The organism is Pelorhabdus rhamnosifermentans, from assembly GCF_018835585.1.
In the GTDB taxonomy this organism is placed as follows: Bacteria; Bacillota; Negativicutes; order UMGS1260; family UMGS1260; genus Pelorhabdus; species Pelorhabdus rhamnosifermentans.
Genome location: NZ_JAHGVE010000021.1, coordinates 1 through 57,671 on the forward strand (window position 1 = coordinate 1; position 57,671 = coordinate 57,671).

62 protein-coding genes, 1 riboswitch and 1 other annotated feature (1 of these 64 running past the window's edge) are annotated in these 57,671 nt (G+C 41.4%); of the genes, 11 read left to right on the forward strand and 51 right to left on the reverse strand.

All coding sequences use genetic code 11. The features are described 5' to 3' along the window. Nucleotides 1–344, reverse strand: a 344-nt coding sequence (locus Ga0466249_RS19375; protein ID WP_215831137.1) for a transposase, incomplete at its 3' end; no start/stop codon positions are given. Nucleotides 345–581: 237 nt separating this feature from the next. Continuing rightward, complete coding sequence (locus tag Ga0466249_RS19380; protein ID WP_215831138.1) at nt 582–1,823, reverse strand: D-alanyl-D-alanine carboxypeptidase family protein; 1,242 nt, start codon at nt 1,821–1,823, stop codon at nt 582–584. A 269-nt stretch (nt 1,824–2,092) separates the two neighbouring features. Then, nucleotides 2,093–2,299 (forward strand) — a binding site (T-box leader). Between the two features lie 59 nt (nt 2,300–2,358). Here Ga0466249_RS19380 and Ga0466249_RS19385 point away from each other — a divergent pair. Continuing rightward, nucleotides 2,359–3,534: an aminotransferase class I/II-fold pyridoxal phosphate-dependent enzyme gene (locus Ga0466249_RS19385; protein WP_215831139.1), complete on the forward strand. Its 1,176-nt coding sequence runs from the start codon at nt 2,359–2,361 to the stop codon at nt 3,532–3,534. Between the two features lie 422 nt (nt 3,535–3,956). On the opposite strand, the gene Ga0466249_RS19390 is transcribed toward Ga0466249_RS19385, so the two are convergent. From Ga0466249_RS19390 to pdaB, 12 genes are all read right to left on the reverse strand, one after another. Beyond that, the gene (locus tag Ga0466249_RS19390) at nt 3,957–6,878 is read right to left on the reverse strand and encodes an insulinase family protein (RefSeq protein WP_215831140.1); all 2,922 of its coding nucleotides are present in this window, start codon (nt 6,876–6,878) and stop codon (nt 3,957–3,959) included. A 175-nt stretch (nt 6,879–7,053) separates the two neighbouring features. After that, complete coding sequence (purD, locus tag Ga0466249_RS19395; RefSeq protein ID WP_215831141.1) at nt 7,054–8,319, reverse strand: phosphoribosylamine--glycine ligase; 1,266 nt, start codon at nt 8,317–8,319, stop codon at nt 7,054–7,056. A 21-nt stretch (nt 8,320–8,340) separates the two neighbouring features. After that, a complete protein-coding gene (purH, locus tag Ga0466249_RS19400) occupies nt 8,341–9,879 on the reverse strand; it encodes a bifunctional phosphoribosylaminoimidazolecarboxamide formyltransferase/IMP cyclohydrolase (RefSeq protein WP_215831217.1) in 1,539 nt (512 codons plus the stop codon). Further along, entirely contained in the window at nt 9,879–10,562 is a 684-nt protein-coding gene (gene purN / locus Ga0466249_RS19405) for a phosphoribosylglycinamide formyltransferase (RefSeq protein ID WP_215831142.1), read from the reverse strand. The genes purH and purN overlap by 1 nt, the downstream gene beginning before the upstream one ends. After that, nucleotides 10,555–11,616, reverse strand: a complete 1,062-nt coding sequence (gene purM / locus Ga0466249_RS19410) for a phosphoribosylformylglycinamidine cyclo-ligase (RefSeq protein WP_215831143.1) — start codon at nt 11,614–11,616, stop codon at nt 10,555–10,557. The genes purN and purM overlap by 8 nt, the downstream gene beginning before the upstream one ends. After that, on the reverse strand, nt 11,597–13,024 hold the full coding sequence (purF, locus tag Ga0466249_RS19415) for an amidophosphoribosyltransferase (RefSeq protein ID WP_215831144.1): 1,428 nt from the start codon (nt 13,022–13,024) through the stop codon (nt 11,597–11,599). Before purF ends, purM begins: the two co-directional genes overlap by 20 nt. A 27-nt stretch (nt 13,025–13,051) precedes the next feature. Continuing rightward, nucleotides 13,052–13,759: a phosphoribosylaminoimidazolesuccinocarboxamide synthase gene (gene purC / locus Ga0466249_RS19420; protein WP_246588901.1), complete on the reverse strand. Its 708-nt coding sequence runs from the start codon at nt 13,757–13,759 to the stop codon at nt 13,052–13,054. A 1-nt stretch (nt 13,760) separates the two neighbouring features. Beyond that, nucleotides 13,761–14,252, reverse strand: coding sequence for a 5-(carboxyamino)imidazole ribonucleotide mutase (gene purE / locus Ga0466249_RS19425; protein ID WP_215831145.1), 492 nt, complete (start codon nt 14,250–14,252; stop codon nt 13,761–13,763). A gap of 104 nt (nt 14,253–14,356) precedes the next feature. Then, complete coding sequence (locus Ga0466249_RS19430) at nt 14,357–15,727, reverse strand: NCS2 family permease (RefSeq protein WP_215831146.1); 1,371 nt, start codon at nt 15,725–15,727, stop codon at nt 14,357–14,359. Between the two features lie 185 nt (nt 15,728–15,912). Beyond that, nucleotides 15,913–16,014: riboswitch (purine riboswitch) on the reverse strand. Between the two features lie 52 nt (nt 16,015–16,066). Beyond that, nucleotides 16,067–17,092: a GGDEF domain-containing response regulator gene (locus Ga0466249_RS19435; RefSeq protein ID WP_215831147.1), complete on the reverse strand. Its 1,026-nt coding sequence runs from the start codon at nt 17,090–17,092 to the stop codon at nt 16,067–16,069. Between the two features lie 116 nt (nt 17,093–17,208). Continuing rightward, nucleotides 17,209–18,747 carry a glutamine-hydrolyzing GMP synthase gene (guaA, locus tag Ga0466249_RS19440; protein ID WP_215831148.1) on the reverse strand — a complete coding sequence of 513 codons (1,539 nt, stop codon included), beginning with the start codon at nt 18,745–18,747 and terminating at the stop codon, nt 17,209–17,211. A gap of 125 nt (nt 18,748–18,872) precedes the next feature. Further along, nucleotides 18,873–19,613, reverse strand: coding sequence for a polysaccharide deacetylase family sporulation protein PdaB (gene pdaB, locus Ga0466249_RS19445; protein ID WP_215831149.1), 741 nt, complete (start codon nt 19,611–19,613; stop codon nt 18,873–18,875). Nucleotides 19,614–20,007: 394 nt separating this feature from the next. Between pdaB and Ga0466249_RS19450 the strand changes: the two genes are divergently transcribed. Together Ga0466249_RS19450 and Ga0466249_RS19455 are read left to right on the forward strand one after the other, a co-directional pair. Next, entirely contained in the window at nt 20,008–20,574 is a 567-nt protein-coding gene (locus Ga0466249_RS19450) for a TetR-like C-terminal domain-containing protein (RefSeq protein WP_215831150.1), read from the forward strand. Nucleotides 20,575–20,632: 58 nt separating this feature from the next. Continuing rightward, entirely contained in the window at nt 20,633–21,823 is a 1,191-nt protein-coding gene (locus Ga0466249_RS19455; protein ID WP_215831151.1) for a multidrug efflux MFS transporter, read from the forward strand. 156 nt (nt 21,824–21,979) lie between these two features. Here Ga0466249_RS19455 and Ga0466249_RS19460 read toward each other — a convergent pair whose 3' ends face one another. The 3 genes from Ga0466249_RS19460 to Ga0466249_RS19470 all read right to left on the reverse strand — a co-directional run bounded on the left by Ga0466249_RS19460 (nt 21,980) and on the right by Ga0466249_RS19470 (nt 24,162). Then, complete coding sequence (locus tag Ga0466249_RS19460) at nt 21,980–22,657, reverse strand: cysteine hydrolase family protein (protein ID WP_215831152.1); 678 nt, start codon at nt 22,655–22,657, stop codon at nt 21,980–21,982. Nucleotides 22,658–23,033: 376 nt separating this feature from the next. Further along, nucleotides 23,034–23,573 (reverse strand): DUF3231 family protein, encoded by a 540-nt coding sequence (locus Ga0466249_RS19465; RefSeq protein WP_215831153.1) that lies wholly within the window; start codon nt 23,571–23,573, stop codon nt 23,034–23,036. 424 nt (nt 23,574–23,997) lie between these two features. Beyond that, nucleotides 23,998–24,162: a dodecin family protein gene (locus Ga0466249_RS19470; RefSeq protein WP_215831154.1), complete on the reverse strand. Its 165-nt coding sequence runs from the start codon at nt 24,160–24,162 to the stop codon at nt 23,998–24,000. A gap of 292 nt (nt 24,163–24,454) precedes the next feature. On the opposite strand from Ga0466249_RS19470, the gene Ga0466249_RS19475 reads away from it, so the two are divergent. Continuing rightward, complete coding sequence (locus tag Ga0466249_RS19475; protein ID WP_215831219.1) at nt 24,455–25,405, forward strand: tripartite tricarboxylate transporter substrate binding protein; 951 nt, start codon at nt 24,455–24,457, stop codon at nt 25,403–25,405. A gap of 359 nt (nt 25,406–25,764) precedes the next feature. Here the strand turns inward: Ga0466249_RS19475 and Ga0466249_RS19480 are convergent, their stop codons facing one another. The 5 genes from Ga0466249_RS19480 to Ga0466249_RS19500 form a co-directional block, all read right to left on the reverse strand. Then, nucleotides 25,765–26,127: a DsrE family protein gene (locus Ga0466249_RS19480; RefSeq protein WP_215831155.1), complete on the reverse strand. Its 363-nt coding sequence runs from the start codon at nt 26,125–26,127 to the stop codon at nt 25,765–25,767. Nucleotides 26,128–26,567: 440 nt separating this feature from the next. Continuing rightward, nucleotides 26,568–27,149: a GH25 family lysozyme gene (locus Ga0466249_RS19485; RefSeq protein ID WP_215831156.1), complete on the reverse strand. Its 582-nt coding sequence runs from the start codon at nt 27,147–27,149 to the stop codon at nt 26,568–26,570. Between the two features lie 49 nt (nt 27,150–27,198). Then, nucleotides 27,199–27,366: a hypothetical protein gene (locus Ga0466249_RS19490; protein WP_215831157.1), complete on the reverse strand. Its 168-nt coding sequence runs from the start codon at nt 27,364–27,366 to the stop codon at nt 27,199–27,201. Between the two features lie 239 nt (nt 27,367–27,605). Continuing rightward, nucleotides 27,606–28,082 (reverse strand): DUF1003 domain-containing protein, encoded by a 477-nt coding sequence (locus Ga0466249_RS19495; protein WP_215831158.1) that lies wholly within the window; start codon nt 28,080–28,082, stop codon nt 27,606–27,608. 57 nt (nt 28,083–28,139) lie between these two features. Further along, nucleotides 28,140–28,382, reverse strand: coding sequence for a hypothetical protein (locus Ga0466249_RS19500; protein WP_215831159.1), 243 nt, complete (start codon nt 28,380–28,382; stop codon nt 28,140–28,142). A 188-nt stretch (nt 28,383–28,570) separates the two neighbouring features. On the opposite strand from Ga0466249_RS19500, the gene Ga0466249_RS19505 reads away from it, so the two are divergent. Continuing rightward, nucleotides 28,571–28,957, forward strand: a complete 387-nt coding sequence (locus Ga0466249_RS19505; RefSeq protein ID WP_215831220.1) for a nitroreductase family protein — start codon at nt 28,571–28,573, stop codon at nt 28,955–28,957. A 27-nt stretch (nt 28,958–28,984) separates the two neighbouring features. On the opposite strand, the gene Ga0466249_RS27845 is transcribed toward Ga0466249_RS19505, so the two are convergent. From Ga0466249_RS27845 to Ga0466249_RS19535, 6 genes are all read right to left on the reverse strand, one after another. Continuing rightward, complete coding sequence (locus Ga0466249_RS27845; protein WP_376769312.1) at nt 28,985–29,176, reverse strand: DNA methyltransferase; 192 nt, start codon at nt 29,174–29,176, stop codon at nt 28,985–28,987. Beyond that, nucleotides 29,133–29,381, reverse strand: coding sequence for a hypothetical protein (locus Ga0466249_RS19515; RefSeq protein WP_215831161.1), 249 nt, complete (start codon nt 29,379–29,381; stop codon nt 29,133–29,135). The genes Ga0466249_RS27845 and Ga0466249_RS19515 overlap by 44 nt, the downstream gene beginning before the upstream one ends. A gap of 92 nt (nt 29,382–29,473) precedes the next feature. Further along, nucleotides 29,474–29,623: a Spo0E family sporulation regulatory protein-aspartic acid phosphatase gene (locus tag Ga0466249_RS19520; RefSeq protein WP_215828977.1), complete on the reverse strand. Its 150-nt coding sequence runs from the start codon at nt 29,621–29,623 to the stop codon at nt 29,474–29,476. A 122-nt stretch (nt 29,624–29,745) separates the two neighbouring features. Beyond that, nucleotides 29,746–30,123 carry a VOC family protein gene (locus tag Ga0466249_RS19525; RefSeq protein ID WP_215831162.1) on the reverse strand — a complete coding sequence of 126 codons (378 nt, stop codon included), beginning with the start codon at nt 30,121–30,123 and terminating at the stop codon, nt 29,746–29,748. Nucleotides 30,124–30,173: 50 nt separating this feature from the next. After that, entirely contained in the window at nt 30,174–30,311 is a 138-nt protein-coding gene (locus tag Ga0466249_RS19530; protein ID WP_215831163.1) for a hypothetical protein, read from the reverse strand. Between the two features lie 309 nt (nt 30,312–30,620). Further along, nucleotides 30,621–30,917 carry a hypothetical protein gene (locus tag Ga0466249_RS19535; RefSeq protein WP_215831164.1) on the reverse strand — a complete coding sequence of 99 codons (297 nt, stop codon included), beginning with the start codon at nt 30,915–30,917 and terminating at the stop codon, nt 30,621–30,623. A 148-nt stretch (nt 30,918–31,065) separates the two neighbouring features. Between Ga0466249_RS19535 and Ga0466249_RS19540 the strand changes: the two genes are divergently transcribed. The 4 genes from Ga0466249_RS19540 to Ga0466249_RS19555 all read left to right on the forward strand — a co-directional run bounded on the left by Ga0466249_RS19540 (nt 31,066) and on the right by Ga0466249_RS19555 (nt 33,956). Beyond that, nucleotides 31,066–31,527, forward strand: a complete 462-nt coding sequence (locus Ga0466249_RS19540) for a CBO0543 family protein (RefSeq protein ID WP_246588902.1) — start codon at nt 31,066–31,068, stop codon at nt 31,525–31,527. 568 nt (nt 31,528–32,095) lie between these two features. Continuing rightward, nucleotides 32,096–32,323, forward strand: coding sequence for a tyrosine-type recombinase/integrase (locus Ga0466249_RS19545; RefSeq protein WP_215831165.1), 228 nt, complete (start codon nt 32,096–32,098; stop codon nt 32,321–32,323). 282 nt (nt 32,324–32,605) lie between these two features. Next, the gene (locus Ga0466249_RS19550) at nt 32,606–32,764 is read left to right on the forward strand and encodes a hypothetical protein (protein WP_215831166.1); all 159 of its coding nucleotides are present in this window, start codon (nt 32,606–32,608) and stop codon (nt 32,762–32,764) included. A gap of 241 nt (nt 32,765–33,005) precedes the next feature. Continuing rightward, on the forward strand, nt 33,006–33,956 hold the full coding sequence (locus Ga0466249_RS19555; protein ID WP_215831222.1) for a tripartite tricarboxylate transporter substrate binding protein: 951 nt from the start codon (nt 33,006–33,008) through the stop codon (nt 33,954–33,956). 101 nt (nt 33,957–34,057) lie between these two features. Here Ga0466249_RS19555 and Ga0466249_RS19560 read toward each other — a convergent pair whose 3' ends face one another. From Ga0466249_RS19560 to tsaD, 9 genes are all read right to left on the reverse strand, one after another. Next, the gene (locus tag Ga0466249_RS19560) at nt 34,058–34,255 is read right to left on the reverse strand and encodes a hypothetical protein (RefSeq protein ID WP_215831167.1); all 198 of its coding nucleotides are present in this window, start codon (nt 34,253–34,255) and stop codon (nt 34,058–34,060) included. Nucleotides 34,256–35,156: 901 nt separating this feature from the next. Continuing rightward, nucleotides 35,157–35,879: a DNA-methyltransferase gene (locus Ga0466249_RS19565; protein WP_215831168.1), complete on the reverse strand. Its 723-nt coding sequence runs from the start codon at nt 35,877–35,879 to the stop codon at nt 35,157–35,159. A gap of 227 nt (nt 35,880–36,106) precedes the next feature. Then, nucleotides 36,107–36,793, reverse strand: a complete 687-nt coding sequence (locus Ga0466249_RS19570) for an outer membrane beta-barrel protein (protein WP_215831169.1) — start codon at nt 36,791–36,793, stop codon at nt 36,107–36,109. Nucleotides 36,794–36,975: 182 nt separating this feature from the next. Continuing rightward, entirely contained in the window at nt 36,976–38,097 is a 1,122-nt protein-coding gene (locus Ga0466249_RS19575; protein ID WP_215831170.1) for a phage tail protein, read from the reverse strand. Nucleotides 38,098–39,071: 974 nt separating this feature from the next. After that, complete coding sequence (groL, locus tag Ga0466249_RS19580; RefSeq protein ID WP_215831171.1) at nt 39,072–40,724, reverse strand: chaperonin GroEL; 1,653 nt, start codon at nt 40,722–40,724, stop codon at nt 39,072–39,074. A gap of 30 nt (nt 40,725–40,754) precedes the next feature. Next, nucleotides 40,755–41,039: a co-chaperone GroES gene (gene groES, locus Ga0466249_RS19585; protein ID WP_215831172.1), complete on the reverse strand. Its 285-nt coding sequence runs from the start codon at nt 41,037–41,039 to the stop codon at nt 40,755–40,757. Nucleotides 41,040–41,227: 188 nt separating this feature from the next. Next, nucleotides 41,228–41,803: an ANTAR domain-containing response regulator gene (locus Ga0466249_RS19590; RefSeq protein ID WP_215831173.1), complete on the reverse strand. Its 576-nt coding sequence runs from the start codon at nt 41,801–41,803 to the stop codon at nt 41,228–41,230. Nucleotides 41,804–41,806: 3 nt separating this feature from the next. Continuing rightward, complete coding sequence (locus Ga0466249_RS19595; RefSeq protein ID WP_215831174.1) at nt 41,807–43,231, reverse strand: sensor histidine kinase; 1,425 nt, start codon at nt 43,229–43,231, stop codon at nt 41,807–41,809. Between the two features lie 66 nt (nt 43,232–43,297). Further along, complete coding sequence (gene tsaD, locus Ga0466249_RS19600) at nt 43,298–44,356, reverse strand: tRNA (adenosine(37)-N6)-threonylcarbamoyltransferase complex transferase subunit TsaD (RefSeq protein ID WP_215831223.1); 1,059 nt, start codon at nt 44,354–44,356, stop codon at nt 43,298–43,300. A gap of 120 nt (nt 44,357–44,476) precedes the next feature. Between tsaD and Ga0466249_RS19605 the strand changes: the two genes are divergently transcribed. Beyond that, entirely contained in the window at nt 44,477–44,677 is a 201-nt protein-coding gene (locus tag Ga0466249_RS19605) for an alpha/beta-type small acid-soluble spore protein (RefSeq protein WP_215831175.1), read from the forward strand. 81 nt (nt 44,678–44,758) lie between these two features. Here Ga0466249_RS19605 and rimI read toward each other — a convergent pair whose 3' ends face one another. The 4 genes from rimI to thiL are packed head-to-tail and all read right to left on the reverse strand — an operon-like array spanning nt 44,759 to nt 47,394. Further along, a complete protein-coding gene (rimI, locus tag Ga0466249_RS19610) occupies nt 44,759–45,232 on the reverse strand; it encodes a ribosomal protein S18-alanine N-acetyltransferase (protein WP_215831176.1) in 474 nt (157 codons plus the stop codon). After that, nucleotides 45,225–45,926, reverse strand: coding sequence for a tRNA (adenosine(37)-N6)-threonylcarbamoyltransferase complex dimerization subunit type 1 TsaB (gene tsaB / locus Ga0466249_RS19615; protein ID WP_246588908.1), 702 nt, complete (start codon nt 45,924–45,926; stop codon nt 45,225–45,227). Before tsaB ends, rimI begins: the two co-directional genes overlap by 8 nt. Then, entirely contained in the window at nt 45,913–46,386 is a 474-nt protein-coding gene (gene tsaE / locus Ga0466249_RS19620) for a tRNA (adenosine(37)-N6)-threonylcarbamoyltransferase complex ATPase subunit type 1 TsaE (RefSeq protein ID WP_215831178.1), read from the reverse strand. Before tsaE ends, tsaB begins: the two co-directional genes overlap by 14 nt. 15 nt (nt 46,387–46,401) lie before the next feature. Continuing rightward, nucleotides 46,402–47,394: a thiamine-phosphate kinase gene (gene thiL / locus Ga0466249_RS19625; protein ID WP_215831179.1), complete on the reverse strand. Its 993-nt coding sequence runs from the start codon at nt 47,392–47,394 to the stop codon at nt 46,402–46,404. A gap of 197 nt (nt 47,395–47,591) precedes the next feature. On the opposite strand from thiL, the gene alr reads away from it, so the two are divergent. Continuing rightward, nucleotides 47,592–48,701, forward strand: coding sequence for an alanine racemase (gene alr / locus Ga0466249_RS19630; protein ID WP_215831180.1), 1,110 nt, complete (start codon nt 47,592–47,594; stop codon nt 48,699–48,701). 89 nt (nt 48,702–48,790) lie between these two features. Here alr and Ga0466249_RS19635 read toward each other — a convergent pair whose 3' ends face one another. The 10 genes from Ga0466249_RS19635 to Ga0466249_RS19680 form a co-directional block, all read right to left on the reverse strand. Beyond that, entirely contained in the window at nt 48,791–49,378 is a 588-nt protein-coding gene (locus tag Ga0466249_RS19635; RefSeq protein WP_215831181.1) for a GerMN domain-containing protein, read from the reverse strand. Further along, on the reverse strand, nt 49,375–50,484 hold the full coding sequence (locus Ga0466249_RS19640; RefSeq protein WP_215831182.1) for an N-acetylmuramoyl-L-alanine amidase family protein: 1,110 nt from the start codon (nt 50,482–50,484) through the stop codon (nt 49,375–49,377). The genes Ga0466249_RS19635 and Ga0466249_RS19640 overlap by 4 nt, the downstream gene beginning before the upstream one ends. A 163-nt stretch (nt 50,485–50,647) precedes the next feature. Further along, a complete protein-coding gene (locus tag Ga0466249_RS19645; protein ID WP_215831183.1) occupies nt 50,648–50,998 on the reverse strand; it encodes a type II toxin-antitoxin system PemK/MazF family toxin in 351 nt (116 codons plus the stop codon). 3 nt (nt 50,999–51,001) lie between these two features. Then, entirely contained in the window at nt 51,002–51,277 is a 276-nt protein-coding gene (locus Ga0466249_RS19650) for a CopG family ribbon-helix-helix protein (RefSeq protein ID WP_312889808.1), read from the reverse strand. Between the two features lie 138 nt (nt 51,278–51,415). Continuing rightward, nucleotides 51,416–52,978 carry an NAD(P)H-hydrate dehydratase gene (locus tag Ga0466249_RS19655; protein ID WP_215831184.1) on the reverse strand — a complete coding sequence of 521 codons (1,563 nt, stop codon included), beginning with the start codon at nt 52,976–52,978 and terminating at the stop codon, nt 51,416–51,418. Then, on the reverse strand, nt 52,941–53,357 hold the full coding sequence (acpS, locus tag Ga0466249_RS19660) for a holo-ACP synthase (protein ID WP_215831185.1): 417 nt from the start codon (nt 53,355–53,357) through the stop codon (nt 52,941–52,943). The genes Ga0466249_RS19655 and acpS overlap by 38 nt, the downstream gene beginning before the upstream one ends. Nucleotides 53,358–53,422: 65 nt before the next feature. Further along, nucleotides 53,423–54,445: a spore photoproduct lyase gene (gene splB, locus Ga0466249_RS19665; protein WP_215831186.1), complete on the reverse strand. Its 1,023-nt coding sequence runs from the start codon at nt 54,443–54,445 to the stop codon at nt 53,423–53,425. A gap of 134 nt (nt 54,446–54,579) precedes the next feature. Continuing rightward, nucleotides 54,580–55,404, reverse strand: a complete 825-nt coding sequence (locus tag Ga0466249_RS19670) for an RMD1 family protein (protein WP_215831187.1) — start codon at nt 55,402–55,404, stop codon at nt 54,580–54,582. Nucleotides 55,405–55,532: 128 nt separating this feature from the next. After that, on the reverse strand, nt 55,533–55,838 hold the full coding sequence (locus Ga0466249_RS19675) for a hypothetical protein (RefSeq protein ID WP_215831188.1): 306 nt from the start codon (nt 55,836–55,838) through the stop codon (nt 55,533–55,535). A 529-nt stretch (nt 55,839–56,367) separates the two neighbouring features. Then, nucleotides 56,368–57,671: the 3' portion of a thioredoxin domain-containing protein gene (locus tag Ga0466249_RS19680; RefSeq protein ID WP_215831189.1), read on the reverse strand. 775 nt of this gene lie beyond the right edge of the window; only the last 1,304 of its 2,079 coding nucleotides appear in the window; its start codon lies beyond the right edge, outside the window; it ends in the stop codon at nt 56,368–56,370.

The following is a 57,671-nucleotide window of genomic DNA, read 5'->3' on the forward strand; positions in this document are numbered from 1 at the left end:
GTACCTTTCAGACGTTGTGTTCTGAATTTGGCGAGCAAACTTGCGTCTGGTAAATCTTCGTCTGGATTTATGCCAACAAACCACATATAAGCAAGATTCAACGAGGTTTCCTCGATTACTTTTGTGTCGGATAGATTGTATAGATATTGCAAAATCAGAAGTTTTGCCATCATTTCTGGTTCCTTAGCTGGGCGACCAAGCTGCTCACTATAAGACCCTTCTAATAGCTTGTTTATAAAACTAAAATCGACTGCTTTATCTATATTTTTAAGCACATGATCATTTGGTATTTTACTATATAGAATGGAATATAAGCTTAATTGTTTTGATTTGGGTTTAAGCATGTTTATTCCCTGCTTTCTTGATTTATTATCCATCTATATTATACCATATTTGGATTATTATTGATATATATTGACTTTTTCAGTGGTTTCACCCCGTCCCCTTGACATAAGAAAAGCCTAGAAGCCGATGCTTCTAGGTTTATCTTTACCTGAACGGTTTTTACGCCATTTTTCTTTAGTTGCCGCTCTAGCGAGCCTTAAATAGAGGTTTCCCACGGGTTCCCCATCATCAATAAGTTATATCCAATTTCGGAACAATCGCCAGAAGAAGCTTGGAGGATTGATTTGTTCTGAATTTTGAAGAGGAATTTGCTGAACAGATTGACTAGACTGAACTTTTAAAGTTGCTATATTAGAGCCACTCGGAATCGGTAATTGAGTATCCTGAACGTCAACCGAGAGAGAAGCAGTCATACCAGGATATCCCCAAATTTGTACTGCCTTATCTGAATTCAAAACACTGTTACTATTCCACGGATCTATTATCTGTCCGTAACTATTTGCCGAAGAAGACAGTGGATATAATTTTATCTGTGAACGAGCCTGATCTAAAATTTGTGCATTTAGATCTAACGCGCTTTGCAAAGATTGAGCAGTCTTTTGACCAAGAACAGCTCCAATAATATAATGCTTATCAGCTCCAACACCTATAGGTGTTGCCGATACAAAGCAACCTCCAGCGGCTAAAGTAGATCCTGTCTTAATTCCCACAATTCCGTGCTGTCCAAGCATACTATCCACATTATAAATAGTACCAGCAGTTTGGAAGGTAGCTTGCGGCATGGAAACAATTTCACGGAAAATCGGGTCTTGCATGGCAACTTGCGCAATTTTAATTTGATCGACTGCGCTACTAACTGTCGCTTCGCTTACACCACTAACGTCCGCATAGTGAGTTGAAGTCATTCCAAGAGTTTGAGCCGTTTCATTCATTTTGGCAATAAACGCATCATCAGATCCAGCAACCCACCGTGCTAAAGCAGTTGCGATGTTGTCCGCTGAAGGAAGCAACAGAGCTTCCAAGAGTTGCTTCTCGGTTAATTGTTCGCCCTCTTTAACCTCCAGTACAGAGTAATCCAGCGCTAAGTCATTTTTGTAATTTGCAACATCTTCTGCTGTCATGGTTAAGGTAGGTCCAACTTCTCCAGGCTTTAAAGGATGAGCCTGTAATACTAAATAAGCCGTCATGATTTTTGTTACGCTAGCGATAGGAACAGGAGTTTGGTCTGGTGAAGAAGCAATTACGCCCAAGCTGTCAGTACCAACAGCGGATTCCCCTTGTTGTGGAAATGCGACGGCGAATTGGCCAGGTAAGCTAATAGTAGCGGTTGTCGGTTTCGCCTCAACTTTTGGGTGATTTCTAACAAAATGGAAAATACCTATAATGCAAATTAAGACAATAAGTAATATTAATATTCTGCTTGGAGAGAAAAGGGGATTATCGGAACTGAATGAAGATTGCTGCGATTTAGAAACCATAAACCAACCTCCTTAAAATAAATAGAAATACTTATTCACAACAATTTATTTTAGCATATATGTTGGTTTAAACCAACATAATCTATATCTAAAAATAAGTGAATTTTAGTTGTTTAGATATCGCAAGAAATGCGTGATTAGTTTGAACCGTGTCCAAACCAATCACCGAGACAATAAAAATAAAGTGAATTTTTTACTGGATTTTTGTTTAAACTTATGATAAGATATAAAACAATCAATTAAATATCTTGTGTACACAAGAAAATAATCACAAGGCCATGACAGGAACAGTAAGCACGATGGGATCTGCAGAAAGCCGGGTACGATGAAAACCGGTGTGAAAGTCGTAGTTGAACGCCCTCCTGGAGCCGTTGCACTGAACAATAGTAAGTGCGCACCGTTGTCCAGCGTTAATGGATTTAAGCGAGCTAGTGGCTAATTAAGGTGGTACCGCGGGATCAATTCTCGTCCTTTTAGGATGAGAATTGGTCCCTTTTATTTTTAAGCTTTTTTAATATAAAAGGAGGATAATTTCATGGAATGGTCAGAACGCATTTCCCCGTTAGTTGAACAAGTTGCTCCATCAGGACTACGCCAATTTTTCGATATTGTTTCCACAATGAAAGATGTCGTATCACTCGGTGTAGGTGAACCTGATTTTGCCACACCCAAACATATTATCACTGAATGCATCCACAGTCTGGAGCAAGGCAAAACAAATTACACCTCGAATTCCGGGTTACTTGAACTACGTCAGGAAATTGTCAAATATATTGCAAACAGCTATCATGTCTCCTATGATGTTGAAGAAGAAGTCCTCGTCACAGTCGGAGCCAGTGAGGCCCTTGACCTTGCTGTACGTGCCATCGTTGCACCTGGCGACGAAGTGCTCATTCCAGAGCCTTGCTATGTTTCCTATCAAGCCTGTGTACTCTTCGCCGGAGGAACAGTCGTACCTATCGCCACATCGCCTGAACGCGGCTTTCGTGTCACAGCTGATGAACTACGTGCGAAAATCACGCCGAAAACCAAGGCCATTATTCTAGGCTATCCCAATAATCCCACAGGCGCCATTATGTCCAGAGCTGAATTACAAGCTGTTGCCGATCTTGCTGCAGAATATGACTTGCTTGTCATTTCAGATGAACTTTACTCTGAACTGACCTTTGATGGCAAACATACCTGTTTTTCAGCACTTGATGGCATGAAAGACCGCACCATTATTCTCAACGGTTTTTCCAAATCACATGCCATGACGGGACTGCGCATTGGCTACGCCCTGGCTCATCCCGCCGTGATTGCAGCCATGATGAAGATTCACCAGTACACCATGCTATGCGCCCCCATTACTTCGCAAATTGCAGCCATTGAAGCCTTAAAAAATGGCCAAGGTGCCATGAAAAAAATGATGGAACAATATAATAAGCGTCGCAAAATCATGCTCAAAGGATTTCGTGACATGGGTTTGGATTGCTTTGAACCGCAGGGAGCCTTCTATATCTTCCCATCCATTAAGAAAACAGGGCTTTCTTCACAAGAATTTACTGAGCAACTGCTAAAGAAAGAAAAAGTTGCTGTCATCCCAGGCCATGCTTTTGGTGCCTGCGGCGAAGGATTTATTCGCTGTTCTTACTCCTATTCAGAAGAACACCTGCGAGAAGCCCTCCGGCGTATGGACCATTTTATCAACAGCCGCGCAGTAGCCGTTTAAAGTTAAATGAATTATGAGCTTTATCTTATGGAATAATCTGCTATAATTAAATAGACGACAAGCTACAACTTGTCGTCTAAAACTAAATAGGGAGGTTGGCATTAATGCAAATCAATGTAACCGGCGTCACGGTTTTGATTCCGCCTGATGCTCCCTGGTTAATGGCCTTGGCTTTTGCCTTTGCTATCTACTTGTGGACTAGAAGGTAGGATCATGCTGGCGTCGCAACCATGAATATTTGCAGCCAACCTACTCTATTTACTATATTATAGTCTATCCATACTTGTGTCAAGTCATTCACTTTTATAGTTATGTCAAAATTGGATTAACGTTTTCAGCAATAAAGTTTGCAACAACTAAGCAAAAGGAGTGTCCAAAATAGGATGAAAAATCCAATTTTGAGACAGCTCCTTTCTTGTTTTTCACTCAAATACGGATACAAGCTGGGCAAAAAGCTGTTTATTCTGCTGGATTTTTTCTTCACCACCCAATACGCAGATATAATTTTGCTTCATGCACTCATCCACAAGCGCCGCTAGCGAACGCACCTTTTCCTCTGTTGTCTCCAGTATTTCACGCCGCTCCTGTTCCATATCGTGCTGTGTAATATGCTGAAGATAATTTTCAGCCGCCCGCTCTCCTTTCATGGATGCAGTGAGAGGACTATCAATCCCGCTCATGGTACCAATAATGTACTTCGTCATTTCGCGTTCAGTAACCTTAAACGCTGCAATATACTGTGCTGCTTCATCATATACATGGACGGTCTCAGCTAAATTCGGATCACGATAGGACCCATAAACCATATTGCCATTGCGCTCAAACTGCACAAAAGCGCCATAAGCCCCGCCCTGCACACGAATACGATTCCACAAATAATCATAACGCATGATGGTCTCAAGGACACGCATACTGCCCTGATACTCAAAATTAAGACGCCTGAAATTATACCCTTTAGCAGCATATTGCACCTTAGCAGATGTCATTAAGCCTTCATTTTTGGCACCAAAGCAAAACTCGTAACTTTCAGGTAAAGCCTGAGCCGTATGAAGTTTCTTACACAAACGAGGCAGACTGTCTGTAAAAGCCTTATAGTCGGCTTCATCCGTCGTCAAACTAATAAGCATGCCTTCACGAGTAAAAATCAGTTCAGCCACTTGATGCAAATTAGCCTGAATCTCAGCAAATTTTTCATCAAAATGCTCTTCAAGATCGGCCACGAAATGATAAAAAGACAGGTAACCGATTTCACGGAATTTCGATACAGGCGAGACATAAGATAAGACACGGCTAGAAGAAATAATCTGCCCTTTTTCCAAAATAATCGCGGCAAATTTCGACTTTAATTCGGCAATTAATTCCTTAAGTCGCTTTTTATCATCAAAACGACTGTGTCCTAAGATTTCACCAAGAAGTCCTAAAAGTTCTGGCAATTTAGCCACGAGAGCTTTTGACTTAACTTTAAACTTCGGATAAAAAATTGTATCGTCATCTTTTTCCGAATAAGCGACAGAAGCCGAACTAATACCCCCTGTATGAATATTAATTTCATTCGATAATTCGCTATAAGTATACTTCTCCGTATCGACTTGGCCTAACACACCATCAAGCAAGAACAAATACGGTAGTAACGATTGCTTTACAACAGCACTATCAAAATAGAGGTTGACATAGGCAATGCGATTCGTAAATAGCGGATGGAACAACAGCTTCGTTGCACCGATTTTCTTCTCAACGAGGGGCAACTCTTCTGTTTTTCTGGAAATATCCTTTAATGAAAGAAGCGGAATTGTCGCAAGTTTCTCGGGTGTATCCGGTGTTGTCTGACGCTTTTTCAAACTCTCTGTCTGCTTTACAATACCCTCTATTTCCTCGGTTGTCAGGGTTTTCTTGTACTCAGCCAATTTTGCAGCCAATTCTTTGCTCTTCGCTTCAGCCAAACCTTGTTCCGGTTTGACAACAACAACAGCCTGATGCTTATTTTGGAGAAGTTTCTGTTCAATCAATTCTTCAAAATAGCGACTTGTTAAGGCCGTTTTGACCTTCCCTAATGCCCCTTCATAAGCTAAATGAAGAAGCGGACTTTCATCATAAAGCCAGCTATCCATGCACTTAATATTATAAATTAAGCCTTTAGGATAATTACCAAAATTAGCTTCGCGCAACTGGAATTCATGAATATTAACCGAAGCCTCGACTAATTTCTTATCAAGCCCCTCTGTACAAAGCCGCTGAAGCGTCTCATAAACCACCTTTAAAAATTCAGCTTTTTTGTCTTCATTGGCACCGCGCACCCCCACAGTCAACACGGGCTGCAAAATGCTCTGGTTAAACTGACCAAAGACATCCTTACCAATTCCGGCTTCAAGTAAAGCTTTTTTTAGCGGGGCTGCGGGTGTACCTAACAACAAATGTTCTAAAATTTCAAAAGCAAGTGTTGTCTCAGGATCAGTCGCTTCACCCACAACAAAATTTAAACTAAGAAACGTTTTATCTTGAGGTTTCTCATTGACCGAGATGGGATAAGAATAGGTGTGTTCCAGCGTTTTATCAAACGACTTTTGGCGAACAATCGCCGAATCCACTTCGATACGATCAAAGTGGCTCAAGTATTCTTCATCAATAAACTTCAGTTCTTCAGCAATATTGAGATTGCCATAAAGAAAAATATAGCTATTCGCTGGATGATAGTATTTCTTGTGAAAGGTGACAAATTCTTCTTGCGTTAAATTGGGGATAAACTCAGGATCACCGCCTGATTCCACGCCATAGGGAGATTCAGGAAAGAGCGTTTCTTGAATCTTACGCTCTAAAACGGCGTCAGGCGAAGAAAAGACTCCCTTCATTTCATTATAAACAACGCCTTTGTAAGAAAGTTCGGCTTGCGCATTTTCCAGTTCGTAGTGCCAGCCTTCCTGCATCATAATTTCGGGCACCTGCTCAATATTGGGATAGAAAACAGCATCTAAGTAGACATCCATTAAGTTGCGAAAATCCTTGTCATTACGGCTAGCGACAGGATACATCGTTTTATCAGGAAAGGTCATGGCATTTAGAAAGGTATTGAGTGAGCCTTTGACAAGCTCAACAAAGGGTTCCCTGACAGGAAACTTGCGGGAACCGCATAATACGGAATGTTCCAAAATATGGGGCACCCCCGTACTATCTGTCGGCGGTGTTCGAAAGCTGATCGAAAAAACCTTATTGTCATCATCTGTTTGCAAAAAGAACAGCCTGGCACCCGATTTTACATGACGATAAATTTTTGCCAAACAATTGATTTCCGATACTTTTTTTTCACTGAGAAGTTCAAAACCATGGAGAAGATTTTCGTGAATCGACATAAGTTAATTAACCTCTTTCTCTTGAAAGATTTGCGGAGCATAACATTACATCTTATTCATATGCAATGTTCCTTATTCCTATTCGTGTTTTTGGCGAAATCTTCCTGCGTTATAACGAGATAAAAATGAAGCTGCGAAAAAATCCACAGCTTCATAGACTATTTTCCGATTCAATTTATTTTTGAAATGCCTTGGCGGCAATATCTGTACGGTAGTGACAATCTTTAAAATGAATCTTCGGGACTTCTTGATAAACCTTATTTACAGCCTGTTTCAAATTCGCTGCCTGACTCGTCACGCCAAGGACTCGGCCGCCTGCTGTCACAAGCTTATCACCCTGCTTGGCTGTGCCAGCATGAAAAACATAGGTTTCAGGAAGCAGATCATCGAGTCCGGTAATTTCCAGTCCCTGTTCATAACTGCCAGGATAACCGCCAGAGGCCAAAACCACGCATACACAGGCACCGTTGTTCCACTCAACATCAAGCTCTTGAAGAGTACCCTCAATGCAATGTTCCATGACAGTAATAAAGTCAGTTTTTAACAGAGGTAAGACAACTTGTGTCTCAGGATCGCCGAATCTTGCATTAAACTCAATCACTTTAGGACCTTGCTCGGTAATCATGAGACCCGCATAAAGACAACCTGAATAGAGTCGTCCTTCAGCGCGCATAGCGTCAATAGTAGGTTGCAAAACATGCTGCGTAATCCACTGCATACGCTCTGTTGTCACAACAGGAGCTGGAGCATACGTCCCCATGCCGCCTGTATTGGGACCCTCATCACCGTCAAAAACCCGCTTATGGTCTTGCGATGCAACCATGGGTTGAATGGTGTAGCCGTCAGTAAAGGCCAGAACCGATGCTTCTTGACCGACAAGACATTCTTCAATGACCACGCGTGAACCTGCATCACCGAAAGCCGCGTCAGCCAGCATGGAATCCACAGCCTGACAAGCCTCTACAATAGTCTGAGCCACAACAACGCCCTTACCTGCTGCAAGTCCATCCGCCTTAATAACAATGGGCGCGCCTTGACACTCAATATACTTTTTCGCAGCCGCAGCATCTGTGAAGACTTCATAATTCGCTGTTGGAATAGCATATTTCTTCATCAATTCTTTCGCATACGTCTTCGACGACTCAAGCTCAGCTGCCGCACGAGTCGGGCCAAATATCTTCAGTCCCTGTTTTTGAAATGCATCAACAACACCTGCTGCCAAACAAACCTCAGGCCCCACGACAGTGAGGTCAATCGCATGCTCCATGGCAAACTGACATAGAATTGCCGGATTAGACGAATCAAGCGAAATGCATTCCGCCAAAGCGGCAATACCGGGATTGCCTGGAATACAGTAAATTTTCGTCGTCTTGCTGCTGTTATGAATAGCAGTCACAAAAGCATGCTCTCTGCCACCGCCACCAATTACGAGAATGCGCACATCATCACTCCTAACCGATTATTAATGTTTAAAATGCCGAATGCCTGTAAATACCATGGCAATACCATGTTCATTTGCCGCATCAATACATTCTTGGTCCCGTATCGATCCGCCTGGTTGAATAATCGCCGTAATCCCTGCTTTCGCTGCCGTATCAATGGAATCACGGAACGGGAAAAAGGCATCAGATGACAACACAGCACCCTGACTTTTTTCAGCCGCCTGCTTTAAGGCAATCTCTGCTGATCCCACACGATTCATCTGTCCAGCCCCGACTCCGTAGGTCTGAGAATTGCCTGCCACAACAATAGCATTCGATTTGACATGCTTTACAACCTTCCAGGCAAAAAGCAATTGTTCCCATTCGGCTTCAGTTGGAATCTTATTTGTAGCCACTGTCATACTTGCACGACTTTCGACCTTACGGTCGGCTTGCTGTACAAGCAATCCGCCTGAAACCTTCTTTTTGTCAAAAGCTTGATTAACTTCATCTAATAGCGGTGCCGTTAAGAGACGAAGATTCTTCTTTTTCGTTAAAATAGCCAGCGCTTCTTCATCAAAAGCAGGTGCAATGACTGCTTCCATAAAAGTATGACTAATTTCCTCTGCTGTAGCTTGATCGACGGAGCGGTTTAAAGCAATAATTCCGCCATAAGCTGAAACAGGATCAGACGAAAAGGCTTTTTTATAAGCCTCGCTCAAAGTAGCGCCGATACCTGTTCCACAAGGGTTGGTATGTTTAATAATGGCTGCAGCCGGTTCTTCAAAATCGCTGGCAAGTCCGTAGGCAGCTTCAATATCCACAATATTGTTAAATGATAATTCTTTACCATGAAGCTGCTTGGCTGATGCAATGCCTGTTGTACTAAACTGTTCCTTATAGAAAGCCGCCGTTTGGTGCGGATTTTCTCCATAGCGCAGATCCTGAATTTTCTCATAGCCAGGATGAATCGTCACAGGGAAAGAACCTTCACCAAGCTGAACCGCTAAATATTCCGTAATACAAGAATCATAAGCTGCCGTATGACTATAAGCTTCACGAGCCAAGGTCATGCGCGTCTGATCCGTAATTTCACCCTGCTCCGTCATTTCCGCTAGTACCTGATCATAACGAGCTGGATTGACAACAACGCCAACGAAGCGAAAATTTTTCGCTGCCGATCGAATCATGGCCGGACCGCCAATATCGATATTTTCAATGGCTTCAGCAAGTGTCACATCGGATTTGGCAATGGTCTGACGAAACGGATAAAGATTGACTACAACAAGATCAATTCCCGAAATGCCATGCTCTTTCATAGCCTTTTGATGGTTTTCATCATCTCGCACAGCCAAAATACCACCATGAATAAAAGGATGAAGCGTTTTTACCCGGCCATCCATCATTTCCGGGAAATGAGTCACATCACTAATATAAGTAACAGGAATATCTGCATCCTGTAGAGTTTTCATCGTTCCACCTGTGGAAATAATACGAACACCTAATTCATGAAGCTTACGGGCAAAATCAACAATACCCGTTTTATCTGATACGCTAAGCAACGCTTGTTTGACTTTCATCATACTGTCCTTCCTTCATCTTCTGTCTTTGACCAGACGCCGGACCATTGGATCGAGTCGGCAAGTAAACTATAGCCAGCGCAATCAATGACCACTCTGCGTCCTTCAACTGTAATACAGTCCTGGGCAAATAAAGCCAGCACTGCCGGATACAGTCGATGTTCCATAACCAAAATCCGCTCAGCCAAAGTATCTTCTGTATCATCACTATAGACAGGTACAGGAACCTGTAAAATAATCGGGCCTGAATCCATGCCTTTATCAACAAGATGGACGGTACAACCAGAAACTTTCACTCCATAATCAAGGGCCTGCTGCTGCGGGTGAAGTCCTGGAAAGCTTGGCAACAGGGAAGGGTGAATATTCAAAACCTTGCCAGCAAATTGATCAATAAAATCACTGCCAAGGATGCGCATAAAGCCGGCAAGAACAACAAAATTGACGCCAAATTCTTGTAATTTAGCAATCATAGCCTGTTCAAAAGCCTGCTTTGATGCATAATCGGATCGCACAACAGCATAACAAGGAATATCCCCTGTAAGACCAAGCACTTTGGCATCTGATTGATCACTAATGACTACGGCAATCTTCGCTTTGAGCTTGCCTTCTTGAATAGCTTCTTTAATCGCTAAAAAATTGCTGCCACGTCCCGAGGCTAAAATACCGAGTACTAAATCAGACATGAAAGGGGCCTCCCGTAAGAACTGCCTTTCCATCTCCTTCTGTCACTTCACCGATACGGTAAGCGGCTTGTTTTTTATCAGCTAAATATTGAATGAGTGAATCGGCTTCTTCCTGCGGCACAACAAGGACCATACCAATACCCATGTTAAAAGTCCGATACATTTCTTTGGCATCCACATTTCCCCACTTCTGGAGCAATTCGAAGATTTTCGGCTGAGGCCACGCATTGACATCAACATGAACACTCGTACCTTCCGGCAACACACGGGGAATATTTTCATAGAAACCGCCGCCTGTAATATGCACCATCCCCCGAATGGTAAACTGATTCAATAAAGGCAAGCAAATCTTGGGATACAAAACGGTAGGTGTTAATAATTCCTCACCAATCGTCTTGCCAAGCTCGGGTATAAATTCATCTGGTTTAAGCTGCTGAACATCAAAACAGATTTTACGCACAAGCGAATAGCCATTAGAATGAAGTCCGCTTGAGGGCAGACCAATCAAAACATCACCCGGCGTAATGGTTTTACCAGTAATAAGCTTTTTCTTGTCCACAATTCCTACGGCAAAACCAGCGATATCATATTCTCCATCTGAGTAAAAGCCAGCCATTTCAGCTGTCTCCCCGCCAATAAGAGCACAGCCGGATGCCGTGCAAGCCTGCGCCACACCACTGACAATGGAGGCTACCTTCTCGGGCTTTAGTGCACCAACAGCCAAATAATCAAGGAAAAACAGCGGTTCGGCTCCTTGCACAAGAATGTCATTCACACACATAGCCACGGCATCTTGCCCAATCGTATCATGCTTATCAAGCATAAAAGCCAGCTTTAGTTTCGTTCCGACACCATCTGTGCCTGATACTAGAATAGGCTCTTCATAACGGCCACTTAAGGCAAAGAGACCGCCAAATCCGCCAATATCGCCGAGTACTTCGTCACGATAGGTGGCACGCACATGCTGCTTCATCAGTTCAACAGCACGATTGCCAGCATCAATATCAACGCCTGAGTCCCGGTAAGTCACAGATTTAGTGTTGTTCGAAGACATATTTATTCCCTCCGCAATCTTCATCATTTGGTGTACAGCCGGGATATCTTCCCGTAAAACAAGCATAGCACATATCCTTCGATGGTACTCCCTTGATGGCTTGACACAATCCTTCGGCTGACAAGTAATGGAGCGAATCTGCACCGATAAATTGACGAATTTCTTCCACGCTCTTCGTTGACGCAATCAGTTCTTTCCGTACGGATGTATCAATCCCATAAAAACAAGGATCTGTAATCGGCGGTGAACTTACGCACATATGAATGGCAGTTGCACCCGCTTCTTTTAAAAGGTGAACAATTTTTCCGCTTGTTGTACCGCGAACAATAGAATCATCTACCATAATAAGCGATTTGCCTTTCACGACAGACCGAATGGCATTAAGTTTCATTTTTACGCTTTTTTCACGTTTCTTTTGTTCCGGCTGAATAAAAGTACGGCCAATATAGCGATTTTTAATCAGGCCCTCAGCAAAAGGAATACCTGATTCACTGGAATAGCCTAAAGCAGCCGTTGTCCCTGAGTCAGGCACAGAAATAACCAAATCCGCTTTAAACTTGCTTTCCCTCGCAAGCTGCCGTCCCATAGCAAGACGCGCCTGATACACACTTTGCCCGTCCATCCTACTGTCTGATCTGGCAAAATAAATATATTCAAAGACACACAAAGCCTTAGGAGCCTTCTTCGTTAAAAAATGTGAAGTAACGCCGTTATCATCAATAACAACCATTTCACCTGGTTCAATATCGCGGATAAATTCGGCACCCACCGTGTCCAGTGCGCAAGATTCTGAAGCAATAACATAGCCATTAAGCAGTTTTCCTAAACATAAGGGACGAAATCCCTGAGGATCTCGCACACCAATCAGCTTATCCTTTGTCATAATGACAAGGCAATAAGCCCCTTCGATTTTAGCCAGACTTTCTTTAATCTGCTCTTCCACGCAAGATTGACCTGAGCGGGCAATCAGATTGACAATGACTTCACTGTCCATGGTTGTCTGAAAGACGCTGCCGGCAGCTTCTAATTGCTTTCGAATTTTTAAGGCATTCGTCAAATTCCCATTATGAGCCAAACTAATTTGTCCGCCAGCATAGCTGACAAGAAGCGGCTGAGTATTGACAGGCAAACTAGAGCCTGTTGTGGAATAACGCACATGACCAATGGATAGGTGCCCCTGCTGACTTGGCACACCATCACGAAAAACATGGCTAACAAGTCCCATTCCCTTTTTAACATCCATCACTTTTCCATCGCTCACTGTAATGCCTGCGCTTTCCTGTCCACGATGCTGCAATGAAAACAAACCGTTATAAGTCGTAATAGCCACAGCGGGATCTTGCCGGGAAAAAACACCAAATACGCCACATTCCTCATGCAGTTTATCACTGGTTATGTCAAATATCATAAGGGACCTCCTTTTCCTGTGGAAAAATCATAAAACTTCGCCTGTTAAACGTTTCAGCACTTCTTTGTAGGCATCTTCAACATTGCCCAAGTCACGACGGAAACGGTCTTTATCCAGTTTCTGGCTTGTCACAGTATCCCATAACCGGCACGTATCTGGTGAAATTTCATCGCCCAACAGCACTTGACCTTTATGCGTACCAAACTCCAGCTTAAAATCAATGAGTTCAATGTTTTTCGTTTTTAAATAAGCCGTCAGAATCTCGTTAATTTTAAGGGCCGAATCTTTTAAATTCTGAACCTGCTCGGGTGTAGCCAGCCCCATGGCAGCAATATGAGAATCATTAATAAGCGGATCACCAAGGGCATCATCTTTATAGTACAATTCCACAACAGGCGAAGGCATTTTTCGGCCCTCTTCCCAGCCGATTCTTTTCGCTAAACTGCCTGCTGCAATATTGCGTACAACCACTTCGAGCGGCAAAATAGCCAATTTTTTTACAAGCATTTCTCTATCACTCACTTGTTTAATAAAGTGGTGATGAATCCCTGCTTGTCCCAGCATTTCAAAGAAAAAAGAAGAAATTTTATTGTTGAGTACGCCTTTATTAACAATAGTACCCTTCTTTTCGCCATTAAATGCAGTGGCATCATCTTTAAAATAAACGAGCAATTCGTCGGGATTCTCTGTTGCAAAAACCTGTTTCGCTTTTCCTTCATACAATGGTTTCGTCATGTTAATTTCCCCCTAATAAATTTTGTATTTTTTCATTTTTTTGTTCTACTTGCTTAGCCATGGTTTGGCGATGAGCAGTTAATTTAGCGGCCACATCGCTCTGACTCACAGCAAGAATCTGCGCTGCAAAAAGAGCTGCATTCTTGGCACCATTAATAGCCATCGTTGCTACAGGAATGCCAGACGGCATCTGTACCATACTTAACAGCGAATCAAGTCCGCCAAGCGATACTTCAATTGGGACAGCAACGACAGGTAATGTTGTAAAGCTTGCTACAACGCCTCCCAAATGAGCGGCTGCACCAGCGGCTGCAATAATAACAGCAATGCCACGGCTTTTCGCCCCTTCAGCAAAGGCTTTCACCTTGTCTGGTGTGCGATGGGCCGAAGCAACAACAACTTCAGCTTCAATACCAAATTCAGTCAAACAGTCAAATGCCGGCTTGACTTTGGGCCAATCAGAATCACTACCCATAATAATCGCTACTTTCATAGGATTTCCTCCTTCTTCCTTATCATTCTTTGAATTGAAAACCCAGACAGTCAGGAAAATCCCTTCTATCTGGGTCAGATATTGTTCAGTTATGCTCGGACTGACTATTCATTTAAGAATATGTACCGGGCGATAACAAGCAGACCTAAAACATAAACAATCCAGTGCACTTCTTTCGGACGACCCGTAATAATCTTTAGCAATGGGTAAAAAACCAGCCCCGCCGAAATACCATTAGCAATGCTATAAGTTAAAGGCATGAGCGCAATGGTGAAAAATGCCGGAAGAGCTTCCGTAAAATCACTGAAATCAATCTTTTTTACGCCTTCCATCATCAGCGCACCCACGATAATTAAAGCTGGAGCCGTCGCCGCATCAGGAATAAGTCCGACAAGGGGCGTAAAGAAAAGAGCCAAAATGAACAAAACACCGCAAGTAACAGCTGTTAAACCAGACCGGCCACCTGCACCTACACCAGCAGCACTCTCAACAAAAGCCGTAATGGTACTTGTACCAAGCAATGCGCCCAAACTAACACCTGTAGCGTCAACCATCATGGCCTTACCAATACCAGGAAATTTGCCGTCTTTATCAACTAAACCAGCCTTTGTCGCCGTACCGACTAAAGTACCCATGGTATCAAATAATTCAACAAACGTAAAGGTAAAGATAATGGTCATAAGACCCATATTAATAGCGCCTGGAATATCCAAGGCAAAAAAAGCATTGTGGCTTAAATCAGGAAAAGCCACTGGACTAAAACCAGCCGGTACCTTTACAACTCCCATTATAATTCCCACAATTGTTGTTGTAAAAATACCAATCAGCATCGATCCCTTGACCTGTCTCGCCATAAGTACAGCCATAAAAATAATACCAAAAACAGCCAATAGCACATCTTTATCTGCCAATTTTCCCATTTCAATAATCGTTTCAAAATACTGTGGCGTACCATTACCATGGCCTGCAACAATTTTTTCGAGTGTCGGTGGAATCAGCGATAAGCGAATACTCATGAGTCCCGATATTTTAAGACCAATCACCGTAATAAAGAGACCGATACCAACAGTAATGGCATACTTTAATGACATCGGCATACCTTCAACAAGTAATTGCCTGATGTGCGTCACTGTTAATAAAATAAATATAATACCAGAAATGAAAACGGCACCCAAAGCTACTTGCCACGTAACCCCCATACCAATAACAACCGTAAAAGCATAAAAAGCATTAAGGCCCATACCAGGTGCTAACGCAATAGGATAATTGACAAACAGACCCATCATGATGGTGACAATACCGGCGCCAAGGGCAGTTGCAAGTAAAACGGACGCCTTGTCCATGCCTGCAGCACCTAATACGCTTGGATTGACAAACAAAATATACGCCATTGTCATAAATGTCGTCATGCCTGCCATCATTTCCGTTTTGACATCCGTCTTACGCTCAGCAAGCGCAAAAAGTTTTTCTAACATTCCTTTCTCCCCTTCGTTTGAAATTTAGTCCGTTTCCCTTAAAAACATCCCCAATGAACAAATGAAACATTCATGACAAATAAAAATACCTGGACAGGAATTTTGCGTTAAGAGCGAAATTTCCCATCCAGGCGGTCTGTTTTAACTAGACTTCACCTGCCATAAAGACAACGTTGTCTAGCGGAACACTGAACGATTTCACCCGTAGTCAGGCAATTTACGGTTACCTGGTAGAAACTTTTGAGCCATATTCTCAACTTTATACGAGTTTTATTTGTTTATGAGTTTATTGTACCAGCAATAAACTCGCAGTGTCAATACAAAAAAGTGAACCTTTTGCTATTTTTCTACTATAATGTTCGTGTTTTCGTTTATTTCTTGAAATTTAACTTGGTTCCGTCCCTGCTGTTTCGCCAAATAAAGCTGCTTATCAGCCAAAGCAATGACTTCAGCAGGTAACAAGATACACTTTGATGCCACTGTCACAACACCACAGCTGACTGTAACAACAGACGCTACAGGTGAAGCTTCATGAACAAACTTGGCTTGCTCAATCTCATAACGCATCGTCTCAGCAAGTTTTACAGCCTTTTCGCCAGTACAGTCAGGCAATATAACCGCAAATTCTTCGCCCCCATAACGTGCAGCAAGTTGCGGTATCACAGTGAAAGTTTGAATAAGATGCGCAACTTTTTGCAAACACCAATCGCCTTGTTGATGTCCATACGTGTCGTTATAGGCTTTAAAACAATCAATATCAATCATGACGAAGGACAGAAACTGTCCTAACTTTGGATAATGCTCACACTGAGCAACAAGTACTTCATCAAAACGTCGTCGATTCGCAATACCCGTAAGCCCATCAAGTTCTGTAAGCTGCCGCAGCTTATTATTTGACTGAGTTAACTTGGCTGTTACATGCCGTAAAACCTTTTCACGGTCTTTGCGGCAATCTGTCTCCGTTTTGAGTTTGAGTGCCGAACGCACACGCGCTAATAATTCGATTTGTTTGAGCGGCTTTGTCATATAATCTGTTGCACCACAAGAAAAAGCTAAATCAAGCTGATGCAAACCTGTTTCTACTGTCACCATGAGTACAGGCACATCCCGATAAACGGGATGTGCTTTCAGTGTCTTAAGTGCAGCAATTCCGTCTGTCTGAGGCATCAGAATATCCATGATTATTAAATCTGAACGTTCTGCCCCAGAGCGCTCCTCCAAATTAAGGAGTTCATAACATTCCAGCGCACTTCCTGCCTGCATAATATGGGTATAACCAGCGGCACGTAAATAAGTCTCAATCAACAGCCGACTCTCTGGCGAATCATCGACAATCATAATACAAGCAGCCTTATTCTCTTTCATACTCCTTCCTCCCACAAAAAAGCAAAAACCTACTTACCATAAAGTATGATGAAACAAACAACTTTGCCCATAAAAAAACTGTTACGACCAAAAAAAGTCGTAACAGCTTAAAATCATTATTCCCATTCAATTGTGGAAGGTGGCTTAGATGTTACATCATAAACAATACGATTGACGCCTTTCACTTCGTTGACAATACGTCGTGAGATACTATCAATCACCTCGTAAGGAAGACGCACCCAGTCCGCTGTCATACCGTCTTCACTTGATACGACCCGCAATCCGACTGTATAGGCATAAGTCCTTTCATCTCCCATAACGCCGACACTCTTCATGGCCGGCAAAATAGCAAAGGACTGCCACACTTTATTATACAGTCCAGCCGCTTTAATCTCCTGATAAACAATGGAATCGGCTTCACGAAGAATAGTAAGTCTTTCTTCCGTAACCTCGCCAATAATCCGGATAGCCAGTCCTGGACCAGGGAAAGGCTGACGCAATACAATGTCTTCAGCCAAATGAACTTCCCGACCTAACGCCCGCACTTCATCCTTAAACAAATCGCGCAATGGTTCAATTAATTGAAACTTCATATCTTCAGGCAAACCACCCACATTGTGATGGCTTTTAATAACAGCCGCCGTCTCTGTACCACTTTCAATGACATCAGGATAAAGCGTTCCTTGCACCAAAAAGTCAATTTCACCAATCTTAGCTGATTCATCTTCAAAGACACGAATAAATTCCTCGCCAATGATCTTGCGTTTTTTCTCCGGCTCTGTCACGCCTGCCATGCGATTCATAAACCGCTTCGTGGCATCCACATAAACCAAGTTCATTTTCATTTCATCACGGAAGGTTTTTACCACTTGCTCGGCCTCGCCTTTACGCAAAAAGCCATGATTCACAAATACGCATGTCAATTGTTTGCCAACAGCTTTATGTACAAGTACAGCCGCAACAGAGGAGTCGACACCACCGCTTAAAGCACACAGCACACGTTTGTTACCTACTTTTTCCCGAATAGCCTTTACAGCTACGTCCACATAGGAACCCATATCCCATTTTCCCTGACAATGACAAATATCAAACAAGAAGTTTTTTAGCATATTCATGCCTTCTGGCGTATGAACGACTTCAGGATGAAACTGAACGCCAAATATCTGTTTCGTGCTATTTCCCATAGCTGCCACGGGCGTATTATGCGTGTGAGCATCAATAGTAAACCCTTGAGGCGGCTGGCTAATAAAATCTCCATGACTCATCCACACCGATGTTCGAGCGGCAATTCCCTTAAATAGATAGGAAGGTTTGTCCACACAAAGATCTGCACTGCCATATTCCCGACTATCCGCATGCTCTACTTTGCCACCAAGCAAATAAGCCGAAAGTTGCATACCATAACAAATACCAAGGATCGGAATATTGAGATCAAAAATACCTGCATCACAGCGAGGTGCACCTTCAGCATAAACGCTCGACGGCCCCCCGGAAAAAACAATTCCCTTCGGTCCTAATGCTTGAATCTTTTCTAACGAAGTATGGAACGATACGATTTCACAATAAACACCGCATTCTCGTATTCTTCTGGCAATCAATTGGCTATATTGGCCACCAAAATCCATAACCAATACCAATTCCTGTTGTAAAGACATGATGATTCCTCCTTCATAACACAATCAAAAAGCACACTCTCTATAGACACACAATATATCATAATTTGCGGTTTAATGTAAATACCCCTGCTTATTTTTGAAAAAAAAAACAGGCCTCAGCCTGTTTAGTGTTTCAAGATTCCTTTTTCACTATACTGATTTAACAATTCACCAACCGTGACAATTTGATAGCCTTCAGCTTGAATGCGATCCAATAAAGTAGGTAAAGCATCCGCTGTCTGTGTAGGGGTATCTGAGGCATGCAGTAAAATAATTGATCCAGGTTTCAGTCTGGACATGACACGATTAATAATCACATCTCGCCCAGGATTCTTCCAATCAAGTGAATCGACATTCCAAATAATCGTTTTATAGCCCAATTCATCGGTAACTTTCAATGATTGTGCGCTGTAATGACCATTAGGCGGGCGCAAGAGCGTCGGATCAACACCAGTCACTTCTTTAATCAGTCCATGTGCCTTTTGAATATCGTCTTTTACCCAATCTGCCGTCATATCACCGTAATTTTCATGACGATAGCCATGACTCCCTACTTCATGTTTATCCTGCACGATCCGTTGGGCCATTTCAGGGTATTTTTTAGCCCAAGGACCCATAATGAAAAAAGTAGCGTGTATATTACGGCTTTTAAGCGTATCTAAAATTGAAGCTGTATATTTATTGCCCCAGGAATGATCAAAAGTAAGTGCTACCACCTTTTGATCCGTGCGTGTGCCCGCTATGGCAATGGGTCCGGAATTAATCAGATCAGCTACTTCAACATAGACTGTGCCAACCAAAAAAAGCCCAATTAAACTATAAAAAATATGTCGATGATGAAAGAAACGCCGCAAGTTAATGATCATATTATTCCCCCTCTGCCTGTTGATACTATCTATGCATCAAACAAGCAGAGTATGCCTGAGAAAAAATCAATAGTTCCTAGCAACTCGTACTGTCATTGCCACAGCAGCAGAAGAACAGTAACAAAATAATAATAATAATGATCCAGTTGCCACCAAATCCACGACCACCAAATCCCATAATCAAAACCTCCCTTTATCTTAAATGACTCTTGGAATGTGAAGCTACTGTAGTCTATGATGCAAAGAGACCGAATGTCTCTCTTTAACCATGATATTTTCGCAGCGAATTTAAAATGGAATATTGACAAACTAACATAGTTAGTTTTATAATTACTTTCATTAGTTCCCCGGGATTATTTTTACAACAAGTTCTTAGAGAAAGCCGGTGACATTTTTGCGTACACGCGTTAAATTAGACAGTCAGATCATCGTAGCAGCGGCAGCCGAAATTGCTGATTCAAATGGTTTAGATAAGGTTACGCTGACTGCCGTAGCGAATTATTTAGAAATTCGCAAGCCTTCATTATACAATCATATTAATGGATTACCTGAATTAAAGGGACAATTGGCTATTTTAGCTACAAATCAACTCCGCATCAAAATAAGTGATGCTGCGATTGGTAAAGCAAAACATGATGCCATTGTAGCCATAGCTGACGCCTACCGATTATTTGCGAGAGAACGTCCAGGTTTGTACAAAGCCATCGTCTCATCCCCGGATCGTAATAATCTAGATCTCAAGATTGCTATTCAAAAAATGATAGCAGTCATTTCAACAGTGCTAGAACCATACAATTTGAATGCCGAAGACAAAACCCATGCCATTCGAAGCTTGCGCAGCTTAATGCATGGCTTTGCATCTTTGGAAGAAGCCGGGTGGTTTATTGCACCCATAGACCGAGAGGCGAGCTATCAAAGGTTAATCGATATTTTCATTCGTGGAATAGAGTCTTCTCAGTGACCTAAAAAGACTATTTCAATCTGAACTAGCTACAAATTTAGAATACGAGGATATCATTATGGAATTTTGGAAAAGAAATCTATTAGTGTGCTGGCTTGGCTGTTTTGCCACCGCTGCAGGTTTAAGCCAAATCGCTCCGGTTCTACCACTATATATTGAACATTTAGGCGTGCAAAATATTGAAGAAATCGAACAATTATCTGGATTTGCATTCGGCGTAACCTTTATCATTATGGCAATTGCTTCCCCTATCTGGGGGCAAGCTGCAGATAGATATGGGCGAAAACCCATGCTACTTCGTGCCAGCTTAGGAATGGCTATTGTCATAACTTGCATGGGCTTCGTACAGAACGTGTATCAGTTAGTTGGACTGCGGCTCGTACAAGGAGCCGTCTCAGGCTTTGTTTCCGCTGCCATCACTCTCATTGCAACGCAAGCCCCCAAAGAACGCGCGGGCTGGGCATTAGGTACCCTTTCCACCGGAGCCGTTGGGGGCATGTTGCTTGGTCCGCTCATTGGGGGCTATCTCGCTGAAACCTGGGGACTTCGTAGTGTCTTCTTTGGCACTGGCACATTATTACTGATCGCCTTCATGGCCTCTCTCCTATTTGTTCAAGAAGATTTCAAGCCCCCCACGAAAAGTGTGCTTTCTTTTCGCGAAGTTTGGAACCTGATACCTAACCCTGGAATCATGATCACGATGTTTGTGACTACATTTATCTTACAACTGGCTTTATTGTCCATCGAACCCATCATCACAGTGTATATCACACAACTACACGTTACAAACCATGTTGCACTTATTTCCGGTCTGGTCTTTGCTGCTTCTGGATTTGCTAATATGCTTGCCGCCCCACAGCTAGGAAAAATCTCTGACAAAATTGGTCCTCAAAAAGTCATGTTAGCGGCCCTTATTGCTGCGGGAATGTTATTCATCCCTCAAGCTTTTGTAACAACTCCCTGGCAACTAATGGCTCTTCGATTCTTATTAGGTATAGCCGCAGCGGGCTTGTTGCCTTCTATTAACACTCTGATCATGCGTAATACCCCCACTGCCATTACAGGTCGTTGTTTTGGTTACAACCAATCCGCCCAATTTTTAGGTTCCTTTGGTGGCTCGTTGTTAGGCGGACAGACGGCGGCGACCTTTGGTATTCATTATGTATTTTTTGTGACTGGTGCCTTATTATTACTCAACGCGTTATGGGTTTATACAACAGTATGCAGGCAGGTATCCCGGCAGCATTGAATGTAGTAAGACGGACAAAAAGCCACTGACCCAATACAAAAAAGAAAGAAGAGTCAACCTTGATAAATTCATATCAAAGTTGACTCTTCTTTCTTTCCGATAACTTCGATTTCTAGCTTTAATCCTCTTTGCCAACTTTACTATATAGAACCGGCGCTAGAAACCCATCATATTGCCCTTCGTCAAAGTCACCTTGTTTCTCGTTCCAGGACTATGAAGCATATGCCACGCTGTATACTGTTCGGCATACGGCTCAGCAGCCGACATGCCTTCAACAGGGATAACCACTTGATACCCCCGAAGAGCAGCACCAGTGGCCGTGTGGAGAACGGCACCGTTTGCAGCGGTACCCGTAATAATAACTGTTTTTATGCCGTGTTCATGCAGTATTTTGTTCAGATCAGTGTTGTAGAACTTATCAACACTTGCTTTCACAATAGGATCATTAGAATCCGGTACAAGCTCCGGAACAATATCCGATGGTTTTCCTGCCGATGTCAAACTATAGACAATAAATATGCCTCTTCCCCGTGCCACACTTAGCAACTGATTAATCTTAGAAATGGATGCTATAGTGCGAGGATTTTTGCATATAGCAGTTTGCATATCTAATATTAACAGCGCAGTTGTTTTTGCATCAACTGTAACAGATTTTAACTCAGGCACCTGCGGAGGAACAATCGTTTTCCATTCATCCACAATTGTTTGATCACCAGTTGGCCCGACAGGCTCTTCTGAAGCAGGCTCTAACGACTTATTCGCACATCCCGTTAAAAACATAGTGAACATCAGGCAAATAACAATAATCCGATAAGTTTTCAAATGATATTGCATGATATCGGCTCCTTAACAGCACTGCTTTGCTCATTTTGTATTATGCAAATAACTGTGCACCCTTATTCAATGAGTCAGTATAAAAGTAAAAGCCCGGGGAAACCTATATTAAAGCCTAAACAGCAAAAAAACTAGTGTTAACATGACTAAAGCACAAAGGAGTGTGTAATCATTGGACAATAATAAGGAAATACAAACTCAGACGACGCCAAATAATATCCCAAATTCACCCGTTCTCGATTCCGAAAGAAAAAAGCGCGAGAAAACACAACCTACCATTTACCCTGACGTAGAATATGTAAATCGTACTTTACCTTAAAACGGATTTCGCGCGAAACAAGAAAACCGCTGACCTTAGTGTCAGCAGTTTTTTCTTTTAGTGTGAGATTTTTGCTATATGTGGTAACCAGCCGTTATTGATTGCCAGTGTCATAAGTTTATAGTTCCAATCAAATGATATATCCAATATACGGCGATAAAGTTGCGCTACATCTGGTTGGTATGATTGATGCAAAGCAGTTAATACGGCTATTTGCGATGCTTTAGCCATACTGGCAATGGCCAATACAATTTCCCTATCACTGAGACGCGCATCTTCAGGAATATTCAAGGATTCATGTAGTTTTCTTCTTTCCATGTGAAATTCAGGTAATTTAGTTTCATTTGATTTTAAATAGCTTTCTGCTTTCTCCATTAAAAACTCGGTTTGATTTTCCAGTGCGTCTTTAATAAGTGCCTTTAATTCAGAGTCTTGTGCTTGGTTGTACATCACTTCCAGAATACCCATATTGATACGGCCTTGTCCAACAATGCCATACAGTACAGCACCTTCTATGTAGTTCAGTGGTTCTCTGTCAAACAGCATATGAAAAATAGTATTTGTACCTTCAGTAACTTTGTCCATCATCGTTGTCATGGAAAACCTCCTTCGATCAATTAACTTCTTTTATAGATTAAACGGAATTAATAATTTTATCCTCATAACCATCAACGTAATTTTTTTGTTATTTACATCTAGTTGTATAAATTGAATGATTTTCCAATGGATTTATACCCAACTGTTTTTAACATTATGTTAACTCAAAGCATATATTGTATCAAGACAGCAAAACTCACAACTTGATCCTCAAATGGCCAAGATTAGCCTCCAATCTTGGCCATTTGTTATACGTTCCCGCCCGCTTTGATGATTTAGTTGACATCACTTTTAGCACAGACAGGCGTAGATTATTTGAAATAATGGACGTTTAGGTCAATTAAAAAATCCCTACCTGACAGCTGATAGATTAGGGATTATTTTATCTGATATTAATATGATATTTGACCCGACTTGCATGTTGTTACTGATGTACACTAAAAGCAATATGGACATTAGCTTTATATTCAGTAATGCTCCCATTATTAATCTTCGCAGTAAAATTAGAAACTTCAATCCCTGCATTGCTGACCGCTTCTTCCCAATTATGTGATGATGAACCTACGAGTTCAATAACTTTTGCAACCATAAATCAAACCTCCTTTTAATAGAATATTTTTATCTTGAGCAAATTAAAGCTTCTTTATACACTATAAGCAAAGAGGCAAATAATTAAAAAAAGTCGTATTTGTATAAATCTATGGTAATCATTTCATTTCGAACTATAAATTTACAATATTGTATATTTAATTACATAAAAATGCAGGATTATCCCAAAATTTGTAGTATATTGGAAGTTAGGAGATGATTTTGTGCGACAAAAATCGTTATTTGTATCCTGTTTATTACTAATTTCAATTATGATTGGAGGATGTGCAAATATGGAGAGTGAAAAAGTTATTACACCAAAGGTAGAGAAATATCCGAATAGGCCAATTACTCTTATTGTTCCTTACAGCGCTGGTGGCGGCACTGATTTAGTAGCTAGAGCACTAGAAAAATCATTGACTTCCCATTTAGGTCAACCAATAATTATAGTGAACAAACCCGGCGGAGCAGGTACAATTGGCTGGAATGAGCTTACAAATGCCGCCCCTGATGGGTACACAATCGGTATTTCAACAAATGAATTATTATTGAAGCCGCTTTATGACTCCACTAAAACTGATTATCCTACAGCTCTTGACCCGATAGCGCAAGTTGCAACTTCAACTAGCGTTTTAGCCATACTATCTGATCAACCATGGCAAAATCTTAGCGATTTAATTCAATATGCGAAAGACCATCCTTATCAGTTAAAATTTGCTCATGGTGGAATTGGTTCCAATACGCATATTACAGGTGAAATGTTTGGTAAAGCTGCTAATATCAACATTAGTCAAGTCCCCTTTAACGGGAACGGTGAAATTGTAGCCGCTTTACTTGGCAAACATGTTCAATTCATTATGACAAATCCTATGACTATTAAAGAGTATGTTAAAATTGGCACAATACGTGTATTAGCGGTTGCGAATAATCAGCGAATGACTGATCCCCTCTTCGCAAATGTACCTACATTCAAAGAACAGGGTCTAAATGTAACTTTTAGTAATTGGTATGGACTAGCACTTCCTAAAGAAACGCCTAACAATATAAAATTAAAACTGGCAGAGGAATTAAAAACGATTCTTACTGAACCTGAAACTATAAATAGCATGGAAAAATTAGGTCTTGAACCTAAATATTTAAACTCTGAAGACTCGGCAAATCGTTGGCTAACAGATCGTGTAAAATTGTCTAACATAATACAAGAAACAGGCATTTTAGACTTAATCAAATCTCAAAGACAATAGACAAACTAGCGGAAACCACACAGCCCCACTCAATTGAGTGAGGCTTTTATTAATCACCAGTTGGCATTAAAATTTTATTTTATAAGCGGCATAACTTCAAAGCTGATAATTTTATCGAAGGACAGATACTCTGTACTTCCGTCCACCCCATCGGTAAATTCATATTGACAACTCGCTCAATACCTTACAAAATCTCTGGGGTAATAGCTTTCGTTCAACTACTTCGACTACATCGATATGATCCGGTTATGTAATAAAAGAGCCTTTCGGTTCTGGCATAATTCTTGACATATTTTACACGACTTTGGCATCCATAAGAAAAGCGCCCCGAAAGACGCTTAGTTATAATTTCTTTAAGATTATACGGAAAGTACATTCTTACCCGACTTGAATAGCTCGGTAAGCGGAATCCCCATAGGCCTTACATCAATTCCTAGATTTTTTAAAATTTCTACTACACCGTACATCTGCGCGCAGGCTATACAAGCAGTAACATGAACTCCAGCATCTATCATTTGACAAACCCGCCCCTGTATTTCATCATCAGTAGCCAGAAGTTTTGCCGAGGGGCCCCATACAATCAACGTTACTTCATCCCACCATCCCTTGGTCTTAGAATTAAACGCATACATAAACGCCATACTCAAAGCAACTTCCTTGTCTCCACTCTTCCATAGAATATAAATTTCATTATTTCCCGGTTGTGCAATGCTATCATCCATGATATTACCTCCATGTATGTGAAAAGATAGTGCTTTTTCTATTCTTCCAACAGACTTCGTCAAAGGAAATGATTTTCCTGCAAATATAAAAAGGCCACTCATCTGAGCAGCCTGTAATCTTATTGGCGGCAGTTCATGGCAACCACCGCCCGAACAAAAAGAAAATCAGTTAGTCCTCGTGTGAGTGGCTATCGCTGTAATGTATTAAAAAAGGGAACTGTAATAACCATTTTTCTTTAAAAATGTCTTGAAATAAGTTCCACTACTACATAAACAGTGCCTAAGACATATTACAATCCGACCAATAATACTAAGAATTTTAAACTGCAAACTTCCAAAACTCCTACATCCATTCGTGAAATTGACGTGGACGATGTTATCATTAAAGATGAAATGTAGAAAAACGTACATAGGCGACTCGCTTGAGCCGCCTTTTGTTCTTATTCGTAATATTCATTCCCATCAAATGTCTGCCCATTAACATTAAGACTGTCCGTAAACTGCCACATTCTAGCGCACGGAAAATCATTGCAATTGCCCCATTGTGCATTCCAGTACGGTACATAATCAGCTAACTGTGCGATATCAATTACACCGGTCAGCCATGAATAGGAAGCATAAATCCCGACATACTGATATCCTGCTTCGTTCAGCATGCAAATAAAAGCTGAGCACATATCCGTGATAGTTTGATTTTCTGGCATTCCATGACGTTCCTTGTACCCGTCTGCATCCTCCATGTCAAACCAAATACCCAATTCAGGATTTATACAATTACTTTGCAAAACTTCTTGCACAAATTGCGCTTCTGCTTTAGCAGCTTCTACATCAAGCGCATAGCTGTAATAGTACACGCCGGTCTTTAAACCAGCCTCTAATGCTCCGTTTACATTATCTACAAATTTTTCGTCAAGATGACGATTGCCATAACCAAGACGGATTATAACAAATTCATATCCAGCACCGATTACGGATTGCCAATCTACTACGCCATTGTGATAACTTACATCAATACCTTTCATTTCATATCCCCCCTTATAATTTTTCCTGTTTGCTCAGAAATTGGCTTTCCTAGCTCTGAATTAAACTGATTATCTGCTGAGCCCATGCGGCTTTGGCCAAAGCTACAACACCGGCAAGCCCTGTAACAAAGCAAAGCATGATTATAACCATAAATATGATAAGCGCAAGCCAATTAGCCTGCGCCCAGTTACAAAAACGTATAAATTTGTTTTTCACTATGCCCCTCCTATTTCGTGTGATAAAGATACCCTGCTATTGTCAGCAGGGCGGTTCCTAATACATATTCTATTGTTTTTATGTGCCACCATTGGCTTCGTGACCGTTCTTTAAAAGCTATTGACGTAGGACAATTTTCACATTTACCATCTACTTTTAACTCTAAACGATTCATGCGGTCATTCATAAACTCTTTCATATCATCTAACTTTGACCGATAACATTAATTTCTGGTCCACTCATTTGGTTATCTCCTGTTTCTCGATGATTTTCAAGATTAACTTATCCTGGTACACCAAATGATCCATAATTACTTTAATTTCTTCTTCAGATTTTTTATTGACCTCAAAATCAAGTTCAGCTGCGAGTCTGTCTTTCGCATTTTGCCTGTTTTGACTCATCATAATGATTGGACCTGTGTATGCAGCTTCAAAGCTCAATAGTAAATTAAGCAATATAAAAGGATACGGGTCCCACGCATTAAAATAAGTTGGATTAGTTTCATATTGGTAAGCTAAAAAAATGTTCGCTGCCATCCATATCAACAATGCAATACTTTGAAAAATAATGAACGCCCAACTTCCAACTATTCTTGCTACTACATCCGCTGATCTTTGGCCAAAACTTATTTGTTCTCCAAATGCCATATTAACGTTTATCGGTTCATCGCCCTCATGGCTGTACTTAGCCGCAGGACCTTGCTTTACAAAATCCATTTTGTCGCCTCCTCGATATCTTATAGTCATTATAATACTATAAATAAGAATAAGCGCCTATTCACGACAAGGTTCCCTCGGCATATAATCACCCCAAACAAAAAATAGACGCCTACGCGCCTTGCAATGCTGATAATTTTTCGTTCCATTCTGCTGACATTTTTGTTCGAACTGCAACAATGCTATCTTAAGATTTCCGTTTAACTGTGCATCTATTGCGATAGTTAATCCAGCTTCAGCCAATGAATATCTCAAAAGCGGAATGATTAAAGTCTTGGCAGTTGCAGGTGAAGAACGCATGACTAATCCTATTTTTGCAAATGCATTACTACTCCTGAATTCAAAAGAAATATCGAATCCATGGGCCTGCAATATAATTATTTAGGCGTTGAAGACTCAGAAAAAAAGTGGTTACTAGACAACCAAATGTTAACTAAGGCGGTATATGAAACTAGTATTCTAGACCAAATCGAATCTGAACGGAACCAATAAAATCAACTACAGATAAGGAGAAATCAGGATTTGATAAACTAAAAAAAGGGGCAAATATCTATGGAGCACCACTAGCCATTATTATATGTGGTGATCATAATGCAGCATGGATAAGATCATATGACAGTAAAACCATCGTAGATATTGATGCAAGCATAGTCACTGACCATATGATGTTACAAGCAACGGAACTTGGACTTGGAACCGTATGGATATGCAACTTTGATCCAAAAGTAATTAAGCAGGAATTTAATTTGCCAGATAATATTGAACCAATTAACATATTGGCCGTAGGTTATGCTGCAGGTAATGCTTCATCACCTGATCGGCACAATACAGCCCGAAAGTCTTTAAAAGATATAGTATCGTACGAAAATTACTAATTCCTTTGCGGCCAGTAGTCCGCATTTTCACGCTATTAACGCTGCTTTCAGGCCAGTGAACGCTTCCCATCGCCGTATTATCACATCACAATATACCGGATCAAGCTCCACCGCCAAACACGCTCTCCCATTTTGCTCGGCAGCCATCCGCGTACTTCCCGATCCACCAAACAGGTCAAGTACAATGCTTCTCAGCTGAACCACCTTCATAAGCGACATTATACGGCGGGTCCGTAAATATCATAGATGCCAGGCTTCCATCCATTAGTTTTTCAACGTCGGTGATAATTGTCGCATCGCCACACATTAGCCGATGGCGTCCAAGCTGCCATACATCACCGGGCTTTGTGATTGATTCTTTTATCTCAGCAACTGCTGCAGCTGGATCAAAGTCGCCTTCCCTGAACATTATCAGCCATAACACTCATTTCAACACTCCCCCTATGCTCACAGATTGACCATGGCTCTTACCTCCGATTTGGCAAAAAGAAAAGAGCCCCAATGGCTCTCAATGACTTACTTTAAATCGCTATATTCTTTCATCTTATTTCTAAATGCTTGGCTCGCTCGAATCGCCTCAGGTGAATCAATACCTTTTTTACTAACAACTTCACTGAGCTTTCCTTTTAGGTACTCAACTTCTTCCCATAACTCTTCATTGTACATAAACTGTACCCTGCTTTCTTAACAGTATTAGGCTTATTATACCATGGAACAGTTATTTTTATTACATAAAGAAAACCGCTCTGAAGGACGATTCACCCGAATATTTTACACTATGCGAATCTTTATAGCGTCCCCTGCATAAATTCCAGTCGCTCTCCATCAGGCCCAAGACAGAAGAAGTTCTTCAAGCTTCTCCCCAAAGACCACGGCTTATCAGACAAGGGCATAACCCCGGCAACGCGTAGCCTTTCCATTTCAACGGAGACATCATCTACCTCGAAGGCAATGTGGTCTACTACTCCGGCTAAGCGCTGCTCCGGCGTGCTTCCTTGTAAATGCTGCACCAATTCAATAATTTGCCCACCAGAATTGAGGAAAATCAACTTAAGCCGCTCATCTTGATAGGAATTTACCACCTCACAGTTCAGAATCTGCTGATAAAATGAACTTGATTTGTCTGCATCTTTCACTACCAATCCAATATGTGCTACTTTGTACATTTCATTCACTCCTCTTCTATAAAAAAGCCTCCCATTACGGATGGCTAGTATTATTTACTTTCTTGACCACGCATGCAAAATACTTTGTCTTCCAAAGTGCGATGGAAATTAATGCATTCGCAGCACTTACCATGCCTTTCACAAGTAGTTTTAGGACAGGTACAATTTTCTTCGTTACAGTTAGCCATTGATATTCCTCCCCATGATTTGTATAAGAGAAGTATTCATCTTTAACAAAAAAACTCCTTCAATAGTACCTTATCTATGCGCCCATTGATAATTGCCTTAGCCAGTGCCCGTTTATAGGCTGTATCCTTTATGGCCACGTCTGATTTATACCCGGTCAAAATATCGGCGGACAGCCAGAGTTATTTTCTTACCGGATATAAAACTCTGACTTTTCCAAGCATAAAAGCCCGATTGCTCGGACATCATAATAGTGCGTATATGATTTTCACTTCTCTCTCCAACCAGGGCCTAGCAGGTCCTGGGTTTTTCTATTTCGGGCATTTCACCCAATTCCAAAGTCGTTGCTGCCCTTTTGCTGGCACTGGCTGAATCTGCTGAACGTTGTCTAGTATCCAAGCATAACGACCAATGCTATAGTCGCCGAATTCATATTCATTTCCCGTAATCCTTACCTGATTTTCTAAAACCGTTATTACCTGTTTTTTGTCACCTATTTTTAACGAAACCTTACCGATAACTTTAAGACAATCAACCAAGTCAGCTATGGCAATCACGTATCCGCCATTAAAAGGTAATCCATATTTTCCTGGCCTGTAATTTTTCACTTCCGGTCCTACTAACCCCTCCCACATAATATTTGCCTTGCCGGATTATCCTATAAACGTAAGTATCTCTGCTGCTAGACCTTGGCTTCTTCGCCTTAATTATCTAAACTAAATATTCTAAATGCATCTCTTGCTAAAGGATGATCTTATGTTTATTCAGATTCAACTATTGATACAATACATAATTATACTGATCGCTATAATTGCGGTAATAGTGGCTCGCAAAGAATTAAAACGATTTATTCCTGTTGGATTATTTGCCAGTCTTTATGCAAATATTCTTTGCTATGTTGCAAATTATCTTATCTTGTGGGAATTCCCAGTTAGAGTTTTACCTGGTGTAAGAGACATTTCTTTTACTGCAAATGTAGTTGTTGTGCCAGTTCTAGCTATGTTTTGGGTAAAATACTCTCCTATGTCTAGAATCAAGTGGGCTTTCCTTTGGACAACAATTTTAACAGGGATTGAATATCTGACCGAAAGATATACCGGCATAATTACTTATCACAATGGGTACGATTGGTATTGCTCTTATATTTTGTGGCTAATTAGTTGGTATATTTGGTATTCATTTCACAAATGGTTTTATAAAGATGAGGAGCCTCACTAATTAATTTCTGCTTACATCTCCCTCCCCGCATAATATTTTTGTCTCCGGGTATCATATATACGGCTAGTTGCCCGCTAGCCACTCCGTATTTACCTAATGGACAGCCAGAGTTATTTTCTTGCCGGATATATAACTCTGGCTTTTCCATATAAAAGCCGATTCATCGGGTAACTTATACTTGCTAATATCCAAAAGGAGCGGTTCTAATGAAACAGCTAATCCATTGTCATTGCGCAAAATCCGCTATATTTATCTTATTGTCAATGTTATTAGTGGCATATTTAGTAAACAGCTTTAATCAAATAATAATTGATGATTGGTAAATATTATCTGAAAATTCATTTGTTAAACCAGGGCTTAGCAGGTCCTGGCTTTTTCTATGTTCAATGACGCTCCCTACGTTTTTCCCGCATACAATAGTTTTCACGTAAAACTTTACTCATGGTATAATTTGTATAATAAATTAATGCTTACAGTAGATATTTTAACTTGAAAAATGTTACTTACCATTCTTTCCGTGAAGAAGATAGCCAGGGGTATCCACGCTAAAAAAAAAGTCGAACTGAGAATGACAAGACTGCTAATGCTAAGTGAATTAAATCAAGCACTGACACCGCATTCATTGAGACACACTCATACTTTCCTTTTGGCAGAAGCCGGAGTTGGTTTATATGAAATCATGGAACGCCTTGGTCACTCCGATGATGATACGACTAAAAGAGTTTATTTACATGTTACTCAATCAATGAAAAAAGAGGCTTCTCAGAAGTTTAACAACCTCATGAAAAACCTCTAAAAAATTTTTTATGTTTTATGTGGTCAAAATGTGAGCAATAGGTGTTATCCCATGGCTAGAATCCCCTATTTTACTAGGTTCGCGGGAGCAGATTACATCATGCCGCCCCTATCGGAAACTTATTATAATAGGAAGGTTAATTTATTTAAGAGCGGAAATATCAGTTTTTGAAATACAAATTAACGAAATATTTGATTGCTTTTATATTAGTTCCTTAAATGCGGTAACATCGCGGTAACATTAGCATTTTTGTTACCGCATTTAAAAAGGGAGACAAGCTAAATGAACGAAGTTGAAAAACAATTTATATCCGTCATGGACAAGTATGATCATGGTGAACTCGAAGTGATTGATGTTGCCATAGCCATGGTGGAGTCGTGTGGACTCTGCAGTAAGAAAGTATATGAGAGAGCCGATATGATATTCAAAAATAATCATTAACGATATTCACAGCCTCCAGCAAAATAGTTGGAGGCTTCTTTTGTGTAGCCAGAAATGTTGTGTAATTTTATTTTTATAACCATAAATACACAATATTGTACATCAATTTACATTTAATTGCAGGATTTTCCTATTAAATGTAGTATTTTGGAAGTTAGGAGGTGTTTATGTGCGACAAAAACCGTTATTTTTGTTGATAGCCTTTTTGCTTATTTCAATAATGATTGGAGGATGTACAAGCATGGAAAGTACAAAAGTAATTACGCCTAAGATTGAAAAATATCCGAATAAGCCTATTACAATTCTTATCCCCTGGAGTGCTGGATCACCTACGGATTTAATCGCCAGAATTTTAGAAAAATTATCCTTGAAATATTTACATCAACCAATAATTGTCGTCAACAGACCTGGAGGAACAGGTACTATTGCTTGGAATGAACTGTCTGCCTCTAATCCAGATGGCTATACGATTGGTATTTCGAGTTGTGAATTGCTTTTACAACCTCTCTTTGTTTCCACCAAATATGATTACGCAACCGCATTGGATCCACTAGCTCAAATTACAGCTACCCCGTTTGTCATGTTTGTTAAAGCTGATCAGCCATGGCAATCCGTTAATGATCTTATTAGTTATGCTAAACAGCATCCAGGACAAGTAAAGTTTGGTCACAGCGGCATCGGATCGCTTGGCCATATTGTCGGTGAAACTTTTTGTAAAGAAACCAATATTACTATGAATCAAGTTCCTTTCCAAGGTGCACCAGAAGTAATATCGGCTTTATTAGGAGGACATATTCAAGTTGCAATCTTAAATCCAGGTTCAGTCAAAAATTTTGTTCAGAATGGAACAATTAAAATATTAGCAGTTGCTAGTAAAAAGCATCTAACTGATCCCATTCTTGCAGATGCTAAGACATTTCAAGAACAAGGAATAAATATTTTTTATAATAGTCGTTATGGAATAGCAGTACCAAAAGAGACACCAATGGCAATAAAAGACGCATTAGCTGAAGAATTAAAAAAAATAATTACCGACCCTGAATTCAAAAAAAGCGTTGAAAACCTAGGCCTACAATATGAATATTTAGGTCCTAAAGAATCAGAAGAAAGATGGCTAACCGACAGACGAGAATTAACTAAAGCCCTACAAGAAACAGGCATTTTAGACCTAATTAAGTCTCAAAAGCAATAGATAAAACTAACAAAAGCCTCCCTCCCCAGGTATCACATGTCAATGAAAAGAGCCTCACTCAAACGAGTGAGGCTCTTACTTCGCTGCTGGTATGCTGATTATTATCTCAACCAACCATGCGTATAAAAATATTCCAACATGTCTTTATTGGTATAAATTTTATCACCGTCTTTGATTTCACATCCTGAAGCTTCACCGCTCTTATGATGGTAAAGAGCAGTTTTCATAGCTCCTTCTAAATCTTCAAGCTCTATCTCACTTTCTTGGCGATAACGCATAAATTTATAAGTTACACTCATGTTATCGTTACGCTTCCTCTCTGCTTATTCCGGCAGCTCACACTACACAGTAACCTTATTCTATATGCAAATAAATGTCAATAGTGAGAAAGTGAGACTTTTTTACTATTTTTATAAACTTGCTCTTAAAGAAAAAAATATATATAAAGTTACAGAAAGCAACCTTAAAATCTCACCATGTAAATATATTACAAATAAAAATGGCTCCCTCGCTGAGATACGAGAGAGCAAACGGAGAAAATTTGGAGACGTTGTATCCAGCCAATAAGTGACCGGATCAGCTTGGCTATAACAATATCAAATAAATATGACGAAATTATGACAAAGCCCCCAACCGGAATCATCCGATTGAGGGACTTGCGCTATTTGCCGAACCAAATATGTAGCCAATACACCAGCTACAATTTCTCGCGTGTCACTTTCATGCTCATAACAACGCATTTCACGTTCTTGACGTTCCCTTCGTGACTTTCCTCATGTACCCAATATATGAAAAACAAGTATCGAAGGTAGTGACAACATAAGCGGTACTAAAAAAATTTTCTTGTCCATCAAAAACGGTCCAGAAGACTAATTTGGGGACATATAAATATTAAAAGGCTCTGCATCGCTGCAAAGCCATGAATTTACTGGTGGAGACGAGGGGAATCGAACCCCTGACCTTTTGAATGCGAGTCTAATGTTATTGCCTAGTTTACATTTAATTATGACTTTTTATGTGCCGCCCGTCCCTTTATTATCAACTGTCCATCTAGCTTTACATTATTTTACTTATTAGATATTTTAGCAGTTTTAAGCAGGTTATTGTCCCTTAAAACACGCCGTAAGGGACATTTATAAGGGACAAACAAAAAAAGTTCCTATCCCGGCCGCAAGAAAAGACCAGGATAAGGACTAATTTTTATGCACTTAAACGTGTTTCTGCAACTGCAGCATATTCTTTTCCTTTTTCAATTCCAATAAACTGCCTACCAGTATTCTTAGCAGCCACCAGTGTTGTCCCCGATCCGGCGAACGGATCTAAAATAATGCTGCCTTCTGGAACAATCGACACTAGCTTTTCCATGAGTGGCGTCGGCTTCCCAGTTAAATGAAACTTATCCGATTGCTTAATTGGAAACCTGTAGCACCCTGGCCATGGTCCGCCATGCACCGCTTTAGGACAACCACCTTTTGTTCCCCAAACTATGTATTCACATTGATGCCTGAAATAGCCTTTGTGTGGCGCCCTTGAGCCTTCCGTCTTATCCCAGGCAACAATACCACGCCAAGCTAATTCCCCCATTTGCAAGGCATCTGTGGCCGTAGGCAACTGCCGCCAATCTGAAAACATAAGAAAGTATCCGCCAGGTTTTAGAATACGATGCCACTCTGAGATCCATAAAATGCACCAGTGAAGCCATGAGCGCGTATCTTTGTTATCACCGAAAAAGGTCGCACGATGAACAATTTTGTTATTTGTTTGTTCATACTTCTTTATCGGGTCCTGATTTTTTTGAGATAATGTCATTCCTCCTGACGAATAAGGTGGGTCTGTTATAACAGCGTCAACAAAGTTGCTGGGTAGTTGCCGCAAAATTTCTAGAGAATCGCCTTGGATAATTTTATTGAGATATTGGTTCATTGAATTCCTCCTAATATTAGTTTAAAACGCATCTTCATTATAGAACGTATGTTCGTTTTAGTCAAAGTAAAAAGAAGACCCCCACCCGGAATAAACCGATTGAGGGTCTTGCTAATTCACCGAGTTGTCTAAACTTGAGAGATTAATTCGTACAGTAATTTACAAACAATTTATTGCAAACATACTTTACACTCTTCCATTACAGAAATATTCGATTTTATTAACAATTAAAATTTATAAGTGATTCCATAACCAATACCTTTAACTGTTATTTCATCACCTCCACCACCATTATCAAAAGTCATTTTTTTGGCCTGAAGTCTGCGATAATCTACATTAAGCTCAAGATTAGGAGCAATCTCCTGAGATACGCCTATTTTCCAATTAGTATAATCCGAAGCCACACCCACTGATGCATAAGCACTAGTTTTGTCAGCTATTTTAGTACTACCAACTAATCCAAATTGCATTTTCTTTTTTGTATTGCTTGAATAAGGGTACGGTATATCTACGCCACCGACATTGTCGTTTTCGAGACTAGAGGCCTTAAGCGTAACGAGGCCAGTATATACAGACACATTCCTGTCTAATTTGTACAATACATTAAACTCTTGGATTTTAAGTTCGCAATTCATTCTGTTAGTCTCATACGCATTACTAGTGTATACTGTATCTTTTGATTTAGCATTGTATCCATTATACTGGATAGCAAGTTTATTGCCTAAACCTGTTGTAACACCCCAATCCAAGTTAGATTTTTTGCCTAAGGAATATTCATTGTCCTTTACATCAGAACTTCTTAAATTTAAATCAATTGCAGTTTTACCTGCGGAATAATCTGTCAGTGGACTTGCAAACCCGACTGAAGAAACTAAGGATAGTGCTGCAAGTGCTGCTAGAACTTTCTTTTTCATGTAAATTCCCCCATTTTTGCGTATTGTAAGCATTCTTCGATAAAAAGGGAAACGTTTCCTACCATAATCTAAAAATGCCTACTTAAGACCTAATATGTTTTAGTCAAAGCATCAAAGGCGCTTCTTTCAAAATTAAAAAAATGCCGTCCAGCAGCACTAAGCTACCAGGCGGTATTAAAATTTTATCTTGTAAGCGGCATAACTTCAAAGCTGATAATTTTATCGAAGGACAGATACTCTGTACTTCCATCCACCCCATCGGTAAACTCATAGTGTGTAGTGCCTGTACTGCAAGGTGCAACAGTCCGATTATGCCAGTTCACAAAATCATTGGTCGAAGAAACTTTATACTCTCGTTCACTGGAATCGCTCATAATGATTTTTAAAACTACTTGTCCATCAATTGTCGTCGTTTTAAAGCTAATAATTTTGTCAAAAACCAGATATTCTGTACTACTTTGCTTACCAACCGTTTTATCAAAAGAATAGTAGCTGGTTCCAGTACCAATAGCACGGTTAAACCATGCAAGAAAGCTATTAAACTCAGTCGTATTTACTTCGTATTCCCGCTCACTGGAATCGTTCATTGTAATTCTAAGCAGATTTTCACCTTCCGGTGTTGCTGACGCTTCATTGGAATTACAGCTTTCACTATCAGCACTTACGGCAGTTACCACATAATAGTATGTAGTGCCGTTTGTTACCGTTGTATCTAAATAGCTATTAGTTGATACGTTTGCACCTACGGTCGTATACGGGCCGCCTGCTGTAGTAGAACGTTTGACGTTGTAACCAGTTGCACCAGTTACTGCTGTCCATGAGAGAGCTACTTGGGAATCTCCTGCGATTGCAATTAGGTTACTAGGATCATCTAGAATCGGCAATAATTCCCCCGTATCGTCAATATCAATTGCATCAATACAAAAATCACCACTAGATTGAACTTTTGAAGTGAATTCTACCATATGAATAGTATTATCTAACCCTAACTTTTCAAACACAATTGTTTGACACTGTGGTTTCCCATTCTCGGAAAAGTCGTAAGCTGTCCCATCAATTATTGCTTGCAAACTTGAGCAGCGATTCGTATGTCTCTGATCGATTAATCTTATTTTGCTCCCCATAAATCTCAATTTTATGGATTTTCCGTTAGGAGCGTCAACGACATGATCATCGCCATTCCAAAAGTTATTCAAACTTGTCATTCTTCCCCAACTACCAATGTAGCATATATTAGTATCTGTATCGTTATATCTTTTCCACCCGGCCTCCGGCGCCGTTAATTGATCTCCTACTGTTGCCATTTTATTACCTCCAAATTTTTTTGAAATCGACATAACCAAGGATCTCTTATTTTAGTTGTGTGTATCCTGTATATCAGCTTTCACATATATACATTCTTTCAAGCTGATTTTTTAAACGAGCTAGACCACATTTTTTTAAATTAAATACAGCCTGCGGTGTAACCCCCAATTCGTGGGCATATTCCGTCAGGCTGTATCCTAAAATTATTGTTTTATTATCGCTTGCCGCTGCTTAATTGACAACTCTCTCAATACCTTACAAAGTCTCTGCCGTAATAGCTTTATTTCAACTACTTCGGCTACATCGATATGATCCGTTTGTGATTCAAAACAACTTTCAATATTTTCATGATTAACATATCACTGTTTCTTTTTAATCATATTCCATACAGCTGTATTTAACACGACTTTCAACGTATCCAGAACATACTATAACCCCAATAACAATATTCTAAAATATGAATTGCAGCCTCCTAAAACGAAAGCGTCAAGAAGAATAATAAACGTAACCGAAAAGACAATTAAAGAATCGGAAATACATCGTTCTAAACAAAACAAATTTAAAATGTTGAATCGAGATAGATGGCATAATAAAGATTTTGTTTTTTTGTTGAACGTTATCCTGGTTATCCGATTTATGTAAAACTTATTGAGATAAGAATGGCAAGATTATTAAAAATAGCGGAACTTGATAATTCTCTTACACCTCATAGTTTGCGACACACACACTTCTCTATTAGCAGAAGCCGGTGTTGGTCTGGAAGAAATAATGGAACGGCTAGGACATTCTTACGATGATACTACAAGAAAGGTTTATCTGCACGTTACAAAAGATATGAAAAAAGAGGCCGCCCAAAAGTTCGGTGAACTTATGGACAACCTCTAATTTTTTTTGCTTATTTCGGTAACAAAATGGTAACATTACGGTCTTTCATGGCTAAAAACCGTGTAGTTACTAGGTTCGTGGGAGCAGATTACATCATGCCGCCCATACCGCCCATACCGCCCATGCCACCCATACCGCCCATAGCAGCGGCAGCAGCAGCACCGTTATCTTTTTCTGGTTTATCTGCAACAAGTGTTTCCGTTGTCAAAACAAGGGATGCAATACTTGCTGCATTCTGCAGAGCAGAACGCGTCACTTTAGCTGGGTCAACAATACCAGCAGCAATCATATCAATGTATTCTTCAGTCAAGGCATTAAAGCCGATGCCTTTTCCTGCTTTCTTCACGTTTTCGACAACGACAGAACCTTCTAGGCCTGCATTATTAGCAATCTGACGAACAGGTTCTTCAATTGCACGTTTTACAATCTCTACGCCTGTTTTTTCATCGCCTGCTGCACTAATTGTATCAAGTACAGGCAAAATATCGATGAAAGTCGTACCGCCACCAGCAACAATGCCTTCTTCAACAGCTGCGCGTGTTGCATTTAAAGCATCTTCAATACGCAGTTTCTTTTCTTTCAGTTCAACTTCAGTAGCTGCACCGACTTGAATAACTGCTACGCCGCCGGACAATTTAGCCAAACGTTCTTGCAGTTTTTCTTTATCAAAATCAGAAGTGGATTCTTCAATGTGGCTTCTGATTTGTGCCGTACGAGCATCAATATCGCTCTTAGAGCCTGCACCATCAACAATCGTTGTTTCTTCTTTCGAAACACGAACTTGACGGGCATGACCCAAATCTTCCAGCGTAACGCTGTCCAGTTTGCGACCCAAATCTTCTGTAATCACAGCACCGCCTGTTAAGATGGCAATATCTTCAAGCATTGCTTTCCGACGATCACCAAAGCCAGGAGCTTTTACAGCAACAGCGCGGAAGGTACCACGAAGTTTATTAACAACAATCGTTGCCAGTGCTTCACCTTCAACGTCTTCAGCAATAACAAGTAATTCCTTACCTTGTTGAACAACTTTTTCAAGGATAGGCAGCAAATCAGCAATAGCACCAATTTTACGGTCTGTAATCAAAATATAAGGATCATTTAACACGGCTTCCATCTTATCTGTATCCGTTACCATGTAAGGGGAAATATAGCCGCGGTCAAACTGCATGCCTTCTACAACATCGAGGTCCGTTCCCATTGTCTTCGATTCTTCAACAGTAATAACACCATCGTTGCCGACTTTTTCCATTGCTTCAGCAATCAAATTGCCGATTTCTTCATCGCCGGCAGAAATAGAAGCTACCTGTGCAATAGCATCTTTTGTTTCTACTTTTTTAGCAGATTTTTTAATATCCTCTACTAAAGCATCGACTGCTTTTTTAATACCTTTTTTCAAGATCATCGGGTTAGCACCAGCAGCAACATTGCGCATACCTTCATGAATCATAGCTTGTGCCAAAAGAGTTGCTGTCGTAGTACCATCACCAGCAACATCATTTGTTTTTGTTGCAACTTCTTTTACTAATTGAGCACCCATATTCTCAAATGGATCTTCTAAATCAATATCACGAGCAATGGTTACACCATCATTCGTAATTGTTGGTGCACCAAATTTTTTATCCAAAACAACATTACGACCCTTAGGTCCAAGTGTTACCTTTACAGCATTTGCAAGAGCATTGACGCCTCTTTCAAGAGCGCGGCGCGCTTCCTCATCAAAAACAATTTGTTTAGCCATTTATGTAACCTCCCTTAATTTCGTATGATATTAGCCTACAATTGCCAGGATATCTCTTTCACTCAATACAAGATAATCTTTGTCATTCACTTTTACTTCAGTTCCAGCATATTTCGAGAACAGAACTTTATCGCCAACTTTTACTTCAAGGGCTACTCTTTGACCATTCTCCATTACTTTACCAGCACCTACAGCAACGATTTCGCCTTCCTGTGGTTTCTCCTTAACAGTATCCGGAAGAACGATTCCGCTCTTGGTTTTTTGCTCCGCTTCTAAAGCTTTAATTACGACTCTGTCGCCTAATGGCTTAATCATGGAAAAATTACCTCCCTTAATGAATGTTGTATCTTTTTTGTTAGCACTCACTTTAGAGGAGTGCTAATTACATAGATTATGATATATAATTTTGGAACAAAAATCAAGTCTTTTCCATAAAAAAACGAATTAAATTTAAAAAATAAACGGCTACCCAACTAAAAAACCGTTAGGCAACCGTTCTATCGTCATTTTTTTGCTGAATTTACAATGGCTTCTGCCACTTCCCGAATCGACTTCCGCTTCGCCATACTATATTGCTGAATTCGCCGATAAGCTTCCCCTTCGCTTAATTGATACGCATCCATCAAAATGCCTTTAGCCCGATCCAAAAGTTTACGCATTTCTAACGAGTTTTTTACATCTTCCAATTCATGTTCTAAATCGCTAATTTCTTTAAATCGCGACAAAGCAATTTCCATGGCTGGAAATAAATTTGCCTCTTTAATTGGTTTCACAAGGTAAGCTAAAACACCTGATTCTTTGGCTTTCTCAACAATTTCCTTCTGACTAAAGGCCGTAAGAAGCAGTACAGGTGCTAATTTTTCATTCGCAATAATTCGGGCCGCCGCAATCCCGTCCATCTTAGGCATTTTAATATCCATAATCACCAAATCAGGGCGAGTTTTACGCACCAGTTCAACGGCGTGGAGTCCATCTGACGCCTCACCGACTACATCATGACCGGCTTCTTCTAATAGTTCCTTTAAATCCATACGAATAATGGATTCATTATCTGCGATAACGATTTTTAACAGTTCCATTTCTCAGCCTCCTTCTCCCTCTGTCATATGAGGTATCGTAATAATCGCCCGTGTTCCACCATCCGATTTTAATTCAAATTTTCCTGACAAATCCGATTCAATGAGTGTCGTAATAATTTGAATGCCAAGACTTTTTAAACTATGCGCATCAAAGCCCGGTGGTAAGCCAATGCCATTATCAAATATTTCTATTTGATAACAATCAGATAAAGATCGAATATCAATACCAATAATGCCCTCTCGCCTGCCAACAAAACCATGCTCAATAGAATTTTGAATAAGTTCATTAATAGCCAAAGCTAAACTTGTTGCGCAATCAGAAGGAAGGATAACTGTTTCACCGTTAAATACCGTTTGAATATTAAAATCTGGTTCCATCATATTTTGAATAACCGAATCTAAGATGTTTTTGGCTACTTCAGCCACATTGATTGTTTCCACATCCTGTTGTGATAAAAACTCATGAATGACAGAAATACTTAAAATACGATTAATACATTCTTTCAGAGAAGCCTTTACATCGGCTGAAGAAGATCGCCTAGCCTGCAAACTCAATAGACTGGCAATAGTTTGCAGATTATTTTTGACGCGATGATGAATTTCCTGAATAACAGCCGACTTAATGAGCAATTCTTTTTCCTTTTTCTTAATCTCCGTAACATCACTGACAATAAACAAGGTACGAATCACTTTTTCATCGACAACAACTGGAATGGCACGTTGATTAAAAACAAAGTCGCCTGTTTCAATCTCCAGTTCCTGAGCCACTCCGTGAGCAATCGCCTTTTGTACCACTTTCATATGACTGCGCCTGTCTGACACACGCCGTCCCACGACACGCCCCACGCCAAGAACCTTGTAGATACTTGCAGCAACAGCATTGGAAAAAACGACATGACCACTTTCCCCTACAATAATAATACCATCCCGCGCATTGAGCCGTCTAAAAATATTTTCCATTTTAGCGCGACTCGTAGACAATAACAAAAAGGCCATTTCAACCAAAACAGGGTGGGCCCCAGCACGAGCCTCTTCATGACTGGCCTCAAAACTGACCACAGCAATCACGGTACCCGCTTTATCGCGAATCGCATGAGTCTCCATTTCGAGCACATCCATACCGATTTCCCATTCTCTTTGACCCGAAATATGTTCGCCACACGTCATTGTACGCCAGACAAGTGGCTCTTCCGTCGCCCTAACCGTTGTTCCTAAAAGGTGGGGGCGATACTCAATAAAGCTTGTATTAGGCCTCACCTGAGCAACAATCGCCAAAAAATGCTTGGACTTTGTCTTAGTATACACAGTGATTTGGGCATGCGACAAATCAGCAGCGATGCCAAGCAAAACAGCCAGCTGTTCGAGCTGTTCAATTTGTTCCGTACTGAGTCCAGTAACTTTACGACAAATATCACCGATAACGCCCATAGGTTGCCTCCCTTGTGCTATATAAATACTCTATGATTCAACACAAGAAGAAAATATCCTTGTAAATTAGTAAAGATTATTGTTTTTTTCATTAAAAGATTGGCCAAGACGCATCGTCGGGCGAGCATTTAATGATAAAGAAGAGATTTTACCAGCTAAAAACTGATAATGAGCCCGACAGGCCACCATAGCAGCATTATCCGTACAAAGCACCGTTTGCGGATAATAGAACTGAATATTCTGGATAGCAAGTGCATTAGCCAGATGGCTACGAAGTGATGAATTCGCTGCCACACCACCAGCCAAAACGACCTTTTTAAGATCGTACTCCTGTGCTGCTTGCAACGTTTTTTCGACTAAAACATCCACAATAGCCGCTTGAAAACTCGCTGCCACATCGGCATGAACGATGGCTTCTCCCTTTTGCCTCGCTGAATTTAAATAGTTGAGCACAGCCGATTTCAGACCACTAAAACTAAATTCATAACTGCCATGGCCTGTTAAGGCCCGTGGAAAATGGATAGCAGCCGAATCACCCTCGGCTGCAAGCCGATCAATATGGGGACCGCCGGGATAAGGCAACCCCATGACGCGTGCTATCTTATCAAAAGCCTCCCCTGCTGCATCATCGCGTGTTTGACCAATCAACAAAAACTCATTATAAGAGGCTACCTTCACTAGCGAGGTGTGCCCGCCTGACACAACAAGCGCCAGAAACGGCGGTTCTAAATCAGGATGCGTAAGGAGATTGGCAAAAATATGGCCTTCCAGATGATGAACACCGACAAGGGGCAGCCTTTTCGCAAAAGCCAAAGCTTTGGCTGCCGCCACACCGACAAGGAGAGCCCCTACCAAACCAGGTCCATAGGTAACGCCAATAGCGGATATTTCATCTAGTGTCACCTGAGCTTCTCTTAGTGCCTGATCAATCACAGGAACGACCTGTTCAATATGTTTGCGGGATGCAATTTCAGGTACAACACCGCCAAATTTTTGGTGAACAGGAACCTGTGAGGAAATGACGTTCGAAAGGATGGTCCGACCGTCTCGAACGACGGCAGCCGAGGTTTCATCACAGCTTGTTTCAAGACCAAGAACCAAAGTCGAATGTATGTTGTTATCCAAATTTATCAAGAAAAATGCCCCCAGTAGTTTCCTTCTAAAATCACGTATGTTATGCACAAAAATCAGACAAATTAAGAGTGGACAGAAAAACAAGATCGTCCACGAAAGGAGGTTTTAACTATGGCACGCTCACGTAAACCAGTGACTCCCGCTGCCGAAAACGCCTTAGATCAAATGAAAATGGAAATTGCTTCTGAGTTAGGTGTAGCTGAGCGCGTACGTTCTTCGGGCTGGGCTACAATGACTTCCGCCGATTGCGGTCGTGTCGGTGGCCACATGGTTCGTAAGATGATCGAGAACTACGAACAAACTCTCCGGTAAACACCTAGGGCGGTTTTTCCGCCCTTTTATTTTTTCACCACCAGCACAAAACAGGAAAGTGCTGAATATTTTATAGAGCAATCACCCTTCAGCCACGAAAGTGGCTTTTTTTATATCCAACCACATAATAAGAGCATCTTCATTACTTTCGGTGTAATAACGTGGTCGAATACCTTTAGCAGTAAAACCGAATTGCCGATACATATTTTGAGCGATTTCATTGGACGCACGTACCTCAAGTGTCATCCGCTCCGCCCCTTGCTGCTGAGCATAAAGAATAAGAGATGCCATGAGTTGTTTACCAATGCCTTGCCCGCGATATTTGGGCAGTACAGCCACATTCGTAACATGAGCTTCGTCAAAGATCATCCACATACCCGCATAGGCCACGACAGTACCCTCTGTCTGGACGACAAGATAACGGGCAAGCTTATTTGTCATAATTTCGGCCTCAAAGGCCTCACGAGACCAAGGCGCTGCAAACGAATGAGATTCAATAACAACAACATCATCAATATCTTTTGCCAGCATGTGCCTCACCTTCAGTTCATTCATGACAGCAACTCTGCCGTTGTTCCCACAGCACTTCCGCTTCAGAACGGCGAACATAAACAGGCGTAAGTGTCATAGCATCCGCCACCTGTCCCGCTTCAAAAAGTTTAAACGCCGCCTGAGCAATACTCGCTGCCCGCGGCATAAGTAAATGAGGCTCAGCCACATGCAGCAAGGTTGTTTCTTCAGCACCTTCCATGACAAGCGAAGTCGATTCCCCTACTAAAATGACTTGTTGCCCAAGCTCCTCAAGCTCATGACGAAGTTCAGCAGCTTTCATAACATTCACAGCTTGTATTTCCTTAAGATTCCCCCGTTCAAAACGATAAGAAGCATGATAAACATTGCCTTTTTGCGCATCAAGGACAGGGACAATCAGGCAGGAAGAACTACTAAAATTATAGGCCAAACCCATCAATGTCGGAACACCGATTAAAGGCAATGAATTGGCATAGCTCAAGGCTTTAGCCGTAGCCATGCCAATTCTGAGTCCTGTAAATGAACCAGGACCCGTGCTTACTGCAATGGCCTCAACATCGCTGGCTTGAAACCCGGCAAACTGGCAAAGCATGTCAATCGTAGGCATAAGCTTTTCGGAATGCGTCTTCGTCGTTTGAAGAGTGAATTCGGCAATGAGCTTATCTTCTGTTGCAAGAGCAACTGTCGAGACAAGCGTTGCTGTATCAAGAGACAGCATTAACAAGACGCATCAACTCCTCACAAATCGCCTCATAGCGCCTACCATGGGGCTCAAATACTAACAATCGTTCTAGAATCCCACTACTGCGTTTCATCGTGAGCGATAAATATTCGTCAGGCAGTTCCGTGCCAAATTTATCAGCCCATTCAATCAGTGAAATACCATAACTCGTATACTCATAAAAGCCAATTTCATCAAGTTCCTGTGCATCTTCCAGCCGATAAAGATCAAAATGATGAACAGGGATTTTGCCATCATAAATTTGGAGCAAAGTAAAGGTCGGGCTTGTCACATCCTCTTCAATCCCCAAAGCCTGAACTAATTGCTGTGAAAAAAAAGTTTTACCTGCCCCGAGATCGCCCATTAAAGCAATCACATCGCCATCTTTTAGTAGCGGTGCAAGCAAAACGGCTATTTGGGTCGTATCCTGTTCTGAAAAACTCTGTAAAGAAAACATAAATCCTCCTACATCCTAACAAAAATGATTGAATCCCCGTGGCTTCAGCACCGAAGACTGACCTTCCTTGTCAAGCAAAATCACTTCTTCTCCTTCCACCACTTCACCAATCGCTGTAAAAGCACATCCCACGCTTTCCTCTGTCAGACAAGAAAAATCAGCCGGATTCATCGTAAATACAAGCTGATAATCTTCACCACCATAAAGCGCACAATCAAGGGCTGACAAATCAATGCGTTCTGTAGCCTCCAGCAATTCTTTCGACAAAGGCAGCTTCGTTTGTTCCAATCGAACTCCTACCTTACTTGCAGAAGCAATTTCATTCATCTCACTTGCCAAACCGTCACTAATATCATTCATGCTTGTTGCACCCATTTTTCCGAGTCTTTGACCGGGACCCACGAGAGGCTTAGGCGTAAGATGAGCCGTCACAAGAGGCCAGGCAAAAGGATAATCTTCCCACTGTCCCTTCGATAATAAAGCCAGTCCCATACTCGAATTCCCCAGAGTCCCTGTAACAGCCACAATGTCGCCTACTTGGGCCCCCGCTCGGCGCACAAGCTGAGCCGCGTCCACTTCACCTGTCACAGTGACATTAATCACCAGTTCGTGATGCGTAGACACCGTGTCACCACCCACAATATTCACTGCATATTCCCGGCAGATTTCCTTCATTCCCTGGTATAAATTAATCATAAAATCCACATCTGTCTCAGGAGGAATAGCAATTGAAACGACTGCATGACAAGGCTTTCCCCCCATAGCCGCAATATCACTAAAACTAACAGCCATGGATTTATAACCAAGCTGCTGAGGCAGCGTTGTTTTCATGGTAAAATGGACATTTTCCACTAACATATCTGTCGTCATAAGTTGCAAATGGCGCGGTGTCGGAAGCAGAACGGCCGCATCATCCCCAATGCCCACGACAACATTCGCCGGATGATAAATGGTATCTTCTTTTAGTATATCAATTAATCCAAATTCCCCAACACTTTTTATTTTCACTTTACCACCTCAATGGACTAAAAAAGCTGAACCATTTACTATTTCCAGCTATGACAAATTGTTTCCTGCATGGCTAGTATACCACTGTTGAAAAAAAGTTACACTGCTAAACAGGAATCTAGCCACACTACAGCAAACTGATAAATAATCAGATCGTTTCACGATCATCATTCTGTACAAAAGGAGAAGAAATCATTATGAGACCCACTATTGCTCAAATAAATTTAGGTCATCTCGCTCACAATGTCAAAGCGATTCGTCATCACCTGCCGACTTCCATTGGCATGACAGCTGTTGTCAAAGCGGACGCTTATGGCCACGGTGCAGTCGCAGTCAGCCGTGTAGCTTTAGATAACGGAGCAACAGCCCTCGCTGTTGCCACCGTGGAAGAAGGCATGGAACTACGAGAAGCAGGATTTACCGTTCCCATTTTACTACTTGGACTCACTTTTGCCGAGGATGCAAAGGAGATTATCCAGTATGATCTCACGGCAACAGCCTGCACATTTGAACAGATCAATAATTTAGCACAAACAGCCCGTACCCAAGGCCAAAAGGTCCGAGTCATGTTAAAAATTGATACCGGGATGAATCGCATTGGCTTTGCACCACAAGACCTCCCGACCTATGCTGAATATGCCCTGTCTTTTCCTGAGATCAACCTGCGTGGCTGTTTTACCCATCTAGCCACAGCAGACAGCAAGGACAAACAGCATGCCCAACAACAAATTGCCTTATTTCAACAAGGCCTGAAACAACTTGCTGACAAAAATATTTCTTTACCCTTCATTTCTTTTGCCAATAGCGCCAGTATTATCGATCTTGATTGCACAATTTGCAATAACTCACGTCCCGGCATTATCTTGTACGGTCTGGAACCCTCAAACGAAATGCATCATAAACTAGACTTAAAACCTGTCATGGAACTTAAAACCAAAGTGGTCTATGTAAAACAAGTACCAGCTGGCACAACCATCGGTTATGGTCGAACCTTCCGCTCGCCACGCACAACCTATATTGCTACTTTGCCTATTGGCTATGCCGACGGCTATCATCGATTGCTGTCCAATAAAGCTCCCGTCCTAATCGGCGGCAGACGCTGCCAGCAAGTCGGTAATATCTGCATGGATCAAATCATGGTTGATCTGGGACCAGACCATCCAGTAGAAATTGGCGCTGAAGCCGTACTCTTTGGCAGGCAAGGTACGGAAGAAATTACGGCAGGTGAACTCGCCACTTTGGCACAAACCATCCATTATGAACTCGTTTGTGCCGTAAGCAAACGAGTTCCGCGTGTTTACATATAGTATAGAGTTAACCTCCCAGGCGTTAACAAGACTATATAATAAAAAAGTAAGCTCAGTCACGATACTGAGCTTACTTTTCATTTCTCATGCTACTTCTTAATCATTCCAGGCGAGCGGCTCAGTGGTTCAGTTAAATCCAGATGACCGTATAGCGTATCTACCTTTTTCCCATCAACAAGAATCCGGACCTTTTCGATATGAGGAAACTCCGTTAATGTATTGACAATAGAAGTAACTAATAATGTCTCTGTGGCGGAACCACCATTCCCTTTTAAAATCGTGCCATTAAAATCAACCAAAGCAATATCATCTTTGATGGTGAGCTGGCGCAGCTTCGTTCCCGGCGGAAAAACCTTCGTTGTCTGTGGCTTATTTGTGCCATCAATCAAGGCTTCAACAGCTGTACGCGCCGGCGTTTCACTCATCGGAAAAGAACGGACTTCCGGAACAAGATGAATTCCATCAGAACTGGCATAATAAAGCGTCAATTGCATAGAGTTATGCTTCGTGTCCTCTGCATTTGCAGTCGCTGGTATCGTACCACCACCTAACTGCGACTGTTGTGCCGTATTTGTTGTTGCTGCAGGCGTAGTAGTAGTTGCCAGATCATTATTATTAGCACAACCAGTAAGAAGCAAGCAAACGAATAGACCACAACAAAACAAAAAATGCCTCATGAATGATCCCCTCCCCCTGCTGCAACCTGTGTAAAGAAAGAGTCAAGACCTTGAACAATTCCTTGTGCCATTTTTTGTTGAAAAGCATCATCCATCAGCATTTTCTCTTCAGCAGGATTCGAAATAAAGGCCAATTCAATCAGTGAAGCAGGCATGCTTGTATGTTTCAATACGTAAAAATTCGCCTGATAAATACCACGATCAGATAAGCCTGTCGCTTGAATATATGCATCTTGAATGGATTGGGCTAACAAAGAATCCGCATTCGATTTTGGATAATAGTAAGTAGCTCCGCCGCCGACTGTCGGATTGCCAAAAGAATTCGCATGAATACTCAAAAAGACATCCGTTTTTCGATGATTGGCAACATCGGCTCTGGCACCCAATTCATCAGCGCCACTGGCATTTGGACCATAAACATCCACATCCGTCTGTCTCGTCATAAGCACAGTCGCTCCAGACTTCTCAAGCAATGATTTCACCTTTTGCGCGACAGCAAGTGTGACTGTTTTTTCTTGATCTTTTCCTGGACCAATAGCTCCCGGATCACTGCCACCATGGCCAGGGTCAAGGACAATAACCTTATCGGAAAGTCCTGCCGAATAATGCACATTACTACTTAATACCGGTTTATTAATATCCACAACGACACGATAGGGTTTGTTATTTTTACTATCACTTGGCAAAGTAAATACATGATAATCACTACGGCTAATGGAATTCGGTAAATCAATCACTACTTTTGCATTTCCTGTTGCTGAAGAAACATTGATCTTACTTGCAACCTTGCCGTCTAACAAGACATCATCGACCTTGCTAGCATTCGCATTTTTAATATTCACAATAAGTTGCGGCGATGGAGAGGCCAATAAACTCCCATCCACCTGAACAGGTCCTGTCATATCAATAACCATTCTGAGCGTAGTCGCGCCAGAAGCAGCATCAATATGGTTAGCCCAACGAATATTCGTAAGAGATGCTTGTCCCTTTACAGCACTTATAGCAGAAGTCTTCACGATGCCCATATCTCTGTACGCTGCAGCCAGTGCAACCTGTGGCAATAGCATCATAGCAATCATAAACAAAACAAAAAACTTACGACGCACCGTTTCAACCTCCTTAAATCCTGACATTCCTATACAGTTTTCGTTGTTTTTTTTATTATTCCTGCTAAAAATTTGTCATAAAAACAAAAAAAGACCAAAGTTTAACACAACTTTGACCCTTTTCCTTAAATCAATCATATTCTGTTAACTGCTGCTACGTCCCTTATAACTCAACTAAGCCCAAACTAATGCGAACGGCGTCATCCACCTTTTCCATAATATCTTCACTTAAATGCGTAACCTTTTCTTTCAAACGTCGTTTATCAATCGTTCGCAGTTGTTCTAATAGCACCACTGAATCCTTTTCAAGCTGAAACAACTTAGCACTTACTTCAACATGAGTCGGCAGCTTCGCCTTCGAAATCTGCGACGTAATGGCAGCAACAATCACAGTTGGACTGTATTTGTTACCCACATCATTTTGAATCACTAAAACAGGCCGGTGCCCGCCCTGCTCTGAACCAACTACGGGACTTAAGTTGGCAAAATAAATATCTCCACGCTTTACTACCACAACTTATTCACGCTCCGCCAGTAAAGTAGGCATCATCTCGAAAACTTCGCTGTCAGCAAGTAGCCCTTCTTCTGCCAGTGATAAATTAATAATGGCCATTTCCTGATATCCCTTTTTCATCATATCACGCACGGCTTTTCGCTTCCTATCTTCAATATATAAGCGCATTGCTTCTCTGACGAACTGACTACGGCTTAATTTTTCCATGGCAATAAAGCCATCAACCTCTTGCAGCAAACTATTCGGGATACTAATCATAATACGTTTTAACTCGGCCACACCCTCACCTCCGCTGATCCTTGCGGCACAATCATCTACAATAAAGTATAGTATTTAATATATCACCATGTCAACTTTTTTATAGAGCATTTTTGATAATTATTCTATCATAAGCATGAAGTTTGTATAGAATAATACTCATTCGCATTTTTTGCCTGTATAAATACCACAAACAGCCGCTGGAATAGCCTGTGCCAAATCGCCCGCAGTCATACCAACGGGACTATTTTCAGCTAATAAATCTCCTGCTAAACCATGCAAATAGACGCCGATAATCGCCGCATCATGACTCGAACAGCCTTGTGCAATAAAAGCCGTAATCATTCCAGTCAAAACATCGCCTGTTCCACCTGTCGCCATACCAACATTCCCTGTAGTATTAATATATACTTCTCCATCAGGAAAGGCAACGATTGTTGCCGCACCTTTTAAAATAACTATACTTTTCCATTCCGCCGCATACTGCCTGGCCACAGCCAATCGATTGGACTGAATTTCTTCAATCGTAAGGCCTGTGAGTGCCGCCATCTCACCTGGATGGGGTGTAACAATACAAAGAGCCTGACTTGAACCGAGCACAGATGGATCCTTTGCCACAGCATATAAGGCATCGGCATCAATCACCAAAGGCAACTGAACAGACTGGATTAATTCGGTAACAAGTGATAGCGTTCTTTCATCACGCCCCAGGCCGGGTCCAAGGGCAAGCACATCGGCCTGAGCCAGAAAGGATTGAATAGCAGGTAAAGAATCGCGTGTTAAAACTCCGCCTACCTTATCAGGCAGCGACTTCACCATAACTTCCGTCAACTTCGTTGCAGCAATACTATAAATACTTTCTCCTACACCCAGCGTAACCTTGCCCGCGCCAGAACGCAGCGCCCCTTGAGCAGCCAGTGCGGCAGCACCCGTAAAGCCTTCCGATCCTGCAACAATAAAAGCCCAGCCCATATCGCCTTTATGACAGGATGCCGTACGTTTCGGAAGCCTTTCGAGTACATCAAGTGCAGTAATCACATTCTGCTTAATTTCTCCACTCGTCAAAAGATTGGTCGGCACTCCAATATCATCAACAATAATTTTCCCCGCATAATCGGCCCCAGGATAAATAAGCAGCCCTGGCTTGGGCAGTCCAAAGGTAACGGTATAAGCAGCCTTCACAGCCTGCGTCGTAACTTGACCGTCATTTCCCTGTACACCCGACGGAATATCGACAGCATAAATCGGCTTGCCAGATTGATTCATAAAAGAAACGGCCTGTTCCAAAGTGGCACTTAACCGACCATGAAAACCCGTTCCGACTAAAGCATCGACAAGATAATCAGCAAAAGAAAGCGCTATTTTCAGCCGATCCCAGTCCCGTTCACCGGAAATCTCCATAATATCCAGGCCCATTTGTACTAAAATCGCTAAGTGAACCTTCGCATCACCCGCTATGGCCTGTTGTGAACAAAACAAAAATACTTTCACTTTTGCACCATGATTGGCTAAATGACGAGCAATAACAAACCCATCACCACCATTATTACCCTTACCAGCTAAAACAATAACTTTTTTACCAGTAAGTGATCCATTGACTTTTTCCAAGCACTTCACTATAGCCGTTCCGGCGTTTTCCATCAAAACAACACCGGGAATGCCGTACATATCTATGGCCTTGCGGTCAATTTGTTTCATTTCCTGCGCTGTTGCAACTTTCACTGTTATTTCCTCCCCAACAAACGACTTGTGCCGCAGCATATTGCCTGGCATGAGTCAAAGATATATAAATTTTAGTAATATTTTTTTTAGCAGCAATTTTAGCAAAGGTTCCACTTAGCGTAACAACAGGAGCCCCCAAGGCATCCGGCAATATTTCAATTTCCTGCAAGGTTCCTTTAATAAGCCCTGTTCCAAGTGCCTTTAATACAGCTTCTTTCCCGGCAAACCGCGCCGCATAAGAAGAACTGCGCCCTGTTTTGCGACTATCACAATAAGCCTGTTCACGAGGCGTAAATACACGGGTAATAAATGCCTTCTTTGCAATTGCCGCCTGAATACGTTCAATTTCAATCAAATCCATGCCAATTCCCACAATCACCAAAGATCCCTCCTGTTTGTATATTCCACAACAGATGGGTATCCCCTGCGATTCACTTTGAATATTTAGACAAAATACTCAATCTTTGCCGTAGGAAAAAACCGACCTGCTAAGTCGCGACAAAACGCTTCCATTTCTCGGCGCAATTCAGCCGGATACAAATACTTGCCATAACCGAACTGACCGAATTTAAACATTCGTTCACTTTCCTCAAGTGGAAGCTGTGTCATAGGAAACAATTCCTCAATATTACTCTTGGCCCGTTTTGTAAAACGATGACTGATAAATTCAAAGGTAATCGGTTCCGAAACAGGTGGAAGTGTTTTCGCTAGTTCTTCAAACATAGCATAATAATCAGACTTCCACAATGGGTAATAAAAAATGGGTGCAATAATAAATCCTAAAGGATAACCCGCTTTGGCTACCTTGGCCGCAGCTGTTATACGCTCTGAAAGCGGCGGCGTTAAATGCTCATAACGAGCAATCAGCGAATCCGCATTAAGGGTAAATCGAAACCGTGTGTGTCCGCCATGAGGAACGTTTAGCAAAGAATCAACTTGACTATGCTTGGTAACAAAACGGAATCGTCCAAGGGGCTGGCTGCCAAAAAAGCCAATCGTACGCTTCAGAAGCCCTGTTAGATACTCCGTGGGTATCGGATCTGATGTAGCCGCTCCTTCAAAAATAGTCACTTCAGGCGTTCGTTCCTGAATATAGGTTGTTACTCTTTCCAGCACTTCGTCAATATTGACATAGGCCCGTAAGTACGGTTTCTTGCCAAGCGTTGTCATAAGATAACAGTACTCACACATGCTGGAACACCCCGTATTAAGGGGCAATTGAAAATGAGCCGACGGTTTACACGTTTGGAAATTCAGCGTCCGTCTCACACCCACTACCAACGTCCGTTTCGCCTCCTGATAAGACTTTTGGACCGTACTCCCCGTAATCCCTGTGATCCGATTATGAGAAGAGGTCATCCGAATCGGTACAGATAAATCACTAAGTTTCTCATAAATCTCGACACCCAACGGATAGTCAAGGGCTTCCGGTTCAAAATAGGCCTGTTTAGGCACAAACGGTTGCATAAGTATCCCTCGCTTCATTATTTTTCGCTAGTATGCCCCACTAATCGCGTTTCCTTGAAAAACAAAGCAAAGCTCCTGAATATTTTTCATTCAAGAGCTTTGCTATTCATGCCGTTATCATTCGCTGCTTTCTGTTATTTCTGAAAGAACATAGTATAAAGAGATAACAAAATTTCAATGGCAATAAGAATAATGACTGCCCACTCCAAGCGATTGCCGCGTCTCGCATGAGTCAGTCCGGAAAAGACTTCCGTAATATCCATCAGTGTTTCTGATTTATGGCGAATGTTTTTATAGCGATCATCCAGTTCAAACAATGTACTTAATTCTACAAACAGCTGACTGGCACTTTCGTTAACCCACGTGATATCCGGCTTATCAAGCAGCCTTATGTAAGAAATCGTATTAAATTTATAACCTAAAATTTTTGCCGACATTTTCGCCAGCTTATCATCCGATACATTCAATTTGCCCTGTTCCAAAAACTGGACAACCTCTTCGATATCATCAAGCAATATATCAATATCTGCTTCAATCTTTTCTAAAGCCACTGATTTTGCAAGCACAGTGGCAATGATTTCTCCCTGGCCCTCGTGACTCTCAGCCGTTATCATCGTATCATTGTTAATAGCCGGGTCTTCATCCAAAGTAATTTCCAAGCGATAATCATCACTAAATTCAAAGGGATTCGTAACATTGACGCTTTTTTCAATCTGCTTAATATAACTAATGACATCCATCATCTGATGGTGTTCAAAGTTAACAAAAACCATGGCTCCGAAGTGAAAGATATAGACCATCTTGCCATCAGGCTCCCTTAATAAGCCCTTGAGGGATTGCTCGTCTAACAGCAAAAGGTCTTCCCATTTAAACTTCTGATTCATTCCAAAGTGCCGCGCGATCTTCCCCAAGTTAATTTCACTGCTCAACACTAAGGCCTTAAAATTTGATTGAGTCATAAGATTTCATCCTTTTAATTTTCATTGTTTCTAGTTATTTCTAGTATACCACAGGATAAAAAAACTACGTAAATTTACCTTTACGTAGTTTTTAAAATTTAATAATCTATTCGCGTTTTATAATTTTTTTACCTCCGAACTGCTTCCCACATGGCGGACTGCATAATAAGGCTCATGCCATCAGCAAAACCTTGATTATAGAATATCTCGCCAGCGATCGTTTCTTGATTTATAAAATAGTCCTGCAATTGAGTTAGTTTTTCAAAATCCTCTTTCGACAATGCTACGGCTAACTCTTTCTGCAATTGTTCAATTTCCCGCGCTGCCCAATAGTAATTACCCGATACTTGTCCTAAATCCCGCAGGTAACCCTCATTATGCATAACCCACAATTCCCTTGTCACTGTTTCAAAAATATGCATACCCTCACTCATAATACTATTGATCCTCCTCAATATTCAGGCTGCAACAGCAGGGGATTTCCTGCACTGATAAAGTGCTTGGAACCCCGCTGTACAACCCGTCTAAGGAGGAAATTAAAAAGCGCATGCCAGGTCTCTCTTTTTGACCTACACATGCGCTTTGCTCTATCGTTTGCATATCTATGCATGCAGCCGCTAAGCTCTGCCATAACAGCCACCTTATATACCGAACATACCATCGCTTGTATCAAGGAAGGGCACACGGTATAATGATAAGTATCGTCGTGGACAGTTCGCTGTTACGTGTAGGTGCTGGTTCACCTGCTCGTGCCTGAAGGTGCTCGTTACACTTTCAGGACACGGCGACTTTTTAATTTCCACCTATTACTAATTATAGTCCTTTGCCCAAGGATTGCAAGCAAATAGACCGATGGAAGACACTATTTTTTCTGAATTTTCATTTCATATTTTATAAATCACCCCAGAGCATAGAATCGGTCTGGGATGATTTTTTTATGCCTATTAAAATTATTGTTAATGTTCATTTGTCCCTCGAACTAACAGTAACAAGGATACGTTCAAGCTCCTCCTTATGATGTACGGGAAGCTGGCACTGATAATCTTCACAAACATAAGCTGTCACTTGATTATCGAGGAGAGGATAGTCTAGCGTCTGCGGAAAAAGCTCTTCTGTTTTCTGCCGATCCTGTTCGTCAATCAAAATAACATCTAAAAAAGGAGCATATTTTTCCCGGCAGACTTTCAGCATAGCTTCTGATTCATCCTGCCGTCTCCAGCCAGCTATAATGGCCTGCTGCGGCGGCTGCGACTGATAAAGCAGGGCCTGAAGCAAAAACGAATAGCCATGAGGATAGTCTGCAACTTCACCTGGAACTTCTTTGAGTAGTTTGTCCAATTCAGTTTTCCATTGTGGTTGCTGCGTCAATCGATAAAGCTTCGCTAAGCACCAAGCCATAACAGAGTTCCCTGAAGGCAAAGCGCCATCGCCATATTCTTTGGGACGTCTGAGCAATTTCTCACCATCTTGACCATAAAAGAAGAAACCGCCGTGTTTCTGATCACCAAACAAGACCAGCACTTGCTCCGCTAATTGACTGGCTTCAGCTATAACATCCACATCAAGCGATGCGCCATACAATTCAATCAAGGCCCAGCAAAGATAGGCATAATCATCAAGGTACGCCAAATAAGCGGCCTCCCCCTCACGATAACGAGCCAGCCAGCGCCCGTCCGGACGCTTTAACAGCGTCTGTAATGATTGCCACGTTTGTTCAGCCAGCTCCAGATAGCGCGGTTCATCAAACACCCTGGCCCCTTTGGCGAGTACCGCAATCAACAACGCATTCCAGCCAAGCAAAATTTTATCATCTTTATGAGGATGAACACGCTGCTCCCGCTGCTGCCACAGCTTTTCTCGACCTGCGGCTAGCTTACCGTGAAGCTCTGTCGGAGTCACCTGATGAGATAGTGCAAACTCCTCAAACCCTTGCTTCGTTAAGTAAAGAATATTGGCATCCGTTTCAAAGTTTCCTTGGGAAGTAGCACTATAAAAATCAGCAAATAGCTCGCCATCACTCCCGAGCAGACGAATGATTTCCGCGCGGCTCCATAAATAAAATTTTCCTTCCACGCCTTCCGAATCAGCATCTTCCGCCGAATAAAAGGTCCCTGTCTTATCGAGCATGTCCCGCTGGAGATAAGTAAAAATTTGTTCCGCAATTTGTTGATAACGAGGCTCATGCGTCACTTCAAAAGCTTCAATATAGGCGTAGGCAAGCAAGGCATTATCATACAGCATTTTTTCAAAATGCGGCGCATGCCACT

Excerpts from the sequence above, each read along its gene's own strand:
- tsaE (WP_215831178.1), bottom strand. The coding sequence starts at position 46,386 with ATGTTTTCTTTACAGAGTTTTTCAGAACAGGATACGACCCAAATAGCC.
- Ga0466249_RS19380 (WP_215831138.1), bottom strand. The coding sequence starts at position 1,823 with ATGGTTTCTAAATCGCAGCAATCTTCATTCAGTTCCGATAATCCCCTT.
- Ga0466249_RS19475 (WP_215831219.1), top strand. The coding sequence starts at position 24,455 with ATGGAGAGTGAAAAAGTTATTACACCAAAGGTAGAGAAATATCCGAAT.
- Ga0466249_RS19465 (WP_215831153.1), bottom strand. The coding sequence starts at position 23,573 with ATGACAACGATGATGGACAAAGTTACTGAAGGTACAAATACTATTTTT.
- Ga0466249_RS19530 (WP_215831163.1), bottom strand. The coding sequence starts at position 30,311 with ATGGCTAACTGTAACGAAGAAAATTGTACCTGTCCTAAAACTACTTGT.
- Ga0466249_RS19570 (WP_215831169.1), bottom strand. The coding sequence starts at position 36,793 with ATGAAAAAGAAAGTTCTAGCAGCACTTGCAGCACTATCCTTAGTTTCT.
- purC (WP_246588901.1), bottom strand. The coding sequence starts at position 13,759 with ATGACGAAACCATTGTATGAAGGAAAAGCGAAACAGGTTTTTGCAACA.
- Ga0466249_RS27845 (WP_376769312.1), bottom strand. The coding sequence starts at position 29,176 with ATGTCGCTTATGAAGGTGGTTCAGCTGAGAAGCATTGTACTTGACCTG.
- Ga0466249_RS19560 (WP_215831167.1), bottom strand. The coding sequence starts at position 34,255 with ATGAGTGTAACTTATAAATTTATGCGTTATCGCCAAGAAAGTGAGATA.
- Ga0466249_RS19595 (WP_215831174.1), bottom strand. The coding sequence starts at position 43,231 with ATGGGCGTTATCGGTGATATTTGTCGTAAAGTTACTGGACTCAGTACG.
- Ga0466249_RS19500 (WP_215831159.1), bottom strand. The coding sequence starts at position 28,382 with ATGCGTTCTTCACCTGCAACTGCCAAGACTTTAATCATTCCGCTTTTG.
- rimI (WP_215831176.1), bottom strand. The coding sequence starts at position 45,232 with ATGAATGAACTGAAGGTGAGGCACATGCTGGCAAAAGATATTGATGAT.
- Ga0466249_RS19430 (WP_215831146.1), bottom strand. The coding sequence starts at position 15,727 with ATGTTAGAAAAACTTTTTGCGCTTGCTGAGCGTAAGACGGATGTCAAA.
- purH (WP_215831217.1), bottom strand. The coding sequence starts at position 9,879 with ATGAAAGTCAAACAAGCGTTGCTTAGCGTATCAGATAAAACGGGTATT.
- guaA (WP_215831148.1), bottom strand. The coding sequence starts at position 18,747 with ATGTCTTTACAACAGGAATTGGTATTGGTTATGGATTTTGGTGGCCAA.
- Ga0466249_RS19540 (WP_246588902.1), top strand. The coding sequence starts at position 31,066 with ATGTTTATTCAGATTCAACTATTGATACAATACATAATTATACTGATC.
- Ga0466249_RS19555 (WP_215831222.1), top strand. The coding sequence starts at position 33,006 with ATGGAAAGTACAAAAGTAATTACGCCTAAGATTGAAAAATATCCGAAT.
- Ga0466249_RS19675 (WP_215831188.1), bottom strand. The coding sequence starts at position 55,838 with ATGAGTGAGGGTATGCATATTTTTGAAACAGTGACAAGGGAATTGTGG.
- alr (WP_215831180.1), top strand. The coding sequence starts at position 47,592 with ATGAGACCCACTATTGCTCAAATAAATTTAGGTCATCTCGCTCACAAT.
- purN (WP_215831142.1), bottom strand. The coding sequence starts at position 10,562 with ATGTCTGATTTAGTACTCGGTATTTTAGCCTCGGGACGTGGCAGCAAT.
- Ga0466249_RS19550 (WP_215831166.1), top strand. The coding sequence starts at position 32,606 with ATGAACGAAGTTGAAAAACAATTTATATCCGTCATGGACAAGTATGAT.
- tsaB (WP_246588908.1), bottom strand. The coding sequence starts at position 45,926 with ATGCTGTCTCTTGATACAGCAACGCTTGTCTCGACAGTTGCTCTTGCA.
- Ga0466249_RS19545 (WP_215831165.1), top strand. The coding sequence starts at position 32,096 with ATGACAAGACTGCTAATGCTAAGTGAATTAAATCAAGCACTGACACCG.
- Ga0466249_RS19635 (WP_215831181.1), bottom strand. The coding sequence starts at position 49,378 with ATGAGGCATTTTTTGTTTTGTTGTGGTCTATTCGTTTGCTTGCTTCTT.
- Ga0466249_RS19565 (WP_215831168.1), bottom strand. The coding sequence starts at position 35,879 with ATGAACCAATATCTCAATAAAATTATCCAAGGCGATTCTCTAGAAATT.
- groES (WP_215831172.1), bottom strand. The coding sequence starts at position 41,039 with ATGATTAAGCCATTAGGCGACAGAGTCGTAATTAAAGCTTTAGAAGCG.
- Ga0466249_RS19455 (WP_215831151.1), top strand. The coding sequence starts at position 20,633 with ATGGAATTTTGGAAAAGAAATCTATTAGTGTGCTGGCTTGGCTGTTTT.
- Ga0466249_RS19390 (WP_215831140.1), bottom strand. The coding sequence starts at position 6,878 with ATGTCGATTCACGAAAATCTTCTCCATGGTTTTGAACTTCTCAGTGAA.
- splB (WP_215831186.1), bottom strand. The coding sequence starts at position 54,445 with ATGCAACCGTTTGTGCCTAAACAGGCCTATTTTGAACCGGAAGCCCTT.
- Ga0466249_RS19520 (WP_215828977.1), bottom strand. The coding sequence starts at position 29,623 with ATGTACAATGAAGAGTTATGGGAAGAAGTTGAGTACCTAAAAGGAAAG.
- Ga0466249_RS19435 (WP_215831147.1), bottom strand. The coding sequence starts at position 17,092 with ATGAAAGAGAATAAGGCTGCTTGTATTATGATTGTCGATGATTCGCCA.
- Ga0466249_RS19385 (WP_215831139.1), top strand. The coding sequence starts at position 2,359 with ATGGAATGGTCAGAACGCATTTCCCCGTTAGTTGAACAAGTTGCTCCA.
- Ga0466249_RS19480 (WP_215831155.1), bottom strand. The coding sequence starts at position 26,127 with ATGGATGATAGCATTGCACAACCGGGAAATAATGAAATTTATATTCTA.
- Ga0466249_RS19495 (WP_215831158.1), bottom strand. The coding sequence starts at position 28,082 with ATGGATTTTGTAAAGCAAGGTCCTGCGGCTAAGTACAGCCATGAGGGC.
- Ga0466249_RS19590 (WP_215831173.1), bottom strand. The coding sequence starts at position 41,803 with ATGGAACTGTTAAAAATCGTTATCGCAGATAATGAATCCATTATTCGT.
- pdaB (WP_215831149.1), bottom strand. The coding sequence starts at position 19,613 with ATGATCATTAACTTGCGGCGTTTCTTTCATCATCGACATATTTTTTAT.
- Ga0466249_RS19670 (WP_215831187.1), bottom strand. The coding sequence starts at position 55,404 with ATGACTCAATCAAATTTTAAGGCCTTAGTGTTGAGCAGTGAAATTAAC.
- Ga0466249_RS19605 (WP_215831175.1), top strand. The coding sequence starts at position 44,477 with ATGGCACGCTCACGTAAACCAGTGACTCCCGCTGCCGAAAACGCCTTA.
- purM (WP_215831143.1), bottom strand. The coding sequence starts at position 11,616 with ATGTCTTCGAACAACACTAAATCTGTGACTTACCGGGACTCAGGCGTT.
- purF (WP_215831144.1), bottom strand. The coding sequence starts at position 13,024 with ATGATATTTGACATAACCAGTGATAAACTGCATGAGGAATGTGGCGTA.
- Ga0466249_RS19525 (WP_215831162.1), bottom strand. The coding sequence starts at position 30,123 with ATGTACAAAGTAGCACATATTGGATTGGTAGTGAAAGATGCAGACAAA.
- Ga0466249_RS19575 (WP_215831170.1), bottom strand. The coding sequence starts at position 38,097 with ATGGCAACAGTAGGAGATCAATTAACGGCGCCGGAGGCCGGGTGGAAA.
- Ga0466249_RS19485 (WP_215831156.1), bottom strand. The coding sequence starts at position 27,149 with ATGAAAGGTATTGATGTAAGTTATCACAATGGCGTAGTAGATTGGCAA.
- purE (WP_215831145.1), bottom strand. The coding sequence starts at position 14,252 with ATGAAAGTAGCGATTATTATGGGTAGTGATTCTGATTGGCCCAAAGTC.
- Ga0466249_RS19470 (WP_215831154.1), bottom strand. The coding sequence starts at position 24,162 with ATGGTTGCAAAAGTTATTGAACTCGTAGGTTCATCATCACATAATTGG.
- Ga0466249_RS19460 (WP_215831152.1), bottom strand. The coding sequence starts at position 22,657 with ATGCAATATCATTTGAAAACTTATCGGATTATTGTTATTTGCCTGATG.
- groL (WP_215831171.1), bottom strand. The coding sequence starts at position 40,724 with ATGGCTAAACAAATTGTTTTTGATGAGGAAGCGCGCCGCGCTCTTGAA.